The organism is Vreelandella glaciei (assembly GCF_013415125.1).
GTDB classification, from domain to species: domain Bacteria; phylum Pseudomonadota; class Gammaproteobacteria; order Pseudomonadales; family Halomonadaceae; genus Vreelandella; species Vreelandella glaciei.
In genome coordinates this window covers 1-55,521 of record NZ_JACCDE010000014.1, presented here as the reverse complement: position 1 = coordinate 55,521, position 55,521 = coordinate 1, and the positions used below count along the sequence as shown (strand labels likewise).

Annotated in this window: 56 protein-coding genes, 2 CRISPR repeat arrays and 1 riboswitch (1 of these 59 only partly in view); of the genes, 34 read left to right on the top strand and 22 right to left on the bottom strand. The window is 55.6% G+C overall.

Annotated features, from left to right (window positions below):
- From rplN to HZS80_RS10850, 19 genes are all read left to right on the top strand, one after another.
- A protein-coding gene (gene rplN, locus HZS80_RS10940; RefSeq protein WP_008959163.1) for a 50S ribosomal protein L14 crosses the window boundary here: on the top strand, window positions 1–23 show its 3' end. 349 nt of this gene lie to the left of the window's left edge; the window shows 23 of its 372 coding nt (coding positions 350–372); its start codon lies beyond the left edge, outside the window; its stop codon occupies window positions 21–23.
- A gap of 14 nt (window positions 24–37) precedes the next feature.
- Window positions 38–352 (top strand): 50S ribosomal protein L24, encoded by a 315-nt coding sequence (gene rplX, locus HZS80_RS10935; RefSeq protein WP_007111996.1) that lies wholly within the window; start codon window positions 38–40, stop codon window positions 350–352.
- Between the two features lie 18 nt (window positions 353–370).
- Window positions 371–910 (top strand): 50S ribosomal protein L5, encoded by a 540-nt coding sequence (gene rplE, locus HZS80_RS10930; RefSeq protein WP_007111995.1) that lies wholly within the window; start codon window positions 371–373, stop codon window positions 908–910.
- 10 nt (window positions 911–920) lie between these two features.
- A complete protein-coding gene (gene rpsN, locus HZS80_RS10925; protein ID WP_008959162.1) occupies window positions 921–1,226 on the top strand; it encodes a 30S ribosomal protein S14 in 306 nt (101 codons plus the stop codon).
- A 32-nt stretch (window positions 1,227–1,258) separates the two neighbouring features.
- Window positions 1,259–1,651, top strand: coding sequence for a 30S ribosomal protein S8 (gene rpsH, locus HZS80_RS10920; RefSeq protein WP_008959161.1), 393 nt, complete (start codon window positions 1,259–1,261; stop codon window positions 1,649–1,651).
- Window positions 1,652–1,660: 9 nt separating this feature from the next.
- On the top strand, window positions 1,661–2,191 hold the full coding sequence (gene rplF / locus HZS80_RS10915; protein ID WP_035564027.1) for a 50S ribosomal protein L6: 531 nt from the start codon (window positions 1,661–1,663) through the stop codon (window positions 2,189–2,191).
- 9 nt (window positions 2,192–2,200) lie between these two features.
- Window positions 2,201–2,551, top strand: coding sequence for a 50S ribosomal protein L18 (rplR, locus tag HZS80_RS10910; protein ID WP_008959159.1), 351 nt, complete (start codon window positions 2,201–2,203; stop codon window positions 2,549–2,551).
- An 11-nt stretch (window positions 2,552–2,562) separates the two neighbouring features.
- Window positions 2,563–3,063: a 30S ribosomal protein S5 gene (rpsE, locus tag HZS80_RS10905; protein ID WP_035564030.1), complete on the top strand. Its 501-nt coding sequence runs from the start codon at window positions 2,563–2,565 to the stop codon at window positions 3,061–3,063.
- Window positions 3,064–3,069: 6 nt separating this feature from the next.
- Window positions 3,070–3,252: a 50S ribosomal protein L30 gene (gene rpmD, locus HZS80_RS10900; protein ID WP_008959157.1), complete on the top strand. Its 183-nt coding sequence runs from the start codon at window positions 3,070–3,072 to the stop codon at window positions 3,250–3,252.
- Window positions 3,253–3,255: 3 nt separating this feature from the next.
- Complete coding sequence (gene rplO, locus HZS80_RS10895) at window positions 3,256–3,690, top strand: 50S ribosomal protein L15 (RefSeq protein ID WP_008959156.1); 435 nt, start codon at window positions 3,256–3,258, stop codon at window positions 3,688–3,690.
- Window positions 3,691–5,022, top strand: a complete 1,332-nt coding sequence (gene secY / locus HZS80_RS10890; RefSeq protein WP_008959155.1) for a preprotein translocase subunit SecY — start codon at window positions 3,691–3,693, stop codon at window positions 5,020–5,022.
- Between the two features lie 67 nt (window positions 5,023–5,089).
- Entirely contained in the window at window positions 5,090–5,203 is a 114-nt protein-coding gene (rpmJ, locus tag HZS80_RS10885) for a 50S ribosomal protein L36 (protein ID WP_008959154.1), read from the top strand.
- A gap of 123 nt (window positions 5,204–5,326) precedes the next feature.
- Window positions 5,327–5,683, top strand: coding sequence for a 30S ribosomal protein S13 (rpsM, locus tag HZS80_RS10880; RefSeq protein WP_007111986.1), 357 nt, complete (start codon window positions 5,327–5,329; stop codon window positions 5,681–5,683).
- A 39-nt stretch (window positions 5,684–5,722) separates the two neighbouring features.
- Complete coding sequence (rpsK, locus tag HZS80_RS10875) at window positions 5,723–6,109, top strand: 30S ribosomal protein S11 (RefSeq protein ID WP_007111985.1); 387 nt, start codon at window positions 5,723–5,725, stop codon at window positions 6,107–6,109.
- Window positions 6,110–6,121: 12 nt separating this feature from the next.
- Entirely contained in the window at window positions 6,122–6,742 is a 621-nt protein-coding gene (gene rpsD, locus HZS80_RS10870) for a 30S ribosomal protein S4 (RefSeq protein WP_008959152.1), read from the top strand.
- Between the two features lie 98 nt (window positions 6,743–6,840).
- A complete protein-coding gene (locus tag HZS80_RS10865) occupies window positions 6,841–7,836 on the top strand; it encodes a DNA-directed RNA polymerase subunit alpha (protein ID WP_008959151.1) in 996 nt (331 codons plus the stop codon).
- A gap of 39 nt (window positions 7,837–7,875) precedes the next feature.
- Window positions 7,876–8,262: a 50S ribosomal protein L17 gene (gene rplQ / locus HZS80_RS10860; protein ID WP_008959150.1), complete on the top strand. Its 387-nt coding sequence runs from the start codon at window positions 7,876–7,878 to the stop codon at window positions 8,260–8,262.
- Window positions 8,263–8,584: 322 nt separating this feature from the next.
- Window positions 8,585–9,916 carry a D-alanyl-D-alanine carboxypeptidase family protein gene (locus HZS80_RS10855; RefSeq protein WP_179916125.1) on the top strand — a complete coding sequence of 444 codons (1,332 nt, stop codon included), beginning with the start codon at window positions 8,585–8,587 and terminating at the stop codon, window positions 9,914–9,916.
- Between the two features lie 127 nt (window positions 9,917–10,043).
- Window positions 10,044–10,919: a DMT family transporter gene (locus HZS80_RS10850; protein ID WP_281662305.1), complete on the top strand. Its 876-nt coding sequence runs from the start codon at window positions 10,044–10,046 to the stop codon at window positions 10,917–10,919.
- A gap of 8 nt (window positions 10,920–10,927) precedes the next feature.
- Here HZS80_RS10850 and HZS80_RS10845 read toward each other — a convergent pair whose 3' ends face one another.
- The 5 genes from HZS80_RS10845 to thiM form a co-directional block, all read right to left on the bottom strand.
- Window positions 10,928–11,665, bottom strand: coding sequence for a DODA-type extradiol aromatic ring-opening family dioxygenase (locus HZS80_RS10845; protein WP_179916093.1), 738 nt, complete (start codon window positions 11,663–11,665; stop codon window positions 10,928–10,930).
- Between the two features lie 57 nt (window positions 11,666–11,722).
- The gene (locus tag HZS80_RS10840) at window positions 11,723–12,142 is read right to left on the bottom strand and encodes a DoxX family protein (RefSeq protein ID WP_179916092.1); all 420 of its coding nucleotides are present in this window, start codon (window positions 12,140–12,142) and stop codon (window positions 11,723–11,725) included.
- 79 nt (window positions 12,143–12,221) lie between these two features.
- Window positions 12,222–13,142 carry a LysR family transcriptional regulator gene (locus HZS80_RS10835; protein ID WP_179916091.1) on the bottom strand — a complete coding sequence of 307 codons (921 nt, stop codon included), beginning with the start codon at window positions 13,140–13,142 and terminating at the stop codon, window positions 12,222–12,224.
- A complete protein-coding gene (thiE, locus tag HZS80_RS10830; protein ID WP_179916090.1) occupies window positions 13,139–13,762 on the bottom strand; it encodes a thiamine phosphate synthase in 624 nt (207 codons plus the stop codon). The genes HZS80_RS10835 and thiE overlap by 4 nt, the downstream gene beginning before the upstream one ends.
- Entirely contained in the window at window positions 13,752–14,561 is an 810-nt protein-coding gene (gene thiM, locus HZS80_RS10825) for a hydroxyethylthiazole kinase (RefSeq protein ID WP_179916089.1), read from the bottom strand. The genes thiE and thiM overlap by 11 nt, the downstream gene beginning before the upstream one ends.
- Before the next feature lie 23 nt (window positions 14,562–14,584).
- Window positions 14,585–14,683: riboswitch (TPP riboswitch) on the bottom strand.
- A gap of 127 nt (window positions 14,684–14,810) precedes the next feature.
- Here thiM and gloA point away from each other — a divergent pair.
- Both gloA and HZS80_RS10815 read left to right on the top strand, forming a co-directional pair.
- Entirely contained in the window at window positions 14,811–15,347 is a 537-nt protein-coding gene (gloA, locus tag HZS80_RS10820; protein WP_179916088.1) for a lactoylglutathione lyase, read from the top strand.
- A gap of 9 nt (window positions 15,348–15,356) precedes the next feature.
- A complete protein-coding gene (locus tag HZS80_RS10815) occupies window positions 15,357–15,725 on the top strand; it encodes a DUF6164 family protein (protein ID WP_035564082.1) in 369 nt (122 codons plus the stop codon).
- A 14-nt stretch (window positions 15,726–15,739) separates the two neighbouring features.
- Here the strand turns inward: HZS80_RS10815 and HZS80_RS10810 are convergent, their stop codons facing one another.
- Window positions 15,740–16,405 (bottom strand): cupin domain-containing protein, encoded by a 666-nt coding sequence (locus tag HZS80_RS10810; protein WP_035564085.1) that lies wholly within the window; start codon window positions 16,403–16,405, stop codon window positions 15,740–15,742.
- A 169-nt stretch (window positions 16,406–16,574) separates the two neighbouring features.
- Entirely contained in the window at window positions 16,575–17,738 is a 1,164-nt protein-coding gene (gene ampC / locus HZS80_RS10805) for a class C beta-lactamase (RefSeq protein ID WP_374730588.1), read from the bottom strand.
- A 158-nt stretch (window positions 17,739–17,896) separates the two neighbouring features.
- Here ampC and HZS80_RS10800 point away from each other — a divergent pair, with 158 nt between their 5' ends.
- Window positions 17,897–18,787, top strand: coding sequence for a LysR family transcriptional regulator (locus HZS80_RS10800; protein WP_179916086.1), 891 nt, complete (start codon window positions 17,897–17,899; stop codon window positions 18,785–18,787).
- 23 nt (window positions 18,788–18,810) lie between these two features.
- On the opposite strand, the gene HZS80_RS10795 is transcribed toward HZS80_RS10800, so the two are convergent.
- The 5 genes from HZS80_RS10795 to HZS80_RS10775 all read right to left on the bottom strand — a co-directional run bounded on the left by HZS80_RS10795 (window position 18,811) and on the right by HZS80_RS10775 (window position 22,501).
- Complete coding sequence (locus tag HZS80_RS10795) at window positions 18,811–19,884, bottom strand: metal ABC transporter solute-binding protein, Zn/Mn family (protein ID WP_179916085.1); 1,074 nt, start codon at window positions 19,882–19,884, stop codon at window positions 18,811–18,813.
- Between the two features lie 47 nt (window positions 19,885–19,931).
- The gene (locus tag HZS80_RS10790) at window positions 19,932–20,810 is read right to left on the bottom strand and encodes a metal ABC transporter permease (protein ID WP_035564097.1); all 879 of its coding nucleotides are present in this window, start codon (window positions 20,808–20,810) and stop codon (window positions 19,932–19,934) included.
- Window positions 20,794–21,528 (bottom strand): metal ABC transporter ATP-binding protein, encoded by a 735-nt coding sequence (locus tag HZS80_RS10785; protein ID WP_035564100.1) that lies wholly within the window; start codon window positions 21,526–21,528, stop codon window positions 20,794–20,796. Before HZS80_RS10785 ends, HZS80_RS10790 begins: the two co-directional genes overlap by 17 nt.
- Window positions 21,525–21,674: a hypothetical protein gene (locus HZS80_RS10780; protein ID WP_166650368.1), complete on the bottom strand. Its 150-nt coding sequence runs from the start codon at window positions 21,672–21,674 to the stop codon at window positions 21,525–21,527. The genes HZS80_RS10785 and HZS80_RS10780 overlap by 4 nt, the downstream gene beginning before the upstream one ends.
- 155 nt (window positions 21,675–21,829) lie before the next feature.
- Window positions 21,830–22,501 carry a hypothetical protein gene (locus tag HZS80_RS10775; protein ID WP_035564103.1) on the bottom strand — a complete coding sequence of 224 codons (672 nt, stop codon included), beginning with the start codon at window positions 22,499–22,501 and terminating at the stop codon, window positions 21,830–21,832.
- Between the two features lie 156 nt (window positions 22,502–22,657).
- On the opposite strand from HZS80_RS10775, the gene cas1f reads away from it, so the two are divergent.
- The 6 genes from cas1f to cas6f all read left to right on the top strand — a co-directional run bounded on the left by cas1f (window position 22,658) and on the right by cas6f (window position 31,167).
- Complete coding sequence (cas1f, locus tag HZS80_RS10770) at window positions 22,658–23,632, top strand: type I-F CRISPR-associated endonuclease Cas1f (RefSeq protein WP_179916084.1); 975 nt, start codon at window positions 22,658–22,660, stop codon at window positions 23,630–23,632.
- A complete protein-coding gene (cas3f, locus tag HZS80_RS10765; RefSeq protein ID WP_179916083.1) occupies window positions 23,629–26,973 on the top strand; it encodes a type I-F CRISPR-associated helicase Cas3f in 3,345 nt (1,114 codons plus the stop codon). The genes cas1f and cas3f overlap by 4 nt, the downstream gene beginning before the upstream one ends.
- A 224-nt stretch (window positions 26,974–27,197) precedes the next feature.
- Window positions 27,198–28,574 carry a type I-F CRISPR-associated protein Csy1 gene (csy1, locus tag HZS80_RS10760; RefSeq protein ID WP_179916082.1) on the top strand — a complete coding sequence of 459 codons (1,377 nt, stop codon included), beginning with the start codon at window positions 27,198–27,200 and terminating at the stop codon, window positions 28,572–28,574.
- Window positions 28,567–29,535: a type I-F CRISPR-associated protein Csy2 gene (csy2, locus tag HZS80_RS10755; protein ID WP_179916081.1), complete on the top strand. Its 969-nt coding sequence runs from the start codon at window positions 28,567–28,569 to the stop codon at window positions 29,533–29,535. Before csy1 ends, csy2 begins: the two co-directional genes overlap by 8 nt.
- 15 nt (window positions 29,536–29,550) lie before the next feature.
- A complete protein-coding gene (gene csy3, locus HZS80_RS10750; RefSeq protein ID WP_179916080.1) occupies window positions 29,551–30,576 on the top strand; it encodes a type I-F CRISPR-associated protein Csy3 in 1,026 nt (341 codons plus the stop codon).
- A gap of 3 nt (window positions 30,577–30,579) precedes the next feature.
- Entirely contained in the window at window positions 30,580–31,167 is a 588-nt protein-coding gene (cas6f, locus tag HZS80_RS10745; protein WP_179916079.1) for a type I-F CRISPR-associated endoribonuclease Cas6/Csy4, read from the top strand.
- A 111-nt stretch (window positions 31,168–31,278) separates the two neighbouring features.
- A CRISPR array of direct repeats spans window positions 31,279–39,411; the repeat unit is 28 nt; unit sequence GTGCGCTGCCGCCCAGGCAGCTCAGAAA.
- Between the two features lie 82 nt (window positions 39,412–39,493).
- A CRISPR array of direct repeats spans window positions 39,494–40,062; the repeat unit is 28 nt; unit sequence GTGCGCTGCCGCCCAGGCAGCTCAGAAA.
- A gap of 431 nt (window positions 40,063–40,493) precedes the next feature.
- Here cas6f and HZS80_RS10740 read toward each other — a convergent pair.
- Together HZS80_RS10740 and HZS80_RS10735 are read right to left on the bottom strand one after the other, a co-directional pair.
- Window positions 40,494–40,796: a hypothetical protein gene (locus tag HZS80_RS10740; RefSeq protein WP_179916078.1), complete on the bottom strand. Its 303-nt coding sequence runs from the start codon at window positions 40,794–40,796 to the stop codon at window positions 40,494–40,496.
- Between the two features lie 45 nt (window positions 40,797–40,841).
- The gene (locus HZS80_RS10735; protein WP_179916077.1) at window positions 40,842–41,837 is read right to left on the bottom strand and encodes an alpha/beta hydrolase; all 996 of its coding nucleotides are present in this window, start codon (window positions 41,835–41,837) and stop codon (window positions 40,842–40,844) included.
- 164 nt (window positions 41,838–42,001) lie between these two features.
- Here HZS80_RS10735 and HZS80_RS10730 point away from each other — a divergent pair, with 164 nt between their 5' ends.
- Complete coding sequence (locus HZS80_RS10730) at window positions 42,002–43,030, top strand: acyltransferase family protein (RefSeq protein WP_179916076.1); 1,029 nt, start codon at window positions 42,002–42,004, stop codon at window positions 43,028–43,030.
- A 34-nt stretch (window positions 43,031–43,064) separates the two neighbouring features.
- Here HZS80_RS10730 and HZS80_RS10725 read toward each other — a convergent pair whose 3' ends face one another.
- On the bottom strand, window positions 43,065–43,688 hold the full coding sequence (locus HZS80_RS10725; RefSeq protein ID WP_179916075.1) for a hypothetical protein: 624 nt from the start codon (window positions 43,686–43,688) through the stop codon (window positions 43,065–43,067).
- 533 nt (window positions 43,689–44,221) lie between these two features.
- Here HZS80_RS10725 and glnA point away from each other — a divergent pair.
- The 4 genes from glnA to ntrC all read left to right on the top strand — a co-directional run bounded on the left by glnA (window position 44,222) and on the right by ntrC (window position 49,010).
- A complete protein-coding gene (glnA, locus tag HZS80_RS10720) occupies window positions 44,222–45,628 on the top strand; it encodes a glutamate--ammonia ligase (protein WP_179916074.1) in 1,407 nt (468 codons plus the stop codon).
- A gap of 142 nt (window positions 45,629–45,770) precedes the next feature.
- Window positions 45,771–46,307 (top strand): DUF4124 domain-containing protein, encoded by a 537-nt coding sequence (locus HZS80_RS10715; protein WP_179916073.1) that lies wholly within the window; start codon window positions 45,771–45,773, stop codon window positions 46,305–46,307.
- Window positions 46,308–46,528: 221 nt separating this feature from the next.
- Window positions 46,529–47,590: a nitrogen regulation protein NR(II) gene (gene glnL, locus HZS80_RS10710; protein ID WP_179916072.1), complete on the top strand. Its 1,062-nt coding sequence runs from the start codon at window positions 46,529–46,531 to the stop codon at window positions 47,588–47,590.
- Window positions 47,583–49,010 carry a nitrogen regulation protein NR(I) gene (gene ntrC / locus HZS80_RS10705; RefSeq protein WP_179916071.1) on the top strand — a complete coding sequence of 476 codons (1,428 nt, stop codon included), beginning with the start codon at window positions 47,583–47,585 and terminating at the stop codon, window positions 49,008–49,010. Before glnL ends, ntrC begins: the two co-directional genes overlap by 8 nt.
- 14 nt (window positions 49,011–49,024) lie before the next feature.
- Here ntrC and HZS80_RS10700 read toward each other — a convergent pair whose 3' ends face one another.
- From HZS80_RS10700 to HZS80_RS10680, 5 genes are all read right to left on the bottom strand, one after another.
- Window positions 49,025–49,192 carry a DUF6435 family protein gene (locus tag HZS80_RS10700; protein WP_144408617.1) on the bottom strand — a complete coding sequence of 56 codons (168 nt, stop codon included), beginning with the start codon at window positions 49,190–49,192 and terminating at the stop codon, window positions 49,025–49,027.
- Window positions 49,193–49,278: 86 nt separating this feature from the next.
- A complete protein-coding gene (locus HZS80_RS10695; RefSeq protein WP_035564130.1) occupies window positions 49,279–49,809 on the bottom strand; it encodes a YqiA/YcfP family alpha/beta fold hydrolase in 531 nt (176 codons plus the stop codon).
- Between the two features lie 5 nt (window positions 49,810–49,814).
- Window positions 49,815–49,946, bottom strand: coding sequence for an entericidin A/B family lipoprotein (locus HZS80_RS10690; protein WP_008956940.1), 132 nt, complete (start codon window positions 49,944–49,946; stop codon window positions 49,815–49,817).
- Window positions 49,947–51,001: 1,055 nt separating this feature from the next.
- Window positions 51,002–51,541 (bottom strand): phosphatase PAP2 family protein, encoded by a 540-nt coding sequence (locus HZS80_RS10685; RefSeq protein ID WP_035564134.1) that lies wholly within the window; start codon window positions 51,539–51,541, stop codon window positions 51,002–51,004.
- A complete protein-coding gene (locus tag HZS80_RS10680; RefSeq protein WP_176303369.1) occupies window positions 51,504–52,667 on the bottom strand; it encodes a glycosyltransferase family 4 protein in 1,164 nt (387 codons plus the stop codon). The genes HZS80_RS10685 and HZS80_RS10680 overlap by 38 nt, the downstream gene beginning before the upstream one ends.
- Before the next feature lie 266 nt (window positions 52,668–52,933).
- Here HZS80_RS10680 and fdhD point away from each other — a divergent pair, with 266 nt between their 5' ends.
- Window positions 52,934–53,800, top strand: a complete 867-nt coding sequence (fdhD, locus tag HZS80_RS10675; RefSeq protein WP_179916070.1) for a formate dehydrogenase accessory sulfurtransferase FdhD — start codon at window positions 52,934–52,936, stop codon at window positions 53,798–53,800.
- A gap of 84 nt (window positions 53,801–53,884) precedes the next feature.
- Here fdhD and HZS80_RS10670 read toward each other — a convergent pair whose 3' ends face one another.
- Both HZS80_RS10670 and HZS80_RS10665 read right to left on the bottom strand, forming a co-directional pair.
- Window positions 53,885–54,442, bottom strand: a complete 558-nt coding sequence (locus HZS80_RS10670; protein WP_179916069.1) for a helical membrane plugin domain-containing protein — start codon at window positions 54,440–54,442, stop codon at window positions 53,885–53,887.
- Window positions 54,442–55,410 carry a molybdopterin oxidoreductase family protein gene (locus tag HZS80_RS10665; protein WP_340162617.1) on the bottom strand — a complete coding sequence of 323 codons (969 nt, stop codon included), beginning with the start codon at window positions 55,408–55,410 and terminating at the stop codon, window positions 54,442–54,444. Before HZS80_RS10665 ends, HZS80_RS10670 begins: the two co-directional genes overlap by 1 nt.
- Between the last annotated feature and the right edge of the window lie 111 nt (window positions 55,411–55,521).

Here is a 55,521-nt window from a genome sequence, read left to right as displayed (position 1 = left end):
CCTTAGCGCCTGAAGTGCTGTAAGGAGCGAGGCGGATATGCAAAAGATCAAACGTGACGATGAAGTCATCGTCATCGCCGGGAAGGATAAAGGCAAACGTGGCACCGTTAAGCGGGTATTAGAAAACCGTTTCTTGGTGTCCGGTGTGAACATGATTAAACGTCACACCAAGCCAAATCCCATGGCGGGAAATCAGGGCGGTATCGTCGAGCGTGAGGCTCCGATTCACGCGTCCAACGTAGCCATCTTCAATTCGGAGACCGGTAAGGCGGATCGCGTCGGCTTCCAAGTAAAGGAAGACGGTACCAAGGTACGTATCTACAAGTCGACGCAGACGCAGATCGACGCCTAACGCGAGTCGGGTAGCAAAATGGCGAACTTGAAAGAACGTTATCAAAACGAGGTAGCAGCTCAACTCAAAGAAGAGTTCAGCTATGCCAACGTTATGCAGGTACCCCGGATCACGAAAGTGACTCTGAACATGGGTATCGGCGAAGCAGTCAACGATAAAAAGTTGATTGACAATGCCATCGGCGATCTAGAGAAACTCTCTGGTCAAAAACCGTTGGTGACCAAGGCACGTAAGTCCATCGCGGGCTTTAAGGTACGTGAAGGTTGGCCAATCGGGATTAAGGTGACCCTGCGCGCTGAGCGCATGTGGGACTTCCTGGACCGCTTGGTTTACATCGCGATTCCCCGCGTGCGTGACTTCCGTGGTCTTAACCCGAAGTCTTTTGACGGTCGCGGCAATTACTCCATGGGTGTGCGTGAGCAGATCATCTTCCCGGAGATCGAGTATGATAAGATCGATCGTATCCGGGGGTTGGACGTCACTATCACTACTACCGCCAAAACCGACGAGGAAGGTCGTGCGCTGCTAACCGCGCTGAACTTCCCCTTCAAGAAATAAGGGTTGGATCATGGCTAAGAAAAGTATGATAGAGCGTGAGCTTAAGCGTACGCAGCTGGTGGCAAAGTATGCCACCAAGCGCGCTGAGCTTAAGAAAATCATCTCGGATGTGAACACGTCTGAGGAAGACCGCTTCGAGGCGACGCTGAAGCTGCAGCAATTGCCGCGTGACTCAAGCCCGGTACGTCAGCGTAACCGCTGCCGTATCACCGGTCGTCCGCACGGTTTTTACAACAAGTTCGGCCTCGGCCGTAACAAGCTGCGTGAAGCCGCCATGCGTGGCGACGTTCCTGGTCTTAAAAAGTCCAGTTGGTAACGCCACGTAGTATCATCAGGAGCGCACATTAAATGAGCATGCAAGACACTCTGGCGGATATGTTTACTCGTATCCGCAATGCGCAGATGGCCACCAAGGAGACGGCTACCATGCCGTCCTCCAAGCTGAAAGTACAAGTGGCCCGAGTGCTAAAGGAAGAAGGCTACATTGCCGACTTTACGGTTGCCGAAGGTGTTAAGCCTGAGCTAACCATCACTCTCAAGTACTTTGAGGGTAAGCCGGTCATTGAGCATATTCAGCGGGTTTCCAAGCCGTCCCTGCGCCGTTACATGGGTAAGGACAACTTGCCTAAGGTCGCCGATGGTCTCGGTATCGCGATTGTCACCACGTCAACGGGTGTCATGACCGATCGTGCCGCGCGCCAAGCGGGTGTCGGTGGCGAAGTCATCTGCACCGTATTCTAGGAGGCTGGAATGTCCCGCATAGCGAAATATCCGGTTAAAGTGCCTGCCAGTGTTGAGATTAAAATCAATGCTGACCAGCTGACCGCCAAAGGCGGCCAAGGCACACTATCGATGACCATTCACCCAGATGTGGTGATTGGTCAAGAAGATGGTCAGCTGACCTTCGCCCCGAGTGAGTCTGCCAAGAGCTGGGCAATGGCCGGTACTACCCGCGCCTTAGTTCAGAACCTGGTAACGGGCGTATCCGAGGGCTTCACACGAACCCTCGAAATTGTTGGCGTCGGTTATCGTGCCCAAGCTAAGGGCCAGACGCTCAATCTTTCACTGGGCTTCTCGCACCCGGTCGACTACGAACTGCCTGAAGGTGTCTCAGCGGAAACGCCGAAGAACACCGTGATCGTGCTGAAAAGCGCGAACAAGCAGCAGCTCGGTCAGTGCGCCGCGGAAATCCGCGCTTTCCGTCCGCCCGAGCCGTATAAAGGCAAGGGTGTACGGTACGCCGACGAGCAGGTGCGTCGCAAAGAAGCCAAGAAGAAGTAAGGCAGGGTTATGAACGCGAAGAAAGAATCTCGTCTCCGTCGTGCCCGCCGCGCTCGCGCAAAGATCCGCGAGCTGGGCGTGTATCGCCTGTGCGTCAACCGTACCCCGCGTCACATCTATGCGCAGATTATCTCGCCGGATGGTGGCAAAGTGCTAGCCAGTGCTTCTACGCTGGACAAAGCACTGCGCGAGGGTGCGACCGGTAACTCAGATGCCGCCTCTAAAGTAGGTGCTCTGATTGCTGAACGCGCTAAAGAAGCAGGCATCACCCAGGTGGCCTTCGACCGTGCTGGCTTTAAGTATCACGGCCGCGTCAAGGCGCTGGCCGACGCCGCACGTGAAGGCGGCCTGGAATTCTAAAGGGTTTTACGATGGCGAAGAACGAACAGCAAAGCGGTGATCTGCAAGAGAAGTTAGTGCAGGTCAACCGCGTCGCCAAGGTGGTCAAGGGTGGTCGTATTTTCGGCTTCACCGCACTGACCGTCGTTGGTGATGGTAAAGGTCGTGTCGGTTTCGGTCGTGGCAAGGCGCGTGAAGTGCCTGTCGCAATCCAGAAAGCGATGGATCAAGCTCGTCGCAACATGGTCAAGGTGAACCTCGCTGGCCAAACGCTGCAGTACCCGGTAAAAGCCCGTCACGGTGCTTCAAAGGTGTACATGCAGCCGGCTTCCGAAGGTACCGGCATCATCGCCGGTGGCGCCATGCGCTCTGTATTAGAGCTTGCCGGTGTCCACGACGTACTGGCCAAGTGCTACGGTTCCACCAACCCGGTTAACGTGGTGCGAGCGACTGTTAAAGGTCTCTCCGCCATGCAAGCACCGGAAGACATTGCCGCTAAGCGCGGTCTGTCTGTCGAAGCGATCACGGGGTAAGGCACCATGGCAGCAACGATCAAGGTTACCCAGATCCGCAGCACCATCGGCATTATGCCCAAGCACAAGGCTACTATGAAAGGCTTGGGCCTGCGTCGCATCGGTCATACGGTTGAACTGGAAGACACCCCTGCCGTACGCGGCATGATCCACAAGGTAACTTACCTTGTGCGCGTTGAGGGAGAGTAATCCATGAAACTCAATAACCTAAGCCCGGCTCCGGGCTCCAAACACGCTGCAAAGCGTGTGGGTCGTGGCATCGGTTCCGGTCTTGGTAAGACCGGTGGCCGTGGTCACAAAGGTCAGAAATCACGTAGTGGCGGCAGTGTTAAGCCCGGTTTCGAAGGCGGTCAGATGCCTTTGCAGCGTCGTTTGCCGAAATTCGGTTTTACGTCTGCAAAGTCGCTGGTCTCTGAAGAAGTACGCCTGGCAGAACTTGCTAAAGTTGCCGGTGGCGAAGTCACCATGGCATCTTTGAAAGAAGCCAACGTGCTTAAGGACTCTACGCTACACGCGAAGATCATCCTTTCTGGCGAATTGAAAACAGCGGTTACCGTTCGCGGAATCAAGGTCACCAAAGGTGCCCGTGAAGCGATCGAAGCCGCTGGCGGCAAGGTAGAGGACTAAATGGCCAAGTCAGGAAAAATGCCGGCGATGGGCAGCGGTCTGAGTGAACTGTGGGCGCGTTTGCGCTTCGTGCTCCTCGCCATCGTGGTGTACCGTATTGGTGCCCACATTCCCGTTCCCGGTATCAATCCTGACCAGCTTGCTGCCTTGTTTAGGGAGCAACAGGGTACCATCCTGGGCATGTTTAACATGTTCTCGGGTGGCGCCCTGGAGCGCATGAGTGTTCTCGCCCTGGGTATCATGCCCTATATTTCGGCGTCGATTATCATGCAGCTCATGACTGCGGTCTCCCCTCATCTTGAACAGCTCAAGAAAGAGGGTGAGGCTGGCCGCCGCAAGATTAGCCAGTACACCCGCTACGGCACGGTGATACTGGCGTTTGTCCAGGCTACCGGCATGTCCGTCGGTCTGGCTAGCCAAGGCATCGCGTACAGTGCTGACTTTAGCTTCTACTTCACCGCCGTGATTACGTTTGTATCAGGCGCGGTGTTTATGATGTGGCTAGGTGAGCAGATTACCGAGAAGGGCATTGGCAACGGTATTTCGTTGCTGATCTTCGCCGGTATTGTCGCCGGACTACCCAGTGCCGTGGGTCAAGCCTTTGAGCTTGCCCGTAATGAAGGGGCCTGGAATGTTCTGCCGCTGTTAGCGCTGTCTGTGTTAGGTATTGCGACTGTCGCCTTCGTGGTTTTCATTGAGCGTGGCCAACGCCGCCTCAAGGTTAACTATCCGCGGCGACAAGTGGGCAATAAGATGTATGCAGGGCAAAGTAGCTACCTGCCTTTGAAGGTCAACATGGCCGGCGTTATCCCGGCGATTTTTGCCTCCAGTATTCTGCTCTTTCCGGCCTCTATTGGTCAGTGGGTAGGTGCCGGTGAAGGTATGGAGTGGTTGCAGCGTGCATCTCAGGCATTAGGCCCAGGTCAACCGCTTTACATCTTGCTTTTCGCGGCGGCAGTGGTATTCTTCTGCTTCTTTTACACAGCGCTGGTCTTCAACCCCAAGGATGTGGCTGACAATCTTAAAAAGTCAGGCGCTTTCCTGCCGGGCATTCGCCCCGGCGAGCAGACCGCTCGCTATATCGACAAGGTCATGACACGTCTGACCCTGTTCGGTGCCTTGTATATCACTGCGGTTTCCTTGATGCCCCAGTTCTTGATTGTGGCGTGGAACGTGCCGTTTTTCTTCGGCGGTACCTCGTTGTTAATCGTAGTCGTGGTCATCATGGACTTCATGGCCCAGGTGCAATCGCATCTCATGTCGCATCAGTATGACTCAGTGATGAAGAAGTCCAACCTGAAAGGCTACGGTAGCGGCGGTATCATGCGCTGAGGCGCCGCCCACCCCTATTAAGTTAGTGAAGGGGGCGTGCCGCGAGCCGGTTTTTGGAGAAAGATCGATGAAAGTTCGAGCTTCCGTAAAGAAAATGTGCCGTAACTGCAAGATCATTCGTCGTAATGGCGCTGTCCGCGTCATCTGCAGCGAACCACGGCACAAACAACGCCAGGGTTAATTCCCCTGGGTTGTATTAAGCGGTGCCAGCATACCCCTTGCCTTAGGGCGCTAAAAGGGGTATGCTGTTGCGCCTTTTGTAGATGAATAAACGAGCAAGCCGCTCAAATTTCGGAGTAAGCTGATGGCCCGTATTGCAGGCGTCAATATCCCGGACAACAAGCATGCGGCGATCTCGCTGACCTATATCTTCGGGATTGGCCGTACCCGTGCTGAGCACATCTGTGCAGCAGCCGGTATTGCCATGAATGCCAAGATCCAGGACCTGTCTTCTGAAGAAGTCGACACCCTGCGTTCTGAAGTTGGCAAGTACACCGTAGAAGGCGACCTTCGTCGTGATGTCACGCTTAATATTAAGCGTCTCATGGACTTAGGCTGCTACCGTGGTCTGCGTCATCGTCGTAGTCTTCCGCTGCGTGGTCAGCGGACTAAGACTAACGCGCGCACCCGTAAGGGCCCGCGTAAGCCGATCCGCAAATAACACGCACGTTCTGGCGTAAAGACAGGAATAGACATCAACATGGCTAACCCGCGTAGTAACCGTAAAAAGGTTAAAAAGCAGGTAGTGGATGCGATTGCGCATATCCATGCCTCTTTTAACAACACGATCGTGACGATCACAGACCGCCAGGGCAACGCTCTTTCTTGGGCGACTGCCGGTGGTTCGGGTTTTCGTGGTTCTCGCAAGAGCACCCCGTTCGCTGCTCAAGTGGCAAGCGAACGTGCAGCAACTGCTGCAGCCGAGTATGGTGTGAAGAACGTAGACGTACTGGTTAAAGGTCCAGGACCCGGTCGTGAATCCGCCGTGCGCGCACTGAATGCCGCCGGCTTCCGCGTGCAAAGCATCGTAGACGCGACGCCCATTCCCCATAATGGCTGCCGTCCGCCGAAGAAACGCCGCGTTTAAGGAGACAGATTCATGGCTCGTTATATTGGACCGAAGTGCAAACTGTCTCGTCGTGAAGGCACCGACCTCTTTTTGAAGAGTGGTGTGACTCCCTTCGAGAAAAAGTGTAAATCCGAGCAAATCCCGGGTGTACACGGCCAGCGTCGTCAACGTCTTTCAGACTACGGCTTGCAGCTTCGCGAGAAGCAAAAAGTACGTCGCATGTATGGCGTACTCGAAAAACAGTTCCGTAACTACTACAAAGAAGCCGCTCGCCTGAAAGGCGCGACTGGTGAAGTATTGTTGCAGTTGCTCGAATCCCGACTGGATAACGTCGTCTACCGCATGGGCTTCGGCTCGACTCGCTCTGAAGCGCGTCAGCTGGTCAGCCACAAGGCGATTTCCGTGAACGGCCGCACCGTTAACGTAGCTTCTTATCAAGTGAAGCCGGGTGACGTTGTTTCCATTCGCGAAAAGGCGAAAAACCAAGCACGTATTCAAAGCGCGTTGTCCATTGCGGCCAACCGTGGCGATATCGCTTGGATCGAAATCGACGCCAAGAAGATGGAAGGCACTTTCAAGGCTCTGCCTGAACGCGGTGACCTGTCTGCCGACATCAACGAAAACCTGATCGTCGAGCTGTACTCCAAGTAAGCAGTTTTCTGTTTCTTGTCTATCTGGTGCGGGTGTAACGCCCGCGCCAGGTCGTACCGAGTACCAAGTATCCGTTTGGCAGCCTGAAAGGTGTTCATATGCAGCGTTCAGTGACAGAGTTTCTACGTCCTCGCGACATCAAGGTCGAAGAAATCAGCGCACATCACGCCAAAATCGTGCTCGAACCGTTCGAGCGTGGCTTTGGTCACACCCTGGGGAATGCACTGCGTCGCATTCTGCTTTCGTCTATGCCCGGCTGTGCCGTGGTAGAGGCTGAAATTGCTGGCGTCGAGCATGAATACAGTGCGCTCGAAGGGGTGCAGGAAGATGTCATTGAAATCCTCCTGAACTTGAAAGATGTTGCGATCAAGATGCACAGCCGCGATGAGGCGGTGCTCACGCTGAACAAGCAGGGCCCAGCCGTCGTCACCGCTGGCGACATTGCGCTTGATCATAGCGTCGAAATCGTCAACCCGGACCACATCATTGCTCATGTCAATGAAGGTGCCGAGCTGAAAATTCAGCTTAAGGTAGCGCTGGGTCGTGGCTACGAACCGGCTGACGCGCGTGGCTCTGATGAAGAGACGCGTGCCATTGGCCGCCTGCAGCTGGATGCCACCTTCAGCCCTGTCCGCCGTGTTTCCTACTCGGTTGAAGCCGCTCGCGTAGAGCAGCGCACCGACCTCGATAAGTTAATTATCGATCTGGAAACCGACGGTACCCTGGATCCGGAAGAGGCTATCCGTCGCAGTGCGACCATCCTGCAAGAGCAGCTGGCCGCCTTCGTCGACCTGGAAGCTGATAAAGAACAGGAAGTCGAAGAGGAAGAGGATCATGTTGATCCAATTCTATTGCGCCCCGTAGACGATCTTGAGTTGACCGTTCGCAGCGCGAACTGCCTAAAAGCCGAGAATATTTATTACATCGGTGATCTTATCCAGCGCACAGAAGTTGAGCTGTTGAAGACACCGAATCTCGGTAAGAAATCTTTGAATGAAATCAAAGACGTATTGGCGGCTCGCGGCTTGTCCCTTGGCATGCGGTTGGAAAATTGGCCACCGGCAAGCCTGAAGGACGACAAAGCCTCCGCGTGAGCGTCGACTTGAGTCCCAGTTTGGTAAGGAATTACAACCATGCGTCATCGTAAGAGTGGTCGTCATCTGAATCGCACCAGCTCGCATCGTCAGGCCATGTTCAAGAACATGTCTGTCTCGCTGGTCGAGCATGAAGTCATTAAGACAACCCTGCCTAAAGCCAAGGAGCTGCGTCGCGTTATCGAGCCGCTGATCACCTTGTCTAAGCAGGATAGCGTTGCAAACCGTCGTTTGGCATTTGCCCGCACGCGCTCTAAAGAAGCCGTCGGCAAACTGTTCAACGAACTAGGTCCGCGTTATGCCGAGCGTCCGGGCGGTTACGTCCGTATTCTTAAGTGCGGTTTCCGCACCGGCGACAACGCGCCTATGGCGTTCGTTGAGCTAGTTGATCGTCCGGTTGTTGAAGAAGCTGCTGCAGAAGAGTAATCCTCTGCGCTAGGTTTCTTTAGAAGCAATCGAAAACCGACCCCTCAGTGGGTCGGTTTTTTTATGGCATATATTTATCTTCTTTTGATACGCATGTAACTTCTCTTTTTCTAAGCCTAACTCCGTATATACTCAACTTATTATTAAAAGTACCTAGCATGGCCGTGCAGCGTAGGGAAAGCCTTGCGTTGCACCTTGAGTATGGCATGGTAGTTAGGCCATGGATCAGTCACAGTACGTTGATAACAAGCAAGGGGCAGGTATGTATGCGAGGGTAAAACAGATCGCCGTTGGCGGTGCATCAACGGTATGGTCACTGAGTATGGTGTTGCTGCTTATGCTGGCAATGGTCTCCAGTGCTCACGCCGACAATCCACGCTATGCAGGCATTGTGGTGGATTTGGATAATGGTGAAGTCCTCTACGCTGAAAATATTGACGATCAGCGTTATCCTGCCTCGCTGACCAAAATGATGACCCTGTATTTGACCTTTGAAGCGCTGGAAGCGGGCACGCTGCGTTTAGACCAGCCCTTGCCGGTTTCCCGTTTTGCAGCAGCAAAGCCAGCCGTAAAGCTCTGGCTTGCTGCAGGTAGTTCTATCCCCGTCGATACGGCCATACGTGCGCTAGCGGTTCGCTCGGCTAATGATGTTGCCGCGGTGGTTGCCGAAGCACTGGGCGGTAGCGAAGCGCGTTTTGCACAGATGATGACCACCAAGGCGCGCGAGCTCGGCATGCACGCGACCACCTTCCGCAATGCCTCTGGCTTGCCTGATGACGGCCAAGTAACCACCGCACGGGATATGTTGACGCTCTCAGTACGCGTAATGCAGGATTTTCCGCAGTACTACCACTATTTCGGTCTCCAGGAATTTACCTATCGCGGTACACGGCATACCAGCCACAACCGTCTGGTGCGTGATTATCCTGGCGCTGATGGGCTGAAAACCGGATTTATTAGAGCGTCTGGTTTTAATGTGGCGACCACCGCAGTTCGAGGTGATCGGCGATTAGTGGCAGTGGTGATGGGCGGTTTTTCATCTCAGTCGCGTGATACCCATATGGCCAATTTGCTAGACCGCAGCTTCTTGCGAGCTTCACTACGTGATCAGCGTAGCTGGGTGGCCGACACCGCCTTTTCACAAGAGTTTATGGCTTTTGCCCCTCCCGCCCAGCCGGTTTCCCCACCCACGCCTGAACCGCGTCAGCCGCTGTTGGCCGTCGTGGAAACGACCACGCTTTCGCCCTCCGCGGACACTGCCGCTTCAGCGCCCGTCGTGGATCTTGAAGAACAGTTGGCCGATATAACCAGCGTTCAGCGCCCCACGCCTGAAAGCGAGATGCCCCAGGCCGACCCATTGCAGGCCTTTATTGAGCGCGAACGTCAGCTTGCTTCCGTCAATGAAATAGGCGGCGGTTGGGGAGTTCAGGTAGGCGCCTTTAGCCAGGAGGCTCAGGCACGGCAATTGGCGCAGCAGGCGGCTCAGCGTATTGCACAAAATTTAGGTGGCCGTGTGGCCATTGACACTTTAGAGGGTCAGAACCCGGTTTACCGCGCCCGCTTAATGGCGTTGGATGAGCAGCGCGCCCGCCAAGCGTGTCGCGAACTGCACTCCCAGGGGATGGACTGTATGGTCGTTAACGCCAGCTTGTAAGCTAGCTAAGCTGGCGTTGTTTCAAGCGCTGATCCAGGTTCGTATCACCCCGCCACTCGCTATTGGGCGGGGTTTTTGCTTTTAAGCCATTGACGATTACCGGCTAACAACAACTAAGGGGATAGCGGTGACAACCTCACTGAAGGGCATACTCTGCATGTGTATGGGCGTTCTTTTTCTTGCCCTGGGGGACGCCGTTTCCAAATGGTTAGGCGAGACACACTCGCCGCTGCAGATTATTTTCTTCCGCGCTTTAGTCTCCTTGCCGATGATTGCGCTGCTTGCCCATTTTGCCGGTGGTTTACGTAAGCTACGCACGAAGCGTCCAGGCGTTCATTTTCTGCGTGGGTTAATCTATACCGCCACCATGGTTTGTTTTGTATGGGGCTTAACGCTGTTACCACTTGCAGAAGCCACGGCAATCGCTTTTGTGGCACCACTATTCGTAACGCTACTCTCGGTGCCACTACTGGGAGAGCGAATCGATCCACCGGTGCTCATCGCTTCATTAGTGGGCTTTGCAGGGGTGCTGATCGTGGTTCGTCCTAACGGCGATGCATTTCAAATGGGCGCTTTGGTACTCGTGGCGGCCGCGCTTTTTTATGCCTTGATGATGATCACCGCACGGCGCTACGGCGCTCGTGAACACCTATGGGCAATGCTGTTTTACATGACGTTTGTGCCATTAATAGTGACCGGTTTAACGTTGCCATGGGTATGGCAAGCTCCTCAGCCGTGGCACTGGGTCGGATTTTTTGCTTCAGGCGTACTCGGCGTTGCGGCAACGGCCTTTATTACCCTGGCCTTTCGTTATGCGCCTGCCGCCATTGCCGCACCGTTTGATTACACGGCGATGCTTTGGGCAGTGCTGCTTGGCTGGTGGTTTTGGGGGGAAATGCCCGACCTCTGGGTGTGGGTGGGCAGCGCCCTGATTATGGGCAGCGGATTAGCGGTCGCATATCACGACCGCCGCACTACTCTTAAACGTCGGCCTACTGCCTAGCAGAGCGCTTAAGCGAACTGGTAAACGTCCATCGCCAGTACGCCGTGTTCCACGCTGTGGTGTAGCTGGGTGGCGTTACCGCCAGCGCCCATCGCGACCAGCAGGGGTTGAAAATGCTCGGGCGTGGGGTGATTCTTCCGCGCGCTAGGGGCGTTCTCCCAATTTAGCAACGCCTCACGGTCATTGGCGACCAGGTGATCGTGTACCCAGTGCGCAAACTCATCTACCCAGCCGGGCATCGGGCTATCTTGCGCCATCAGCTCATATAAATTATGGGTCAGACTGCCCGAGCCGATCACCAAAATGCCCTCGTCCCGCAGTACCGACAGCCGTTCCCCAAGTGCCGCCAGCTCCGCATTGCTCCAGCGCACCGGCAGCGATAAAGAAACGACGGGTATATCCGCGCCAGGAAACATTAACGAGAGCGGCACCCAAACGCCATGGTCGAAACCGCGCTCTATCGGTTTGGCGCCCAACAACGCGGCCAGCCGTTCCGCCAGTTCAGGGTCGCCAGGCGCGGCATAGTGCAAATCAAAAAGCGCCTGCGGAAAACCGCCAAAATCGTGAATCGTCTTTGGTTTGGCGCTGCTACTGACCAGTAGCTCGCTGCTCTCCCAGTGGGCCGACACCACTACCACCGCTTTAGGCGAGAGCTGACTGCCAAGTTCACGCAGAAACGTATGGGCAGATGTTTTATTCAGTGCCAGCATGGGTGAACCATGGGAAATAAATAGGCTAGGTAACATGGGTAGATCTCCACGGCAGTACCGGCGCTTACGGTGTAGCAAGCGCCGGTGATGAGGTTAAGCAAAGCGACGGCTTAATACCCAGCGACCACTTCCCAGGCCCGCTTGAGTAATGAGGGCCAGCGTCCAGAACACCGGAAATTCCCAACCGCCACCCGCATTCGAGAACATCCAGCCGTTACCCAAATGCACCCAGGCGGCGCCCAGCAGTACCGGCACCAGGGCTAGGCTTACCCAGCGGGTGTACACGCCGAGCAGAAGGGCGATCCCACCACCTACTTCAGCCGCAATGGTTAGGTACGCCACAAACCCTGGTAAGCCGAGTGACTCAAAATAGCCGACCGTACCCGGTACGGTAAATACCAACACTTTGAGCAAACCATGAGCGAGGGCCATAACGCCCAGGCTGATGCGCAGAAGTGAAATAGCATAAGGCTGTAGCGAAGGAGTAGCCGTAAGTGATGATTGAGTCGTCATGTGAGGAGCTTCCATCTGGGTGATTGATGGAGCTACTTTACTGCCAAGCCAGTGTGAGATAATCAACGCGTTATGCACATCACTGTTGCGTAATAGGCGACAATCCAATCGCCTGTTCCCAAGTCGGGGGATCTCCCCACGCCTCGGTAAGCAGATCGATAAAGCGCTCCACCTTGGCGGGCAGATAACGCCGGGCAGGGTAGAGCGCGTGAACGTCGAGTCTTACCGCAGGCTCGTTGGTTAAAATCGGCACTAACCGCCCACTGACGATACTCTCCGTGACCAGAAAGCTGGGCTGTTGGGCGATGCCTAAGCCCGCTTCCGCGGCCTGGGTCAGCACATCACCATTATTGCTCTCCAATGGGCCATTGACCGCTAATGACTGCGTTGCAATCTGCCAGTCAGCGCTCTGCTGACCACTACGATAGCGCAGGCAGCGGTGCTCATTAAGGGCGTTAACGCTACTGGGTTCGCCGTGGCTGGCAAGATAGGCTGGTGATGCACAAAACAGCAAACGGCAGCGAGTCAGGCGGCGTGCCACCAGGCTGGAGTCCGGCAGGCTGCCGATACGGATCGCCACGTCATAACCCTCTTCCAGTAGATCAACGCGACGGTCATTAAGGTCCAGGCGCACGTCAAGCGCCGGGTGGGCAAGCATAAATTGGGTAACGAGTGGCGCTAAGTAGCGGGTACCAAAACTCATGGGTCCATTGACGCGTAAACGGCCGCGCACGTCGCTGGTGCCTTGGCCAACTTCAGCAGCGGCTTCATCGAGCGCTTGCAGCACCCCCTGGGCGCGCATTAAATAGCGCTCGCCTGCCTCCGTGAGATGGAGACGACGCGTCGTGCGCTGTATCAGGCGCGCCCCAAGAGTCTCCTCCAGTGCCATGACCTGACGCGACACGCGGGTACGCGAAATATCGAGTGATTCAGCGGCCCGGGTATAGCTACCCAGCTCGGCAACTCGCACGAAAGCCACGATATGCTCTAGTTGGTTCATAGCGGCGCAGTTGCCTGAAAAGCGCGTGCCGCTTTGAAAGGATCGTGTTGGCCACAGATCGCAGAAATCACGGCAATACCGTTCGCTCCCGCCCGATGCACGCTAATGGCATGCTCAGCTTTCAATCCACCAATCGCCACGCTGGGCAGTGGGCAGGCCTTGACCAGCGAGGCTAAGCCGCCAAAGCCAATCGGCTGGGCGTGGTCTTGTTTACTGCCGGTCGCAAACACGGGCCCAATACCCACGTAATCGAGTAACGCGATAGGTGCCGCTTGGAGCTGAGCGAAGGTATTGATCGACAGGCCAATAATCGCCTGCTCACCCAGCACTTGGCGGGCTTCCTCAATAGCGGCATCGCTCTGACCGACATGCAGGCCATCTGCCTGGCTCTCTAACGCTACCTGTAACCGGTCATTAATGATCAATGGCACCCCGCTACCTGCCAGCAGTGCTTTTAGCCGCTTGGCTTGAGCAGTCATCTGTTCATCGCTGGCATACTTATCACGTAGCTGCACGATGGTCACACCACCTCTTACCGCTGCTTCAACCGTCTGCTCTAGGCCATAGCCGTCGCAAAGCGCAGCGTCGGTTACCAAATAAAGCGATAGATTAAACGGCATGGCGTGGCTCCAACTGGGTATGAGCAGTGAGATCGTCTGGGGTCAGTTGATAAAGTGCATCCAGCAGAGCGACCTGAAAACTGCCTGGGCCCTGCGCCGTTTTACCCGCCCGCTCGCCAGCAACGGCAAAGCAGCCGAGCGCAGCGGCGGTGGCTTCCAGCGGGGCTTCACGGTTGGCTGCTACAAAGGCGGTGACCAGCGCGCTTAAGCCGCAGCCTAGCGTTGTAACCCGGGGCATCAAGGGGTGGCCACCGTGAATACGGTAGTGCTGTGTGCCATTCGTCACCCAGTCGCTTTCACCGGTCATCGCGACAATGCAGCCATGTTTTTGCGCCAGCGCTATCGCTGCGTCGATGGCTTGGCCGGAGGCGGCGGTCGAGTCCACGCCGCGGCCTTGGCTGGCTAACCCATTGAGCGCCAGAATTTCAGAGGCATTGCCACGAATCACGCTAGGCTTTAGTGCGAGTAACCGCGTGCACAGCGATTGACGATAGTAGGTCGCGCCAACGGCGACAGGGTCTAACACCCAGGGAATCGAGTGCTGGCCAGCGGTAGCCGCTGCGGTCAGCATGGCCTCTGCCCAGTGGGCAGAGATAGTGCCAATGTTGATCGACAGCCCTGTTGAAATAGCGGTGAACTCAGCCACTTCCTCTGGCGCATGCAGCATGGCGGGTGACGCGCCGGTGGCTAGCAGCAGGTTGGCCGTGCTGTTCATGGCGACATAATTGGTCATGCAATGGACTAGCGGTGTCGCTGTGCGTAGCGTCGCAAGATAATCGCCAAGCGGAGGTAGGGTCATAGCATCCTCCCGGCGGGGAGGTGGTAAGCAGTACCACGACTCCCTACGCCGGTGTTATCCGGTTCAGGTTCAAAGGGTTCTTCTCAGCTCGCCAATAACGGCGAGCGCCCCTGCCGAACGATCACTATCCTTGGCTGCGTTGGCCCTGTAAAGCCCAGGGTGAGGGAGATGGGTGGAAATATGGCGCCTTAGCCCCCATGTTAAGCGGTATCAGCCGTTAACGAACCACATCAGCGACAGGAGAGCGTGATGAGTTTTCAAGGTGAGCAGCATTCTGGTGTTGTCGATACGCCGCCCCAAACCCAAGGATTCCGTTTAAACCACACCATGCTGCGGGTGAAAGACCCCGAGCGGGCGCTGGCGTTCTACTCCAAGGTGTTTGGCATGCAGGTGCTGCGGCGGCTGGATTTCGAAGAGATGCAATTCTCGCTCTACTTTTTAGCCAACCTAGAGCCAAGCGATAACGTGCCGGAAGAGACTGAAGCGCGTACTGTCTGGACCTTTAGCCAAAAAGGGCTATTAGAGTTGACCCACAACTGGGGCACCGAAAACCAGGAAGATTTCGCCTACCACGATGGCAACGCCGAGCCCCAGGGCTTTGGTCACATCTGCTTTAACGTGCCGGACTTAGCTACGGCTCAGGCGTGGTTTGACGAGCACGACGTTACCTTCGTCAAGCGCGCCGACCAGGGCAAGATGCAAGATGTTATCTTCGTTAAAGACCCGGATGGTTATTGGATCGAAGTGATCCAAGCGGACTTGATGGTGGGGAAGAGCGATACATGAGGCCTATCAATGGCTAAACTACTGTTCCGGCTGCGCCATGTGACCGACGAAGAAGCCATGGAAGTGCGCGACCTGCTCGCTGCCCATGGCTTTGACACCTATGAAACCCAGGCGGGCTTTTTCCGCCTGGGCGTTGATGCGATTTGGCTGCGTAATCCACATCAGCATGAGGCGGCCATCGCCGCGTTAGACGCTTATCAGGCAGAGCGCCTTGAGCGCGCTCAGCGTGAGCATCAAGCAGCGGTGGAGCGGGGCGAGGCAGAAACCTTGTGGCGCCGTTTGGCCGCACACCCGCTGCAGGTGGTGCTGGTTCTGTTAGCGGTGGGACTGATTGCAGCCCTGACGCTATTGCCATTTCTGGGCCTGTCTCGAACCTGAGGTTAAACTTTGGCCTAAGCGGGCGGCAGATGACCCCGTTTGAGGTACATCATCACGTCATCATCACCGGCGGTGAGTTCAGGAGCTGCGCCGCTGGGGTAGCGACACCAGGTGCCCGCCGTGTAGCTCTGCTCGCTATCGCTCAGACTGCCTTCCAGAATCAAAAGCTCCAGACCGCCCAGCAGAGTCGGGTAGGCAATCGAGGTGCCCGCCGACCAGCGCTCCAGGCTGGTGCGCTCCTGCTTATAGGTGTGCAGCATCTTGTAGGCAATGCGCGGGCGTCGGTCTGGCTGCCAGGGCAATCGGTGAGCCGGTACCGCCAGTTGTAGCGTATCGTTAGGGTCAAACTGATGCAGTTTGACAAAAATCAGCGCGCCTTCTTCCCCAATCTGCGGCGTATGGCCGGTGCCAATGGGGTTTCTCAAGTAACTGCCCGCCGCATAGCGGCCATGCTCATCGGCGAACACGCCTTCCAGCACCAGAATTTCTTCGCCGCCGCCGTGGGTATGGCGCTCAAACTGCGTATTGGGCGCGTAGCGAACAAGGCTGGTCGCGCGGGCAACTTCATCACCAATCCGGTCAAACATCATGCGCTCGACCCCGGCACTGGGGGAATCGACCCACTGATACGCTTCCGGGGTAACACAGGCAAAGTGGCTAAAATCGGCGTTTAGACGCATGGGAAAGACTCTTCGCAGTGAAGGTAAGTGACGGGGGAGGGTGCTAGTCTCCTTATCGACAGCGAAAAATGCAACTTTCGGTGTATTTCACGCGCCATTTAGACATAAAAAATGCCGCCCGAAGGCGGCAACGCTTAATACTGATTAAGAAAAAGTAACAATAGTCTCACTAAGGGGCGTCGGTGAGCGCGGTAAGGAGGTGGTGTGCAGCTTCGATGCGCGCCTGATTGGGATAGTTGCGGTTTGCCAGCATGACAATACCGATCTGCTCACTAGGCACAAAAGCCACATAGCCGCCAAAGCCGTTGGTTGAGCCGGTCTTGTTGTAGAGCGCCTCTTGCCTAGGGGCTAGCGGCGGGGCTAAGCGGTTGGCGGGATTGGGCTGCAAAATCATCTCAAGCGAGTTACCTGCCAGCAACTGATCGAGCGCTACTGGGTAGGCATAGCTTTCCCAGCCCAGTCCTTGGGTCATATTACCCACACCAAAGTAACCCGTGCGCGTAGCTGCCAAGGCTTGACTTAGTGATTCATCAAGTTCAGCCAACCCCATATGCGCTTCCACAAATGTCAACACATCGGCGGCTGTGGATTTCAAACCGTAAGCTTGGGCATCCAGCATGCCGGGGTTCACTCTAATCGGCTCATCCTCTTTAGAGTAACCGTAGGCGTAGTGTGCCTGCTGTGCTTCTGGCACCTGAAAATAGCTGTGCTCAAGCCCTAGCGGGGCGAACAGTGCCTCTTCCATTAGCGTCTCATACGATTTGCCAAGGCGTTGGGTGGTTAAGTAACCCAGCAAGCCGATGCTCGGATTGGAGTAGAGCCGATGGCTGCCGGGGGGAGATTCAGGCTGCCACTGGCGATAGTAGTCGAGCATTTGCTCTTCGTTTTGTACCGCATCGGGGAACTGCAGCGGAAGCTCACCTGCCGTATAGGTGCCCAGTTCCAGCAGCGTGATCTCATCGAAGGCACTGCCTTCAAGGGCGGGCAGGTACTGGCTGGCCGGGTCGGAAAGCGAAAGCGCACCGCTGGACTGGGCATAGCCCGTTAACGCCGCCGTGAAGATCTTGCTGATCGAGCCAAGTTCGAACAGTGTCTCATCGGTGACCGGAGTACCCGCTTCTTGGTCGGCTTCTCCATAATTAAAGTAATGCTGTTGGCCACCGATACTCACAGCGACCGTCATGCCTGGAATACGGTGCTCCGCCATCAAAGGCGCAATAGTGTCGTTTACCAGCGCCTCGATGTCTGCGTTTTCAGTCGCATCAGATGCCCAGGCAAAGCTGCCGATGACAAGAGAACCCGTCATGATAAGCCCGGAGTTTGCTGCTAACATCTTACCCATACCAGTATCCTGTTGTGATTAGCATTGAGTGAAAGCTGGGTGGTCTCACCCGCCGTCAAGAGCGTGACAGTGGTTAATTTACGGCGTGCTGTGTCGATTAACAAACAGCGATATTTTGCCCGAGCCATTAGAAAAATTTGGGGGTCAAGGTGGTGCGTCCCTACCTACCGTTAAAAGCACTGCGCGCCTTTGAAGCGTCGGCCAGGCATTTAAGCTTTACCCGAGCATCTGAAGAGCTTCACGTCACCCAGGCCGCGGTTAGCCATCAGGTGAAGCTGCTCGAAACGCAGTTGAAGGTGCCGCTGTTCAAGCGCTTGCCTAGGGGGCTAATGCTGACTCAGGAGGGTGAGCTGCTGCTGCCGGTATTGAAGAGTTCATTTGATCAGATCTCCCACACCCTGGAGCGGGTGGGCGAGAGCAGCTACCGGGAAGTGCTAAATGTCGGCGTGGTCGGAACCTTTGCCGTCGGCTGGCTGCTGCCAAGGCTGGCGGATTTTAAGGACCAATACCCGTTTGTCGATTTGCGCCTTTCCACCCATAACAACCGGGCGGATATTGCGGGCGAAGGGCTCGATTTTGCTATCCGCTTTGGCTCCGGGGCCTGGCACGCTACCGCGGCGCAGCCGCTGCTACCGGCGTCACTTTCGGTCATGTGCACGCCGACCATTGCTGCGCGGCTTAACACGCCAGCCGATCTATTAGGCGAGACCTGGCTGCGCTCTTATCGCGCCGATGAGTGGACAGAGTGGCTATTAGCGGCGGGGCTGCCGCGCAGCTTTGCGATGACTAACAGCATTGTGTTCGACTCTTCCATCGCTATGGTGGAAGCCGCGATACAAGGGGCAGGCGTGGCGCTGGCGCCACCGCTGATGTTCCCCCGTCAACTGAGCAGCGGCGCGCTGGTACAGCCTTTCGACACTGCTGTCAGTTTGGGAGGTTACTGGCTTACTCGCCTACAGACACAGCCTGAAACCCACGCCATGGCCTCTTTTCGCGAGTGGCTGCTCACGGCGATTAATCGTCGAGACGCTGATAGCTGAGCAGCGCGGTTGACGTTGAGGGCTTAGTGGCTATGACCATGATCATCGTGGTCGTGGTCGTGGTCGTGGTCGTGGTCGTGGTCGTGGTCGTCATGCCCAGGCTCTGCCAACGCATCGTGCAACACCTGCGCATTGTGGCGCATCATGCCCAGGTAGGTGCTTGCTTCACCTTCCGCGGCCAGTGCGTCCGCGTAAAGCGTGCCCGCAATCGGCAGGCCGGTCTCTTCGGCTAGCTGGGTGATGATCGACTGATTGGTCATGTTCTCGTGGAACAGCGCCTTCACGTTCTCCTGCTCAATCACATCCACTAGCGCCGCCATGCTGGCACCGCTTGGGTCAGCTTCCGTAGAAAGCCCCACGGGAGAAAGGAAATTCACCCCGTAGGCGCTTGAGAAGTAGCCGAAGGAGTCATGGCCGGTAATGACGCTGGTGGAAGCCGGTATCTCGTCAATCAGCGCACGAATTTCAGCGTCGACCTCCGCCATTTCCTGTAAATACTGCTCCGCATTGGCGCGGTAGGCATCGGCGTTATCGGCATCGGCGGCGACTAACCCATCGCGGATATTGGCCACATACACTCCGGCTTGGTGCATATCCTGCCAAGCGTGGGGATCTTGATTGCCATGGTCGTGACCGGCGTGATCATCGGCATGGTCGTCATGGCCATGGTCATCGTGACCGTGCTCTTCATGATCGTGTTCGTCATGACCATGATCGTCATGCTCTTCATGTTCAGCGAAAGCGCGCGCCTCAATACCATCGGTGGCGGTGACCAGAGCGCCGGAGTAGTCGCTGGCGCTAATCAGGCGCTCCATCCAACCCTCAAATAGCAGGCCGTTAAAGACCACTAAATCAGCGTTCGCCAGGGAGCGTGCATCGCCGGGGCTGGGGGAGTAAACATGGGCATCGCCATCGGCAGCGACCAGGGAGGTCACGTCAACGTGGTCACCGCCGACGTTTTCCACCATATCCGCCAGGATAGAGAAACTGGTTACCACCTGAACGCGCTCATTAGCCATGGCCGCAGGCAGCGCCAGCATAGCGGACACCCCTACTAACCAGCGTGAAGACCGAGATGATAAAAGGGTAAGCGACATACAACACTCCTTACGATAAGCATGAAAACAGGCAATTAAGACCCTTGCTACGCTGCCAGCGGCGTTGTTTTACGTCGCAGCTTGGCTGCCAAACTGTGGTAGCGACCAAACAGGGCCGAAAAGAGATAACCGAACCCGGCCAGCAGAATAATGCTCGGCCCCGAAGGGATATCCAGATGAAAAGAGAGCAGCAGGCCGCCGGTACTCGCCACCATGGCCAGCACAATCGCGATGCCGATCAAGCCTTCTAAGCGTTTACTCCAAAAGCGTGCCGAGGTGGCGGGCAGCATCATTAAGCCCACGGCCATTAACGTACCCAGCGTTTGAAAGCCAGCAGTGAGATTCAGCACTAGTAGCCCCAAAAACACGCTGTGTACCCAACCGCTGCGACGGCTTTGTCCACGCAAAAACAGCGGATCCAAACACTCCACTACTAGGGCGCGAAACACCACCGCCAGAATCAGCACAATCAGCGTACTAATACCCGCAATCAGCAGCAGCGCGGTAGAATTGATCGCCAGAATCGAGCCGAACAGCACATGGGTAAGATCCACGCTGCTGCCGCCCAGTGAAATCAGCATCACGCCTGCGGCCAGGGAGATAATAAAAAAGCTCGCCATGGCGGCATCTTCACGCTGACCACCCATTTTCGAGACCGCCCCCGCCAGCAGCGCGACCATTAACCCAAACAGCACCCCGCCGATGCTCATAATCGGCAGCGAAAATCCTGCCAGCAAAAAGCCTAACGCGACGCCGGGCAAAATGGCGTGGGCCATGGCATCGCCAATCAGGCTCATACCGCGCAGCACCAAAAATACACCCAGCGGCGGCGCAGCCAATGAAAGCGCCAAGCCACCCACCACCGCGCGGCGCATAAAGCCGTAATCGAACGGGCTGACAAACCACGCATTAAGCAGATCCAACATGGCGACCTCCCATGGTAAACGGTACTACCTGAGCAGGTGCGTGTTGATGGGTCAGCGCACTGGGCGCGACCCAACGGCCGTGGCCGCCGTTGAGCATCAGCACTTCATCGGCCAGGCGGCGCAGGTGATCCATATCGTGGAGCACCACAATGATCGTCGCGCCGTCGTCGGCCATCTGGCGCAAAATGCGGATCAAAATATCCACGGTTTCGCTATCCACATTGGCAAACGGCTCATCGAGCAGCAGCAGCTCGGCTTCCTGCATTAGCGTGCGGCCAATTAACGCGCGCTGGCGCTGGCCGCCGGAAAGCTCGCCCAGCGGGCGGTGGGCCAGGTGGGAAATACCCAGCCGCGCCATAATCTCCCGGCCCTTGCGGTAGTGCGCTGCGCAGTAGCCGGTTAACGCGCCGTGGCTGGGCCAACTGCCGGTCATCACCAGCTCTTCCACGCTCATCGGGAAGGTCAGGTCCAGCGCTAACTGCTGGGGCAGCCATGCTCGGCGCTCTTTGGCGACGGTACAGACCACTTCGCCGCTAATAGGTCGAAGTTCGCCCATAATCGCCTGAATCAACGTGCTTTTACCGGCGCCGTTAGCACCAATCAGCGCGGTAATGGCGCCCGGCTTAAAGTCACCTTCAAGGTGCTCCAGCACCGTGCGTCGCGCCTGCGCCAAATGCAGATTGTGCAGCTGTAAACGTGATAAAGAGCGCTGACTCATCCTAACCACCCGCCAGCCCAAACCACCAACCCCCAAAGCGCCAACAGCGGCACGGCAACAAACAGCAGCCGTTTAACAGCCGATAGCGACATCAAGGAGAAGTGGCAGGGGCCCTCCTTGTTATGGCGGTGCGTATGCTCACTCATCAAGCGGCCTCGTATAATGACGAATAGGTTATAACATAACGTTTGGCAAAGCCAAAAAATTGCTGGGTATTTTACGCGTTCACGCCGCACAGGCAAAGATAAAGCGCTGGCGGAAAATCGCCGCCAGCGCTTTAGGGGGTAACAAGACGGGAGAATCAGTAGCGCCAGGTAGCCCCCAGCTGCTGTGGCCCCACGTTGAACGCATATTCACCGGGGATGGTAATCGGCCCTAGCGAGAGGTTAGCGGGCTGGAAGCGATTAATCGCCGAAGACGCCTGATTGGGCTGCGACCAAATTTGCAGCTCGTTAACCAGCATGCCGGTGGCAAAGTTAATAGCGCCGTCACTTTCCCGGCCATCGGCGGCAATCACCGCACCCGCCACGCCATTGACCACCAACGAGCTCACCCGGGCACCCCAGCCACGCCGCTCGCGTTCGGCTTGGGCGAGCTGCAAGCCCAGCGCCTGCACACCGCTTAAATCGCCGCTGGCTTTCAAACGCTCATACTCGGCCAATGCCGCCGGGTGTGGCTGGCGATCCGTCAGCATACCGGCCACGGCCAGGGCGGATTTCACCACGCCCACCCGGGCATCAAAGCGGTCATCCGGGTCACTCGCCTCGCTCGACTGGTAAGCGTTGACTGCCAGGCTTGTGCCGTAAACGCCTGTCCAGCCCCACTGCCAAACGTTGGCATGGCTGGCGCCGTTCTCAAATACCTCATCGTATTCACCCCACTGCCCATCTGTTTGTGCCTGGGCTTGTAGAGAGACAGGCATAACGACCACCAGGGTGGTCACTAGCGCGGCGAGAAGACGAAAAGCATGCATGAAGAGGTGCCTATATAGGGGAGCGGTAGCGCTAAGCGTAGCACGCAAATCAAATCAGCCGAGGGTGGATTCAGGGTTGGTGAAGTATGACTAAGGTCAATGGCGTGGTGGGGTAAAGGATGGTTAGATGGAGAAAACGATGATCAGGAGCGCCGTATGGATGACTTTTCGCCCAGTGACCTAAAAACGATTCTTCACTCCAAGCGTGCTAACCTCTATTACCTGCAGCACTGCCGGGTATTGGTGAACGGTGGCCGGGTAGAGTACGTCACCGATGAGGGCAGCAAATTCCGCTACTGGAACATCCCGATTGCCAATACCACCTCGATACTGCTGGGCACAGGCACCTCGATTACCCAAGCGGCCATGCGTGAGCTTGCCAAAGCAGGTGTATTAGTCGGGTTCTGCGGTGGCGGCGGTACGCCACTATTTGCCGCCAATGAGGTTGATGTAGACGTTGCTTGGTTAACGCCACAAAGCGAGTACCGGCCCACGGAGTATCTGCAATATTGGGTGCGCTTCTGGTTTGACGATGCCAAACGCCTGGATGCTGCCCGGGCATTTCAGCAAGCCCGCCTTGCGCGTATCGAAGCGCTGTGGACAAGCCGAGTGATGAAAGACGCAGGCTTTACTATTTCCACCGATCATCTGCATAGCGCGCTCAACCATCACCGCGAAGCAATCAAGCATGCCCCCAGCACTGTCGACCTGCTCACCTTAGAAGCGCGATTAACTAAAACGCTGTTTAAGCTCGCCGTGAACGCAGTGGATTACGGCGACTTCACCCGCGCCAAGCGTGGGTCAGGCACCGACCCCGCCAACCGCTTTCTCGATCACGGTAACTACTTGGCCTATGGCCTAGCGGCGACGGCCACCTGGGTGCTGGGTATTCCTCACGGGCTTGCGGTACTTCACGGTAAAACCCGCCGGGGCGGCTTGGTATTTGATGTGGCGGACTTAGTGAAAGACGCGGTGATTCTGCCCCAGGCGTTTATTTCCGCCATGCGCGGCGATGAAGAACAAGAGTTTCGCCAGGCCTGCATCGAGCGCTTAACCCGCACTGAATCCCTCGACTTTATGATTGATACCCTCAAGGACGTCGCCCAAGCGCTGGGGAGTGGCGACGCATGAACGTGCTGCTAATTTCCCAGTGCAACAAAAACGCCCTGAAGCAAACCCGGCGTGTGCTTGACCAGTTTGCCGAGCGCCGGGGCGACCGCACCTGGCAAACGCCGATTACCCAAGCCGGGCTGGAGACACTGCGCAAACTGCTGCGTAAAACTGCCCGCAAAAACACCGCTGTCGCTTGCCACTGGATTCGTGGCCACGATCACAGCGAGCTGATGTGGGTGGTGGGGGATGCGGCTCAGTTCAATATCAATGGCGCGGTGCCCACCAATACCACCGCCAGAGATATTCTGCGCAGTCGTGATGAAAACGACTGGCACAACGGTGAAGATATTCTTTTGCTCACCGCGCTGGCGGCGCTACTGCACGACCTGGGCAAAGCCTGCGACGCCTTTCAGCTGCGGTTAAAAGGCAAACTGGAAGGGCGCAACCTATACCGTCATGAGTGGATATCGCTACGCTTGTTTCAAGCGTTTGTAGGCAGCGATGACGATGCTACTTGGCTGGCGCGTCTGGCCGAAGGCGACTATCAAGAGCAGGATTGGCTGAAGGGGCTGGCGCGTGATGGAATAGACGCTCCTACCTCGGCAGTGTTCAGCCGATTACCGCCGCTGGCGGCTGCGCTGGGTTGGCTGGTGCTTAGCCACCACCGACTACCGCTAAAACCGCCAGAAAACGATGGTGAAAATGAAAGACGCTGGGGCAGAGGAAAGGCGCCACTTCAGGCGGAGCAGTTGGGCGGATTGTTTGCTTCCATTCATGCCGAGTGGAACGAGATTCCTGAAACCCAAGACCCTAAACGCATCGCGCCCTACTGGCAATTCAAGAGCGGGTTGCCCGTTAGCACCCCACGTTGGCGTGATCGTGCTACTAAGCTTGCCACGCGGTTGCAGGCACGGCTGCAAAATGGCGCTCACTGGCTGGAAAGCCGCTACGTTGTGCACTTAGCCCGGCTTAGTTTAATGCTGGCTGACCACCACTACTCTAGCCTGGAAGATCTCAAGCATCGCGTTCGCGGCGAGCCCAACTACCCGTTAATTGCCAATACCGTTCGCAAAACCGGCAAGCCCAACCAGCCGTTAGATGAGCATATTCTGGGGGTTGAGAAACACGCCGCCGCGGTTGCCCGGGCGCTGCCCAGTGTTGATAGCCACCTACCCCGTTTAGCGCGCCATAAAGGCTTTCGTAAACGCAGCAGTCACCCGCGCTTTCGTTGGCAGGATAAAGCTTTCGATCTGGCGCAATCGCTTAGAGAGCGCAGCCAGCGCCAAGGCTTTTTTGGCATTAATATGGCGTCCACCGGATGTGGCAAAACCCTCGCCAATGGCCGCATTATGTATGCGCTGGCCGATCCCCAGCAGGGCGCGCGCTTTAGCATCGCCCTTGGGTTACGCACGTTAACCTTGCAAACCGGCCAAGCCCTACGTGATCGTCTGCACTTGGGTGAAGACGAACTCGCCGTGCGGGTAGGTGGCAGCGCCAATAAAGCCTTGTTTGAACATTACGAGCAGGAAGCCGAAGCCAGCGGCTCGGCCTCTAAACAGGCGCTGATCGATGAAGACGCCCACGTGGTGTTCGACGGCAATTTTGATAACCACCCGGTACTGCGTCGTTTGAGTGATGAGCCGGGCACCCGCGCGCTGATCGCAGCGCCCATTTTGGTATGCACCGTTGACCACCTTGTGCCTGCCACGGAGAGCACGCGAGGCGGGCGTCAAATCGTACCCATGCTGCGCCTGATGAGCAGCGATTTAGTGCTCGATGAAATCGACGATTTCGATATCAACGACCTGCCCGCGCTTACCCGATTAGTCAATTGGGCGGGGCTGCTAGGTTCACGGGTGCTGCTTTCATCGGCCACCTTGCCGCCTGCGCTGGTGGAGGGGTTGTATGAAGCCTATCGCAGCGGTCGCGAAGCTTTTCAGCGCCACCGAGGCGAACCGGGCTTGGCGGTGGATATCTGCTGCGCCTGGTTCGACGAGCACGACCGCCAGCATGAAAACTGCGCCAGTAGCGAGACTTTCAAGACCGCGCATCATGCCTTTGCCAAGCGTCGCTTAGAGCGCCTATCGAATAGCCCGGTGCGCCGCCGTGGCGAGATTTTAGCATTGCCACCGCTAAGCAAACGCCCGGAAGAGATCAGGCCCGCCATTGCGACACTGCTGCGCACTCATGCGCTAGCGCTGCACCAGCAGCACCACTCCGTTGACCCCCACACCAGCAAACGCGTTAGTTTTGGTTTGATTCGCATGGCCAATATCGACCCGTTGGTGGATGTGGCCAAGGCACTGTTTCAGCAGGGCGCGCCAGAAGGTGTACGCATTCACCTCTGCGTTTACCACTCCCGCCACCCGCTGGTCATGCGCTCGGAGATTGAGCGCCGGTTAGATAAAACACTGCAACGGACCGAACCCGAGCGCGTGTTTCAGCAGCCGGATATCCGCCGCTTACTGGATAGCAGCGAAGAAAACGACCACCTGTTTATCGTGCTGGGCTCGCCGGTCACCGAAGTTGGCCGCGACCACGATTACGACTGGGCGATAGTAGAGCCTTCTTCCATGCGCTCAATTATCCAGCTAGCGGGCAGGGTGCGCCGCCACCGCGAACAAGCCTGCGAAGTGGCCAATATTTTGCTTTTAGAGACCAATCTAAAAGACCTTGAACGGCCGGGCGAACCTGCTTTTTATAAGCCAGGCTTCGAAACAAACGCTACTTGGCGTCTCAAAAACCACTCACTTAACACCTTGTTAACGCCGGATGAGTACCTGGTGATCGATGCCCGCCCCCGCGTGCTAGCTCGGGAAACGTTGCACGCTAAAGAAAGTCTCGTCGATCTGGAGCATGAGCGGCTGCACCAGTTAATGATTGAACAGCCCGCCGAGCCGTTAACTAAAAAAGAGATAAGAATTGGTAAAACCCCCAAGCCGCCGCCCTTGGGAGCCTATAGCTGGCATGTAATGCCGCATCTGCATTTAACCGGTGTATTGATTCAGCGTGACCCATTTCGCAAGCAGCTTGAGCCTGAAATAACGCTAGCACTGCTGCCCGATGAGGGTGGCGAAACCTGGACGCTACACCGTGTGGACGATGGCGCAAGGCGAGGCGAAAAGCTCTACGTTCCGGTGGAAGAAAGCCTGCTGGTGCGGGTAGACCTAGCAAAAGAGCAGGGCGAGCGGATTCAACCCTGGGGTGCAAGTGATTACCTAACGGCGCTGGCTGACTTGGCGGAAGACCTGGATATCTCCCTTGATCGCGCCGCCCGTACCTTTGGCACGGTAACGGCCTCGGCGAGAAACCAGCGGTGGGGGTATCACCCTGTATTGGGGTTTTGGCGGAGCAAATGAAATTAAGCCTGCTGGTTAATATCCGCGAGCGTTTTGCAAACCAGGGCTTGTATGCCAGCAAGAGCTTCAGCGCTGTTGTTAGCAAGCCAGGAGAGACTTGGAAATTGTGAGCATAAACCTACAAATTGTTGGTCTTCTTCAGACCAAAGAATACTAAAGATATGGTCGCTGTGATTTATCATCATTTCTATGCCAACAGAGTGTGATAACCAAAGGGAAAACGTATGGCAGATAATAGCAGAGCAGCGGAAATTCGCTCTGGGATCGAAGCCTTCTTAAAAGAGCGCTTCGATACCAAAGCGGAAAAGCTAGCTCCCGATGATCCAAAATACCAAGCGCTGGTTGAGCAGTTCCAATTCGATACCTGGATCAACGATGCGGCAAGGCGCGTTGGTCAACTGCAAGTCGTTACCCATTCTCTCAAGCCGATTCACCCGGATGCCAAAGGCTCCAATCTTTACGCCCCACCTGAATCGCTAAACAACCACCGTCTTGTCGGCAGCCACACGCTACCCGCTGATTTTGCGGGCGATGTTGTGGGGAACGCCGCAGCCTTGGATGTTTATAAGTTCTTGAAGCTGCAGTTCGAGGGAAAATCGCTGCTCGAGCGTGCACTAGAAAATGATAGCGAGTTTGCCAAAGCGTTAAGTGATAACCCCGAACAAGCCCAGACGTGGATCAATGCCTTTGCGGCGATTACCGAACCGCGTGGCGAGCACGCCTCACATATTCGCGGCAAACAGCTCTACTGGCTGGTGGGTGATGATGCCGCAGAGCTAGAAAATGACGCCGATAACTTCCGTTTGCTAGCCCCGCTCTATGCCACCTCGTTGGCCCATCGTGTATTTCAAACCATTAACCATGACCGCTTTAGCGAAGAGGCCAAAGACTCACGCAAAGCCAAGCGGGAAGGTAAATACGCTAAGCAACCTGTGCACAGCTACCCCAACCTAGCCGTACAAAAAATGGGTGGCACCAAGCCGCAAAATATCTCGCAACTTAATAGTGAGCGGGGCGGTAACAATTATTTATTGGCATCGCTTCCGCCCAGCTGGAATGTGCGTGATATTCGCCCGCCGCTAAAAGTAGCCTCTGTGTTTTCTCACCCTGGTGTATTTGGCAGCCGCTCAGAAGTGCGCTCCCTTGTTAAAGACCTCAAGCGCTTTCTGGAGACCAATCCCTCCACCGATATGCATACCCGCGACCTGCGCGATGACTACACCGCCATGCTGATGGACGAGCTGGCACTGTTTGCCATGCAGATGCATAGCCTGCCTGCGGGGTGGAGTGACGATGAAAAGTGCGAATTACCAGTAGAAGAAATCTACTGGCTAGACCCAGGGCGCGCCGAAGAAGATGTTGCTTTCCGTGAAGCGCGAAACAGCGTGGAGTGGGCAGACAATATTCGCCACCGCTTTGCTAACTGGCTGAATACCGCGCTCGGCGGAAAGCTTCCCTTTGGTGATGTGGAGTTTCGCCACTGGAAGAAAACACTGGCGAAAGATGCGACCCATCAACGCCTGCAGAATCGTGACCGCCGTTGGATGGAAAGCCTAATGGAAGACTTAACCAACCTGCCAGGAGGAGATGACGATGAATAAAGTGAAAAACCTCCTGGTTCTACCGCGTCTGCGGGTACAAAACGCCAATGCGATTTCCAGCCCAATGACCTGGGGCTTTCCCGCCATGAGTGCTTTTGTGGGTTTGATGCACGCCTTGGAGCGCAAGCTCTTTTCGGCAGGCATCAACGTTTCGCTCGGTAACGTCGGTGTTATTTGCCACGATTTTGAAGCCCAGGCCACTGAAGGTGGCTACATTCGTGGCTTTCACCTGACGCGTAACCCAGTGGATAAAACCGGCGGCACGGCAGCGATTGTAGAGGAAGGGCGAGTCCATCTCGATATCACGCTGATTTTCTCGATTGATAGTGCTGCTTCAGAAAGTGAGCATAAAGATATTACCCATCAAATCGGTGAGATTGTATCGGGCATGCGTATTGCCGGGGGGAGCATCATCCCTAACCGTGCTGTACCAAGCCATAAGCAACGCCCGCAATGGGTCACGCTGGATGACAAGGAAGATGAACGCTACAAACAATTTGCACGTTTGAAGCGACGATGGCTGCCGGGCTTTGCGCTAACCCTGCGTGATGATTACCTCACCGAACACCTTAAAACACTGCAACAGCAAAATCCGGAAGCCAGTTTGCTGGATGCGTGGCTAGACCTTTCACGGCTCAACCACTATTGCGCCCTTGAAAATAAAGGTGAATCCAACGAGAAGCCTGTTTGGCAGGTGCAGCGCCCCTATCGCGGCTGGCTAGTGCCTATCCCGGTGGGATATGGCGCTATTTCCGATCTGTTTAATCCCGGAGAAGTGGCCAATGCCCGTGATGCCAAGACTCAGTTTCGCTTTGTTGAAAGCCTCTACTCCATTGGCGAATGGGTCAGCCCCCACCGCATGAAGCAACCGGAAGACCTGCTTTGGTACGTTGATAACGACGAAGAAGCGGGACTTTACCGACTTAATAACGATTACCACCTTCGCGCCACTGCACAGTAAACCAGGAGCTTTATCATGGCTAAAAACGATACCCTTAAAACTGCTTCCGTCCTCGCTTTTGAGCGCAAGCTTGACCCTTCCGATGCCCTGCTTTACGCCAGCAACTGGGAACAGCGCCAAGATGATCAGCAGTGGCAGCCGGTAGAAGTGCGCGAAAAGTCGGTGCGCGGCACCATTTCCAACCGCCTGAAAGCCAAAGACCAAGACCCCGCTAAGCTAGACGCGGCGATTGAAAATCCCAACCTGCAAACTGTCGATGTCGCCACGCTACCCCACGATGCAGACACCTTAGTTGCTCGTTTTACGCTGCGCGTACTGGCGGGTGCCGGAACGCCTTCGGCCTGTAATAACGCTGAGTACCAAGCCAAGCTGGAACAGGCAGTTGCCGAGTATAAACAAGCGCAAGGCTTTGGCGAGCTGGCGCATCGCTATGCCAATAACCTCGCTAATGGTCGTTTCCTGTGGCGTAACCGCATGGGTGCAGAGCAAGTTGAGGTAAGCGTTCGCCAATTGGCGCAGGGTAAAACTACCAAAGAGTGGGCGTTTGATGCACTGTCGCTTTCGTTGCGGGCCTTCGAGGACACTGCCGAGCTTAAAGAGCTCGCCGGAGTTATTGCCTCCGCACTGGCCGGTGAGCAGCACTTACTGCTAGAGGTAGTGGCTTATGTGCGCGTGGGCAGTGGCCAAGAAGTGTTCCCTTCGCAAGAGCTGATTCTTGACCGGGGCCGGGGTGATAAGAGCAAAACGCTTTATCACGTTAGCAAGATTGCCGGTATTCACTCGCAAAAACTGGGTAACGCCATTCGTACCATCGACACCTGGTACCCCAATGAGAACGATGAAGACCTAGGCCCTATTGCTGTTGAGCCGTATGGCTCAGTGACCACCCAGGGCAAAGCGTACCGCCAGCCCAAGCAGAAGGCTGATTTCTACTCTCTGCTAGATAACTGGATGATCAAGGATCAAGTGCCTACGAAAGAAGATCAGCACTTTGTTATGGCGACCCTGATTCGCGGCGGTGTATTCGGCGAAGCGGGGTAAACCATGGATCACTATATCGACCTCCGTTTAAGGCCCGACCCTGACTTTGCCCCGGCAATGTTAATGGGCGCGCTTTATAACAAGTTGCACCGGGCGCTGTTTGATTTACAGGCCGCAGATGTAGGCGTCAGCTTCCCTGGCCATAAGCACGGTGTTCGCGCTCGCACACTGGGCGATCACCTTCGCTTGCACGGCACGCAAGCACGTTTGCAGCAGCTAATGAGTGCCGGCTGGCTAACCGGCATGCGTGACCACACCCAGGTGAGCGAAGTGCTTGCGGTGCCTGCTGATGTTCAGCATATCAATGTGGCGCGTAAGCAGTTTAATACGGGCAGTGAAAGCCGGGCCAAACGTTACGCCAAACGGCATGATATCTCGGAAGACGAAGCGCGGAAGATTTATGCCAAGCTGGCGGAACGGCGTATTGAGCTGCCCTTTGTGCAGATCAATAGTCGTTCTACCCAGCAGCGTTTTAGCCTATTTATCGAACACAGCAAGCCTCAGGAGAGCTCGGTGGCGGGAGCGTTTAACCACTACGGTTTAAGCAGTAACGCGACCGTACCGTGGTTTTCACCCTTTTTTTCAACATGAAAATTGGTAACAAATAATCAACCACTTAGCGGTATCGCTCAAAAAAGGGTGATACCGCTTTTTTTGGCTAAAGCTCTTTAACAATCAGCACATTAATTTTGATATGCTCTAGTGCGCTGCCGCCCAGGCAGCTCAGAAACTGGCGGGAACTCTTCTTTTAATAAATCTTCAAGTGCGCTGCCGCCCAGGCAGCTCAGAAAATTTGGGTGATGGTGGCGGGGGTATGCCACGCGTGCGCTGCCGCCCAGGCAGCTCAGAAAATCGGCTTTAGCGTCTGGTCTGGAAGCGCCTAGTGCGCTGCCGCCCAGGCAGCTCAGAAAATTACAATTGGGATATTTGTTTAACAACGCCAGTGCGCTGCCGCCCAGGCAGCTCAGAAATGTGTCGCATAAAACTGATGCAGATTGCGAAAGTGCGCTGCCGCCCAGGCAGCTCAGAAATATGGCGACTCGAATGGCTGGCATCCGCATTCGTGCGCTGCCGCCCAGGCAGCTCAGAAATTAGTAATCGAAAACGTATCGCCCGGATGCGTGTGCGCTGCCGCCCAGGCAGCTCAGAAAGAAGATGAAGCCAAAGCGCTCGACGTTAACGCGTGCGCTGCCGCCCAGGCAGCTCAGAAAAACACTAGAAACTAGTGAAGATCCCAGAACTAGTGCGCTGCCGCCCAGGCAGCTCAGAAAAGACGTACGCTAGGCATTGCTCTGATATTTCGGTGCGCTGCCGCCCAGGCAGCTCAGAAAGTTAATCAGCGAGGCGTAAACCTCATCATCGTGTGCGCTGCCGCCCAGGCAGCTCAGAAATATCATTGTCATTATGCAGCGGCTTCATGAAGGTGCGCTGCCGCCCAGGCAGCTCAGAAAATGGATCAACGTTGGCGACACCACGGACGAGAGTGCGCTGCCGCCCAGGCAGCTCAGAAACGCCAAAATATCTGTCGTTTGCGCTGGATATTGTGCGCTGCCGCCCAGGCAGCTCAGAAACTGTCGAAAACGAAAGGCCATGCTTTAAATGTGGTGCGCTGCCGCCCAGGCAGCTCAGAAAAGCAAGACGCAGCCTTACACAAACATCAAGGCATGCGCTGCCGCCCAGGCAGCTCAGAAACATACCTCTGATGCCCGCTGGTCAGGCTCAACGTGCGCTGCCGCCCAGGCAGCTCAGAAATAGAAAATAGCAGTCTGCGCGATACTGCTAGAGTGCGCTGCCGCCCAGGCAGCTCAGAAATCACCAGCCGCACCAAACTGCGCCATGGCAGAGTGCGCTGCCGCCCAGGCAGCTCAGAAATCGCCCTCTTCGAGGTCTTCGACTTCCTGCATGTGCGCTGCCGCCCAGGCAGCTCAGAAATGCGAAGAACTACGCGTGATTACCGGCTACCAGTGCGCTGCCGCCCAGGCAGCTCAGAAAATCATCGCCGCCCCCATCGTTAATTGGTTTACGTGCGCTGCCGCCCAGGCAGCTCAGAAAATTAAAGCAGGCGTTAACAATATTGGAATAACGTGCGCTGCCGCCCAGGCAGCTCAGAAAGAGTAACGTTATCTATTGGGCCTTCTGTAAATGTGCGCTGCCGCCCAGGCAGCTCAGAAAATCCCCATCATCATCACCCGTACCATCACCGTGTGCGCTGCCGCCCAGGCAGCTCAGAAATGATAAACAGGGTGTTTGCTGCGGCGGTCGTCGTGCGCTGCCGCCCAGGCAGCTCAGAAAATAAACAGGAATATGTTCCATATTTTTATGATGTGCGCTGCCGCCCAGGCAGCTCAGAAAACCTGGCGCCTCTTCTTCTTATAGAATCGTTTGTGCGCTGCCGCCCAGGCAGCTCAGAAAAGCCGTACCCGCTCCCTTTTACGTTAAACATTGTGCGCTGCCGCCCAGGCAGCTCAGAAAGCCGCCAGAGCCGCCAGAATCCTCGCCACCATGTGCGCTGCCGCCCAGGCAGCTCAGAAAATGATATCGAGCTATGCGGGTCAATTGTCGCCGTGCGCTGCCGCCCAGGCAGCTCAGAAAATGGACGCGCTTGCGATATGATCCTGACCGATGTGCGCTGCCGCCCAGGCAGCTCAGAAAGTTCTTTTCCGTGAACGTTACACTGGGGTACTGTGCGCTGCCGCCCAGGCAGCTCAGAAATTGTTCAACCGGCAGGGAGTTCAGCAAATCAAGTGCGCTGCCGCCCAGGCAGCTCAGAAAAGGCACCCGGTAAACTGGTGCTATGAATCTGAGTGCGCTGCCGCCCAGGCAGCTCAGAAAAGTGCCCGTTAGTGACCCACGAACCCCTTTAAGTGCGCTGCCGCCCAGGCAGCTCAGAAAAGAATTGGTTACCGATAGGGGCGGCCATGAATGTGCGCTGCCGCCCAGGCAGCTCAGAAATTTCACGCCTCACGAATGAGCTAAGCCAGCCGGTGCGCTGCCGCCCAGGCAGCTCAGAAAACAGCGGCAAACTGCTTGCCAAACTTTCTGATGTGCGCTGCCGCCCAGGCAGCTCAGAAACGGAGGGGTGGCAGGTGGTGCCGCTTGAACCGGTGCGCTGCCGCCCAGGCAGCTCAGAAATTCCGCGTAGTCGTACAGTTGACCTATGCTCAGTGCGCTGCCGCCCAGGCAGCTCAGAAACGAAGCAATCGCAATAATGGAGATGGCTCAATGTGCGCTGCCGCCCAGGCAGCTCAGAAAAAGAGATCAAAGACGCGCTCGAGCATCTTAGCGTGCGCTGCCGCCCAGGCAGCTCAGAAAATCGCCTAACGATTTTATCGAGCTAGGCAATAGTGCGCTGCCGCCCAGGCAGCTCAGAAAACGCATTCCAGGCTTTGCTGATTCGCGCTGGAGTGCGCTGCCGCCCAGGCAGCTCAGAAAGCGGTGGATGCGGGCAATTGAAGAGCAGGAGGGTGCGCTGCCGCCCAGGCAGCTCAGAAAATCAGGTACGTACCACGCTGCAGATTAATCAGGTGCGCTGCCGCCCAGGCAGCTCAGAAACATGCCACGCAGGCCGTTCTCCATTTCCTGCTGTGCGCTGCCGCCCAGGCAGCTCAGAAATTCTGAAAAACCAGTCAGCGCTAACGTGCTAGGTGCGCTGCCGCCCAGGCAGCTCAGAAATTCGATGACTAGCGGGCCAGACCCTGTATGAGGTGCGCTGCCGCCCAGGCAGCTCAGAAACGTTAGCAGTGTTGCTATCGGTCTCTATCTATGTGCGCTGCCGCCCAGGCAGCTCAGAAACTAGTCTTTACGCCTTGCCGCTAGTACCGTGCGTGCGCTGCCGCCCAGGCAGCTCAGAAAACATTCTCCACTTCCTTCCTCGGGTTAATGGGGTGCGCTGCCGCCCAGGCAGCTCAGAAAAGACATCGGCGACTGCTGGATAGGGACTAGCAGTGCGCTGCCGCCCAGGCAGCTCAGAAAGTTGCCTCCGATATTGTTGGTTGCGTATTTGTCGTGCGCTGCCGCCCAGGCAGCTCAGAAAACTGATGAAGAGTAAGGGCGCACAGGATTATTGGTGCGCTGCCGCCCAGGCAGCTCAGAAATGAAGAACTGGTCGGCGAATACGCTAGAAAACGTGCGCTGCCGCCCAGGCAGCTCAGAAATGCTGCTGTGCCGCCATCGGGTAAAGCTTTGCGTGCGCTGCCGCCCAGGCAGCTCAGAAATGATCGAGCAAGGCGTCAAAGTATTCAGGGGTGTGCGCTGCCGCCCAGGCAGCTCAGAAAGTGGCGGGTGTTTTGGCTACATCGTTTTACTTGTGCGCTGCCGCCCAGGCAGCTCAGAAAGTGCTGGGTATCTGTCTGCACAGCCGGGCCAGGTGCGCTGCCGCCCAGGCAGCTCAGAAAGCTTGGACTAATCTCCTGGGTAGAGCGAGTATGTGCGCTGCCGCCCAGGCAGCTCAGAAAGTAGAGTGGATAGTAAAAAACGTATTGCAACAGTGCGCTGCCGCCCAGGCAGCTCAGAAAAGCGGCGGTCAGGGCCTCTCCAATGCGGAGACGTGCGCTGCCGCCCAGGCAGCTCAGAAATCATCCAGCTCGGCACGGCGCTCAACGGTTTTGTGCGCTGCCGCCCAGGCAGCTCAGAAATTGATCTCATCAAGCAAGGCTTGCGGAATATCGTGCGCTGCCGCCCAGGCAGCTCAGAAAATGGACGCGCTTGCGATATGATCCTGACCGATGTGCGCTGCCGCCCAGGCAGCTCAGAAAGTTCTTTTCCGTGAACGTTACACTGGGGTACTGTGCGCTGCCGCCCAGGCAGCTCAGAAATTGTTCAACCGGCAGGGAGTTCAGCAAATCAAGTGCGCTGCCGCCCAGGCAGCTCAGAAAAGGCACCCGGTAAACTGGTGCTATGAATCTGAGTGCGCTGCCGCCCAGGCAGCTCAGAAAAGTGCCCGTTAGTGACCCACGAACCCCTTTAAGTGCGCTGCCGCCCAGGCAGCTCAGAAAGTAGAGTGGATAGTAAAAAACGTATTGCAACAGTGCGCTGCCGCCCAGGCAGCTCAGAAAGAACATCGCTAGCTCAGTGGTATCAAAGGCCGGTGCGCTGCCGCCCAGGCAGCTCAGAAAATTAGCTCACACAGCTCGGTGACGACGCCCACGTGCGCTGCCGCCCAGGCAGCTCAGAAAATGAAGTACCTGGGCGGCTCCGAAGACCTCGAGTGCGCTGCCGCCCAGGCAGCTCAGAAAGTGATGTCAGCGTACGACGTGGGCGATTCCGCGTGCGCTGCCGCCCAGGCAGCTCAGAAATCGCCGCCCGCAACGATTCAGGCCAGCAGCGGGTGCGCTGCCGCCCAGGCAGCTCAGAAATTCAGTGATCCGCACGTTTGAGGGTGCGCCCAGTGCGCTGCCGCCCAGGCAGCTCAGAAAACAATCGCATAGCGATAGCTCATAAATAACCTGTGCGCTGCCGCCCAGGCAGCTCAGAAATTTTAGTGTGCGTGCTATGCTTGATATCTATGGTGCGCTGCCGCCCAGGCAGCTCAGAAAACCAAAACTCAGCATTAATAGCGCGGCGTATGGTGCGCTGCCGCCCAGGCAGCTCAGAAAAGTTAGAGAATCGTGTTAGGTCGGGAAGGAGGGTGCGCTGCCGCCCAGGCAGCTCAGAAACAGATGTGGAAACAGGCAACGCTGCAGTCTCCGTGCGCTGCCGCCCAGGCAGCTCAGAAATATCTGGAAGCCACGCCGCGTGAAGCCATCGCGTGCGCTGCCGCCCAGGCAGCTCAGAAAATACGATGGGCTGACCATCGCGGCGGGCGATCGTGCGCTGCCGCCCAGGCAGCTCAGAAAATGTCGATGTCATCGTCAGAGATCCCCACCTGGTGCGCTGCCGCCCAGGCAGCTCAGAAAAACTACGGTACCGGCGAAATCGTTCAACCCATGTGCGCTGCCGCCCAGGCAGCTCAGAAAATCAACGCTCATGATGACGATATGGCCGGATTGTGCGCTGCCGCCCAGGCAGCTCAGAAAAATCATCATGCTCAGATTGTAGGGTATGTTGGGTGCGCTGCCGCCCAGGCAGCTCAGAAATGCAAGCCGTGGTGCTGATGCCCGGCGGACTGGTGCGCTGCCGCCCAGGCAGCTCAGAAAACGATCATTACCTTGGGCTTTTGCGCCGGGGCGTGCGCTGCCGCCCAGGCAGCTCAGAAATGCTGATAAATCGCTTCAATCTGCACGGGGGTGTGCGCTGCCGCCCAGGCAGCTCAGAAAGGCATCAGCCAGCTAAACACGCTGCTGAACAGGTGCGCTGCCGCCCAGGCAGCTCAGAAATCTGCATAGAGGTCGTCAACTGTAATACGCCAGTGCGCTGCCGCCCAGGCAGCTCAGAAAAAAACTGCCGGTAAAAATGGCGCGCACCTCCGGTGCGCTGCCGCCCAGGCAGCTCAGAAACCAGGCAATCGGATATCTAAACGCTAAATAAAGTGCGCTGCCGCCCAGGCAGCTCAGAAATAACCCCAGTACAAACAGACTTACTAGCCGATGTGCGCTGCCGCCCAGGCAGCTCAGAAAGATACCGATACTCCAGCTAGGCAAAACATCAAGTGCGCTGCCGCCCAGGCAGCTCAGAAAAATCCGGAATTTCAGAATCATCATTAAATAAAGTGCGCTGCCGCCCAGGCAGCTCAGAAAGATGAAACTCATAGAGATTTCTCCTTTACGCCGTGCGCTGCCGCCCAGGCAGCTCAGAAACCGCAGCGAAACGCCAGCGTATTCAGCGGGATGTGCGCTGCCGCCCAGGCAGCTCAGAAATCAGCGATTGCCAGCACAAAAGGCGCGAGCTCGTGCGCTGCCGCCCAGGCAGCTCAGAAAATCACGGCGGTACCGCCATCCCAGCCGTACATGTGCGCTGCCGCCCAGGCAGCTCAGAAAACGGCCAAGAGCTCATGACCATGGAATGGACGGTGCGCTGCCGCCCAGGCAGCTCAGAAACTAAAGCCACCGAGGGCGAAGACGTGCTAACGGTGCGCTGCCGCCCAGGCAGCTCAGAAATGATTGAAAATCAGGTATATCAACCTGTTCAGGTGCGCTGCCGCCCAGGCAGCTCAGAAAATCAGGAAGCTTATAATTAGAAAAGAGGGCAAGTGCGCTGCCGCCCAGGCAGCTCAGAAATTCGCTAATAAAGAAGGGGTTCAGATGACTGTGTGCGCTGCCGCCCAGGCAGCTCAGAAAAATATTCATTTTGTCAAACCTCTCATCTGCTAGTGCGCTGCCGCCCAGGCAGCTCAGAAAGATCTGCCCGTCTGTGAGTGTTGGTTCCTTGAGTGCGCTGCCGCCCAGGCAGCTCAGAAAAGCCGAAATGACGTTAATTTGTGTAGCTAGAGGTGCGCTGCCGCCCAGGCAGCTCAGAAAAAACAACGAGTCTGTATTCATTGGCACCAACTCGTGCGCTGCCGCCCAGGCAGCTCAGAAAAAACCGCGATTAAAGGCACTAACGATCGCATCGTGCGCTGCCGCCCAGGCAGCTCAGAAAAGTGCCGCGTATAGATTAAATAAAGCAGCGTTGTGCGCTGCCGCCCAGGCAGCTCAGAAAACTACCGTGATTTCAGTATCAGTCGAAACTAAGTGCGCTGCCGCCCAGGCAGCTCAGAAAGTCAGCCGGGTTCGTGAACTTAGAACCGTCCAGTGCGCTGCCGCCCAGGCAGCTCAGAAAAACAATAGATCCCGTATAACCGCTATTATTAAGTGCGCTGCCGCCCAGGCAGCTCAGAAATGAGCACACCGCTATTGAGCGTTCGCCAGTAGGTGCGCTGCCGCCCAGGCAGCTCAGAAACACCTCGCCGCTTTGTGAAAATAGATTCCCTGGTGCGCTGCCGCCCAGGCAGCTCAGAAAATTAACGTCCAAGAGAAGCTCACTCCGTCGTCGTGCGCTGCCGCCCAGGCAGCTCAGAAAAAAACAGCTTACAGCGTTACCCTTCGCGGCCAGTGCGCTGCCGCCCAGGCAGCTCAGAAAATACGGAAACATGCCCGCCCGGTGTGCGTACTGTGCGCTGCCGCCCAGGCAGCTCAGAAAAATGGGATATAAAATTGCAGTGGTCAGCCAGAGTGCGCTGCCGCCCAGGCAGCTCAGAAAGTTTAAGCATTTCAATCATGCCGGGCTTTTCAGTGCGCTGCCGCCCAGGCAGCTCAGAAACCGGCGCGGTGGCCAACCGCGTTGAGACGATCGTGCGCTGCCGCCCAGGCAGCTCAGAAAATTTGACGCAATTTGTCCGCGGCTTCTGCAATGTGCGCTGCCGCCCAGGCAGCTCAGAAATGTACTCAGAAGGACTAACGACGACCATCAAGTGCGCTGCCGCCCAGGCAGCTCAGAAATCGTTGCCCGCGAACGTAAGCGGGTCAGTTTCGTGCGCTGCCGCCCAGGCAGCTCAGAAATGGATAAGGGCTTCCATCCCCTTGAGTAACTTGTGCGCTGCCGCCCAGGCAGCTCAGAAACTCAATCCCCAAGCCGTATTGGTAGTAGTAAAGTGCGCTGCCGCCCAGGCAGCTCAGAAATAACCGCCGTAACCTGATTTAAAAAAAGGCACGTGCGCTGCCGCCCAGGCAGCTCAGAAACGGCATAAACGCCTGCCAGTTAATGTCGGCGCGTGCGCTGCCGCCCAGGCAGCTCAGAAACAGATAGAGCAAGTGGTGGTCAATGCTGAGGGCGTGCGCTGCCGCCCAGGCAGCTCAGAAAACGCCTAGCGAAATTCCAGCGGCTATCTCAACGTGCGCTGCCGCCCAGGCAGCTCAGAAATACAACAGATATTCTAGATACAGGTACATCAGGTGCGCTGCCGCCCAGGCAGCTCAGAAAAACGATGGAGGGCACCACTCAGCAGACGCGCGGTGCGCTGCCGCCCAGAAAAGGGTTATCAGCATAGCTGGGCACGTTAGCGAGTGCGCTGCCGCCCAGGCAGCTCAGAAATACAGGTTCAAGCTTGCGCGTTTCAATTATGCGTGCGCTGCCGCCCAGGCAGCTCAGAAAATGTCCGTGAACGCCAGCAACGCTGTCGCACCGTGCGCTGCCGCCCAGGCAGCTCAGAAATGCCCGTGTTGCTCCGTCCTCAAGAGTTCTTAGTGCGCTGCCGCCCAGGCAGCTCAGAAACGACGAACGCCGCCAGTGTTTGGGTTAGCACTGTGCGCTGCCGCCCAGGCAGCTCAGAAAGTTGTCGTGTGTGCGCTGCTTTGAGCTTGCAAGTGCGCTGCCGCCCAGGCAGCTCAGAAAAACAACTGAGTAATCATTTTGTCAATTTCGATGTGCGCTGCCGCCCAGGCAGCTCAGAAAAGGTGCGGGGCAGTGATGCCGTTGGCGTGGCTGTGCGCTGCCGCCCAGGCAGCTCAGAAAGCCAGCGCTCACGGATTCGATGCGTTTGGGCGGTGCGCTGCCGCCCAGGCAGCTCAGAAAAGTGAGCCGCGCATTCAGTTCGGGCCATCCATGTGCGCTGCCGCCCAGGCAGCTCAGAAAATCCGGGAGAAGGCTAATCATTGGGTCAAATAGTGCGCTGCCGCTCAGGCAGCTTTGCTGGTTTTAATGTGTGTGCCCGAGGCACCGCTTTTCGGTGCTTTCGCACCGGGCCGCTGCGTCTGAGGCTTACGCCATGCTACTCGAAATGTGGATTACCTTTGATGAGTGGAAAAGGTGGAGTTGTAGTTCAGGTCGCTCAGAAAGGCGTGGGAGTTCGAGTCTCCCCATCCGCACTGTGCTTTTGGAACGGTTGCGTTTTCGCACTGGGCCGCCTTCGCGGGCGCGCTGCCGCTTACCACCCGCTACTCGAAATGTGCTTAATCTTTGTTTGTGGCAAACCGGACGTCGCTGCTGAAGAACTCAGGCTCTGACACTAAAAAGCCATCACGTTGGATGGCCTCTGTTACTGAAATCAGGAACGCGCTAACGCGTTACTCTTCTTTCGGCGGGGTTTCCATGGCGCGTTTGTCGTCGGGAACTCTGACGATGTGGCCGATATCGAGTTTGCTGTGGCTTTGGTGGCGGCCGCCTTTGGCGTCGATGATCGCGACGACTTCACCAATGCTTACTGCGTCATCTTCGCGGTATGCTTCTACCTTGATGCGTACCATGGCACCTTGGTAGCGGGCAGAAATAATGTCGCCTGGGTCGGGGGCGTTATGGTCAGGGTCGTTTTTAAAGTACTCCGCTACGCTGGCGCTACCTGGGTTATCCCATTCTATATGCTGATGCATCGTCGTCTTCCTTGTTACGTTGGATGTCGCTTTAGTGTAGTGCGTTCAGCTGCTTACTTCATCAGGGCTTTCTTCGACAGGCATTGCTTGTTCCGCCGTCTCTTCAGCTGCCGCTACATTATTGGGCTGACCCACGTACTGAAATAAGAAGTTGAGTGCGGCGGGTAGGCTGGCGCGCCAAACCTGCCATGTATGGCCGCCGGGGTAAAGGTCGAGCCTTACCTCGTTGGGTTGAATGCGCTCCATGGCTTGGCGGAGTAAGCGGGCGTGAAATTCTGCGTCGTATACGTCGCTGCGCCCGGCGCTGATATACAGTGGCACGGGGGGAAGGTCACCTTCTTCATCGGTGCCGCGGGGGGTGACGCGCAGGCGATATTCTTCTAAATGGGCGGTGTAGTTGAGGGTTTCCCAAAGCTCGCGGTCAAATTGCCCTTGGTCATTAATAAAGGCTGGGTGGCGCCAGGCGGAGGAGTTGCGCGGTGGTAGAGGGGCGTAGCTTGCGGGGCTAAGCGCCGCCACAGCAGCAAATAAATCGGGCCGTTCTAGGGCGAAGTTAAGCGCGCCGTAGCCACCGGCGGAAAGCCCCGCTACGCCACGTAGATGGCGCTCTTGCCCAACGCGATAGGTCGCTTCCACGTGGGGCATTAGGTCATTAAAAAACGCGCTACGGGCGGGTTCGTTGTGGCCATCTACCCACCAGCTACGGCTACCGGGCATAATGAAAACTGCCGGAGGTATATGCCCCGCGCGAATTAACCTGTCGGCTACCTGTTGAAGATTGCCGCGGGAAACCCAGTCGCGGTCGGTGCCAAAGGAGCCGTGTAGCATGTAAATGACGGGATAGGGCGTGGTTGCCTGGGTGTCATAATTATCAGGTAAATAAACGCTATAGGGGTAGTCGTAACCGAGGGTGGGTGAGGAAAAGTGATGGTGCTCAACGTCGCTTGCCAAGCTGTGCCCGCTGAGTGTTAGCCACCCAATCAAAGTGGTGAGTAGGGTGCGACATCGGTAGGAGAGGAAAGGTGGTTTTGGGATGAACACGTTTTCTCCGGAATTAAAATAGTTTAATAAAGTCGGACAGCGCGACGGCAATGGTTGTTCATCGTAGTTATGCCAAGTTGTTATGCAGACTCGTTACGCAGCATAGTTACACAGAGTAGTTATGCAGAATAGCAGGTTAGGCGTATGTAGCGGCGGGAGGCCCAATGCGAAAAGTTGAAGAGATCTATTGGTTGCGCGCTTACGGCTGTATAGCCGTTTTTTTGTTTCATTTATTAGATCACGTCAATCAACGCCTCGATAATGTCGCCACTGATTTAATGCGCCTGCCGTTAGTGCTGGGTACGCCAATCTTTTTGTTTATATCGGTCTTTGTGTTTGCTGTTCGCTACGATAAATCCGTGCCGGAGGGGTTTCTTACTCAGCGCGTAAAGTATGTGATGGTGCCGTACTTTGTGTATGGCTTTATTTATTCCACCGCTGAATGGTTAAGCCAAAAGACGTCGGATGAGCCGGTGGGGTTCGTGGCTAATGCTATCGAGTATTACGTTTATGCGGGCTGGCATGGCTATTTTTTGATTATTGCGATGCAGTTTTACGTGGCTTATTGGCTGTTTACCCGCTGGCAGCTGTGGCGATTAAATCCGGTGCCATGGTTGTGGGGTGCCTGCGTCATCAGCATGGCGTATTGGGGGCTGGCTTATTGGTTTGATGTTGATTTGCCCGGCTACCTGCTGTGGATCGCCCCGCTGGGGTGGATCTATGTGTTTTTCCTGGCGCTGGTACTAGTGCGCTACTACCCGCTAGCCCCAGAGGGGGTACTCGCTGAGCGGCCCACCTGGATGCAGCAATTGGCGCACCCGGCGTGGTTGGTGCTGTTGGTGGCGCTACTTATAGCGGCGACGTTTGCGGGTTGGCTGGCGTTTTCATCCAAAGAGGTGTGGGTGATCCCGTTCTTCGTGCTGTTTACGCTTTGCGCCATGCGTTATTTGGCTGGGCGCACGGCGCCGTTGTGGGTGCGCCACATCAATGCGTATTCGTTTGGGATTTACTTGGCTCACCCCATGCTCTTTGTGCTTGCCGATCTGGTGGTTGTGCCTTTGTCGTTGCCGATTGGGGTGTATGCGCTGGTACTCATCGTCGTTGGCCTCGTCGGGTCGGTGGCCCTTAATAAATTGGCGAATACCACCACGCTAGGAGCGATGCTGTTCGGCAAGCGCTTGAAGGTACGTTAATGGGAACATTAGTGCATAAGTCGAAAGGCGCGGTTTACCGCTGCGATGTGTAAGCGAGATTTCGAGCGTTGGGCAGCATGGCGGATGAGTGTTCATCTGCTTGGCTAAGCAAGCGGCCGCTGTACGTTTTTAGGCGAGTGGGGCAGTCATGCAAGCGCTGTAAAAAATCGTCAATCGCGCCGCTGTCATCCAGCTCGGGATCAAAACCACCTAGGCGCTCAAGCCAGGCCCGTCTGACGGCTATGTAGGGCGGTAATAGTAGCGTGCTTGCCAATAAGCGGCGCAGGATGCGTTTTGACAATGACGGCTGAGCAAGGCCAACAATTAAGGCATCAAGGCTGTAGGTGTTCAATTGCGGGTAGAGTGAGCCCCAGAGGCTGGCAGGCAGTGGCTGTTTCTGCAGCGCAATAATTAACCACTCAGCTTGGCTGGCAAAGGCTGCTTTATTGAGGCGTGCACCTAGTGACAGCGTGGGGGTGATCAAGCAATGAGTGTGGTAACGCTGCTCAATCGAGCTAAGACGCGCATGGGCTTGCGTGCTCGTTACCAAAATGGGCAGCCAGTGGTCGGCTATGCCAGAATCACATATGGATTTTAAGTGGCGTGGCAGCATGTTACCCGTCACCATGGCATCAACGATAAAGCAAACCGATCCCATTTGCCGCCTCCGATTGTGAGCAAGTATAAAAAATTGTAATTTATTGTAGTAGCTGGCTTATTTGGGTAGCAAGTAAAAAACGTGCGAGCCAGAAAAGAGGGCTCACTATTATTAATGCACTTAATTGGCGCATGCAGCATTATTTTTGCTCTGCATTGGTGCGCAATGGCTTTTTTAAACAGCTGCCGGACCTGTATTTAGCCGCTTTGCGTCATCAAGAGGCATCCTTATCCACTTTTTAACAGTTATAAAACAATTGGTTGCTATTTTTCTATGCCATATTGGTGCAGAGTTGGCATGCTCTCTGCATTATATTTTCAAGCGGCTAGCGGGCCGTAGGCATAAGCCCTACGACGTGCTAAAACGATAGCCGGTTTGAAATGCTCGCTGAGCGATTTGTTCACTAATGGCAGGCAAGCGCTGAGCGAACAAGAATGACAAACGTGCGGTTTAGCGCGTATTTTGTCGAACAACACATTTATCGGTAGCTTACAGTCGTTAGCTTTTAAGCCACGCTCATACCGGAGGACTCTATGTCAGCCAAGACTCTCGCGCTAATTGAAGAACATGATGTTAAGTGGGTAGATCTGCGTTTTACCGACACTCGCGGCAAAGAGCAGCACGTTACCGTGCCTGCTCGCGATGTGAACGAAGAATTCTTTGAGAATGGCCAAATGTTCGATGGCTCTTCTATCGAAGGCTGGAAGGGCATCAACGAATCCGACATGATTCTGCGCCCGGAAGATGGCACTGGCTATCTCGACCCCTTCACCGAAGATGCGACGCTGGTTCTGCGCTGCGACATCATCGAGCCGGCCACTATGCAGGGCTACGATCGTGACCCGCGCTCCATCGCCAAGCGCGCTGAAGCTTATCTAGAGTCTACTGGCCTGGGCGACACCGCGTTTTTCGGTCCTGAGCCTGAATTCTTTATCTTTGACGAAGTGCATTGGAAGTCTGACATTCAGGGCTCCATGTACAAAATCACCTCCGATGAGGGCGCTTGGGCAACCGATAGCCAAGTAGAAGGCGGCAACCTGGGCCACCGCCCGCGCGTTAAAGGCGGCTACTTCCCGGTTCCCCCGGTTGACAGCTTCCACGATATTCGTGGCGCAATGTGTAATACCCTGGAAGCGATTGGTCAGACGGTCGAGGTTCACCACCACGAGGTTTCCAACGCGGGTCAGAACGAAATCGGCGTTAAATTCAACACGCTGGTGAAGAAAGCTGACGAAGTTCAGGAAATGAAGTACGTGATCCACAACGTGGCGCACGCGTATGGCAAAACGGCGACCTTTATGCCGAAGCCGCTGGTAGGCGACAACGGTTCTGGTATGCATGTTCACCAGTCGTTCTGGAAAGGTGGTGAGAACCAGTTCGCCGGTGACGAGTACGCTGGCTTGTCTGAAATGGCGCTGTTCTACATTGGCGGTATCATCAAGCACGCTCGTGCCCTGAACGCCTTTACTAACGCGTCTACCAACTCATACAAGCGTCTGGTACCTGGCTTTGAAGCGCCGGTAATGCTGGCCTACAGTGCCCGCAACCGTTCTGCTTCTATCCGTATTCCTTACACCGCAAGCCCGAAAGGCAAGCGTGTTGAAGCTCGCTTCCCTGATCCGACTGCCAACCCGTACCTGGCATTCTCTGCCATGTTGATGGCGGGTATCGACGGTATCAAGAACAAGATCCATCCTGGCGATGCCATGGATAAAAACCTGTACGACCTGCCGCCAGAAGAAGGCAAGTTAGTACCGACCGTAGCGCACAGCCTGGATCAAGCACTGGAAGCCCTCGACGCTGACCGTGCGTTTCTGACCGAAGGTGGCGTGTTCACCGACGAAATGATCGATGCCTACATCGAACTCAAAATGGAAGAAGTGGAGCGTATTCGCATGACGACTCACCCCATCGAGTTTGATATGTACTACAGCTGCTAATCAGCGCTTTTAGCACCTAGCTGCTACCATCACCCTGGCGGTGGTAACAGTTGATAAAGACGCAGTTGATAAAAATAGTATCAAAACCCCGCTTCGGCGGGGTTTTTTCGTTATTGAGGATGTGACAAGTGTGAGGAGCCGTATGGGCAAGCTAACCACGTGCGCGATCAGCTTCTTGATAGCTGCTGCACTGGGCACCGGTTCAGATGCCGTTTTCGGGCAGACGGTTTTCAGGGTCATTGATGAGCACGGCAACGTTACGTTTACCGATAACCCTGGCCGCGGCGGGGAGGCGTTGGAATTGGCACCGTTGCCAAGCCTGCCGCCTGGGTTAAGCGCAGCTACGGCCAGTGTAGCCACGCCCGCTACTGGGCGCCCACGTGGCAAGCCAGGGCAGCCTTTTATGCCGTATGACCACTTTTCGATTGCGCTGCCCCAGCAAGGCGCACGGCTGCCGGAGCGAAGCACCGCGGTGGAAGTGGCCATTGCGCCTCCGCTGCGCGATGACCACCAAGTGCGGCTGATAGTGAATGGAGAGATTAGCCAGACCGCGCTGCACAGTGATGTTTTCTGGTTAACAGGGCTCCCTGCGGGGCAGCATGAGCTTCAAGCAGAGCTATTGGATAGTAGTCAGCGTTTACAGCACCGTACGCCCGCGGTGACCATTACGGTGCCTTAGGCCGTGTGGTTAAAATCTCGAATGCACTAAATTGGTGCGGTTATGGAGGCATTTGGCGCGGTGATTGCGCTAAAAAGATCCATCTTCTTTTATTGCTATGCCCGCAAGCCGTGCAACTAGGCATAAATGCATAATTGGCGCGCTTTTTGCAGTTCCCTCATTGATTATCCACCTGTAGGTCTGCAACGGCGATGGAAGACGTAATTTCTCAGGACACCACCATGCATCAGCGTTTGCTTGAACATCTCACCACGGCGGTACTGCTGCTGGACGGCGAGCTGCGTGTGCGCTGGATGAACCCTGCCGCTGAAGCCTTACTAGCGGTTAGCTTAAGCCGCGTTTACGGCATCAGCCTAGATACGCTTCTGGGCGGTGTTGACAGCATCGATGAGGTATTGGCTAAAGCGCGGGATGCGTTTCATCCTTACACCCAGCGAGAAGCGCGTATTACGCCGCTGAACAGTGAGCCGCTGACGGTCGACTACACCGTGACGCCGCTATCGGACGACGAGCTACTGTTAGAAGTGGAGCCGCGGGATCGGTTAATGCAGATCTCTCGTGAAGAAGCGCTAACCACTCGCCAAGAAACCATCAAGATATTGGCCCGTGGGCTTGCTCACGAAGTGAAAAACCCGCTCGGCGGGATTCGCGGCGCTGCACAGTTGTTAGAACGGGATTTAGATGATCCGGCACTGCGCGAATATACCCATATCATTGTGGAAGAGGTGGATCGGCTGCGCGACTTGGTCGACTCCATGCTGGGCCCTAACCGTGTGCTTAAGCATGAACCGGTCAATATTCACCGGGTGCTAGAGCGCGTACGTGCGCTGTTAATTGCTGAGCATCCCAGCGTTGTTATTAGCCGCGATTATGACCCCAGTTTGCCCGACCTTTCCGGCGATGAATCGCAGATGATTCAAGCGGTACTCAACGTTGCACGCAACGCCGTGCAAGCCATGAACGATGCTCAAACCCCTGAACCTACCTTAATACTGCGCACCCGCGCCCGGCGTCAGTTTACCCTCGGGGCGGAACGCCACCGTTTAGTCAGTGAAGTCTCGGTGATTGATAACGGCCCAGGCATTCCCGATACGCTGCAGGAAACGCTGTTCTACCCGATGGTATCAGGACGCGCAGAAGGTAGTGGCCTTGGGTTATCGATCGCCCAGTCGATTTTGCACCAACATCAAGGATTGATTGAATGCGACTCACGACCCGGACATACCGAATTTCGTTTACTGATTCCATTGGTAATAATTTTACCGGAGAAGCGTCATGACTGAGACTACACGTACCGATGTTGCGCGGGTGGTGATTGTCGATGACGACCGCGCTATCCGCTGGGTGCTGGAACGCGCCCTGGCGCAGCCCGATCTCGATGTTGAGTGTATTGAGCGTGCAGATACAGCCCTTGCGCGTTTACTGGAAAGCCCCCCTGACGTGCTGGTCACCGACATTCGTATGCCAGGTATCGACGGCCTGGACTTAATGGCGAGAGTACGCGAGGCGCATCCCGATCTACCGGTGATCGTGATGACCGCACACTCCGACCTAGACAGCGCCGTCGCCTCTTATCAGGGTGGGGCATTTGAATACTTGCCCAAGCCGTTCGACGTTGATGAAGCCCTGGCGCTGGTGCGCCGCGCGGTGGCCCACGCCCGGGAACGCCAACGACCGGTCGCCGTGCCGGAAGGCTTAAACGCTGAGATTATTGGTGAAGCGCCCGCGATGCAGGAGGTGTTTCGCGCCATTGGCCGTCTTTCTCACTCGCATATCACGGTGTTAATCAACGGGGAGTCGGGGACGGGTAAAGAGCGCGTTGCTCAGGCGCTGCATCAGCATAGCCCGCGTGCCGGTAAGCCCTTTATCGCGTTGAACATGGCGGCGATTCCTCGCGATTTGATCGAGTCGGAGCTGTTTGGCCATGAGAAGGGCGCTTTTACCGGGGCGGCACAGCAGCGCCAAGGGCGGTTTGAGCAGGCCAACGGCGGCACACTGTTTTTAGACGAAATAGGCGATATGCCATCGGAAACCCAAACGCGCCTGCTACGCGTGCTGGCGGATGGTGAGTTCTATCGCGTCGGGGGGCATACGCCGGTTAAAGTGGACGTGCGTATCATCGCCGCTACGCACCAAAACCTAGAAGTGTTGGTGGATGACGGCCGCTTCCGGGAGGATTTGTTCCACCGCCTAAACGTGATCCGTATTCACCTGCCGAAACTGGCTGAAAGGCGCGAAGATATACCACGTTTAACCCGGCACTTTCTGGCCGAAGCGGCGAAAGAGCTGACTACCGATATCAAGGTGCTGACCAGTGAAGCGGAAGCCCACCTAACACGCTTGCCGTGGCCCGGTAACGTGCGGCAGTTGGAAAATATCTGCCGGTGGCTGACGGTGATGGCGTCGGGGCGTGAAATCCTTGTTGAAGATTTGCCGCAGGAACTGCGCTCGCCAAGCGCTTCCGAAAGTAGCGCTCATGGTGATTGGCGTACGGCGTTTCGCGACTGGGCGGATCATGCCTTGGCCGAAGGCCATACCCATCTTTTGGAAGAGGCGGTGCCCGATTTTGAGCGGATTCTGATTGAAACCGCTTTAAAGCATACCGGTGGACGCAAAGGTGAAGCCGCTGAACTGCTTGGCTGGGGGCGTAATACACTGACCCGCAAATTAAAAACGCTGCTGCCAGCACTGGCTGACGAGTAAAGGCTAAGCAGTCGTTACTGCTCAAGGCGTTTAATCTCAGCCAATATCGCCTCAGCTTCTTCGGTAAGGGTGGCATTGGCGCGCATATCGCCGTTACGAGACGCTTCCATCGCGGCTTGCAGTTTACGCTCATAATTTTGCTGGAGTTTCTTTTTGGGGTCGCGCTTAAACATGCCAAACATAAGCAATTTCCTCACTATCTGGTTTTGGTGTACACCATTTGTATAGGTTTTGGTTGCTTGTGTCGAATGTTTGTTTTGGTCAGCGGTTATGCGTCGTTCTGAGAGTCCGCGCTGCATTGACATAGAAAGCGCTCAAAATCGACCAAAATGGTGTCGAGGCTGGCGTGTAAGCGGTGATCATCGTCCACCATTCTCAGCGACAGCCGCTGCAGGCGAGCACGTTCAATCACCGGTTCAGGGGCAACGATATCATCGCGCCAGCCGTGAACAATGTGCGTGTGGCGTGCCTGGATGGTGGGCGACGTTTCAGGGTAGGCGGCTATGCCTAACGCGGGGGCTAACAAAAAACAGCCTAATACGGGCTGCTGAGCGCTGACGGCCGCGCTTAGCCACCCGCCCAGGCTTGAACCTGCCAGTACACAGTGGGCAGGGTCATCACCGCGCTCGGCTATCACCTGTAAAAGATGCTGAAGACGTTGCTGGGGCTCTGCCATGCCTCGATAGTCCATTACCACGGGCTCACAATCATCTAGTTTTTCAGCAACGCCTTTTAGTGCCTGGATTTTAAGTGCCCCTGGGCCGCTCTCTAGGCCGTGGGATAAGTAAACAGTCATCATCACGTTTAGCTCGCTGAGCGTTGGATAGCTTCTCCACCCTGTTCGATATCCTCACCAGCACCCCGAATGGTATTGCAACCACTTACCAACAGAAGTGTGGTCATGACGAGTATGGCAAGCGCAATAGTACGTTTCATAGCGGTTTCCTCAAAGGCATGGGCGTGCGTCAAACATTGATAGAGCTGTCTGGACACTTTTTAAAGCAAAGCCTTTTTATAGCAAAGTGGGAAGGTTCGTTAGCAAAAATAATCGCTGTTGCGCCGTTTCGCCATCATTTTAATGTGTTTCAGCTAGATAGATGTGTCTTGATAACGTGTGCTTATGTCGCATGTGCCAGTTCTACACATCAAAAGTGCAGGGAAATTAGCCTATTTGGAGATGTTTGTTGTTTTTAAGTTATTGTTTTTAATTATTAATGTTGATTATTGGCATGGCTTGGCGCAGTCCCTGCAGCTACTGAGTAGTTGCGTAGAAGTTCAGTTGTTTAGCTCTAGCCGTTTAGATAATTGTTATTAGTAACTAAGTGAGTGGGTTGAGAGAAAAAAGGAAGGCAGGACGCCGAAAGACAAACAGGAAGTTAAAGGACAATCCGCCCACTCACTGGTTGCAGCGCAAGGAGGCGCTGTTCATCAGACCAAGGAGTGGAATCGGTGCAAAACGACCATCTCGTAAAAACGGGGTGGTCTTTTTGCGTGCGTATAATATTATAAGTAGTTGATTTTTAAATATTTTAAAAATTTAGCGTTCTGCATCGCTTTTGTACACACAGCTCTCGTACAGATAAAACCTGTGTTTTAGTCTATCCTTTCGATAAAACCAAATGTCGCGGTTAGAAAACGTCAACGTAACGACCGCACACGAACAGGGACAAGATTATGGCGATGGCATTGATGTTATGCATGTTTGTTTTGTTCTTAGGGTTTTCGGGGGTGGGTGTGTATATGATGTTTAAGACATCTTTCATGGCCACTATGGACGAGCGCGATGACATGCCCCCCGACATTTAACCAACTGCTCTAACCATAACAATTATTTAAAAATAACTAAAATGCCCGCGTCAGCGGGCATTTTGCGTTAGTGCTTCCAACGGCCTTTGCTTCGCTCAGGCACCATACGCTCGAAATAGAGCAAGCCAAATGCAAGCCAGCCCACGGTTAATAAGCGGTAAAAATAAGTCGGATGAAAACGGCCATTACCCCATCCAATAAAGGCTGACCAAGGCAAAGGCATAGCCCAATGCAGCGCCTGCCAGTACATCACTCACATAGTGCAGCCCCAGCCCGACGCGGGAGATCGCAATCAGCAGGGATAGCGGTAGGATCACCGGTAGTAGCCAGGGGGTGTGAGCGGCTACTAATACGCTAAACATCACCGCATGCATGGTGTGGCCGCTGGGAAAACTATAACGATCACGTGCCGGTTCACAGCACAGAATGCCCTCGCTATAGGTAATAAAGGGCCGCTCACGACAGAGTCGTGTTTTTACCAGGCGATATACGGCTATGGCAAACAGCGCAATAACGCTGTACTGCATCAACCGCCACGAGCCGTTTGGTTGAAGCCAGGGCTGGGCCAGAATCAGCAGCACCCATACCGGCCAATCACCTAAGCGGCTGGCGGCTTGCAGAGTAATGCGCCAGGGGCGATACAGCGAGAGCCGCGATACGCGCTGGCATAATTGCCACTCTAATAAGTCAAGACGGTCGAATACGACAAGCGGACGCGGGCGCATGGTGAGCCTCCTGGGCTTGGTGTAAATAACGCAGAAACTGCTCTGCAATCCCTGTCCAGCTCTGCTCAAGTGCACGTAAACGCGCTACTCGACCTAGGCGCGCGTAGTCAGCGGGGTGCTGGCACAGCTCGACCGCTGCCTGCTGAAAGGCAGCGCTATTGCCAGCGGGAACGGTAATACCGTTATAGCCACTATTAATGAGTTCGGCGCTGGCAGCATGTTCATAAGCCACCACGGCTAAGCCGCTGGCCATTGCTTCTGCGACCACATTCCCCCAGGTTTCTGAAAGTGAGGGGAAAATAAACAGATCGGCACTGGCATAGTGGCGAGCCAGCGATTCCTGCCCCACGAAGCCGGTGAAATGCGCGTCCGGCAGTGCTTTTTCCAGCTGTGCCCGCGCAGGGCCGTCGCCTACGATGACCTGAGCGATATCGGGACGCACTTCGCGCATGGCTTGAAGGCTTTCATGGAGCAGGGTGAGGTTTTTTTCGGCGGCTAACCGACCAACATAAAGTGCGACCGGCTGATGTTCGCCTACGCCCCAGCGCTGGCGCAATTGTGTATCACGATGGGCAGGCGAGAAGCGCTCTCCGTCTAGCCCACGTGAAAGTACATGGATATCCCGGATCCCTTGCTGTTGAAGCGTATTAGCTTGCTGATGGGTAGGCACTAACGTTAGGTCGCAGCCATTATGAAAGTAGCGAAGGTAGCGCCGTGTGGTCGATGCCAGCCAAGTAACACCATAATCTTCGCAGTAGTGATCAAAGTTCGTGTGCCAACCCGCCACTAGAGGGATATTGAGCCGCCGTGCCGCTTGACGAGCAGCCCAGCCGAGCGGGCCTTGGGTTGCTAAGTAGATAACATCAGGGCGATGTTGGTCCCAAAAGCGTCGTAATGTGGCGGGTGTGACTAATCCCACCTGAACATCGGAATAGCCGGGTAAAGCAAGGCGCTGCACTTGCAGTTCGCTGTTCACCCCCGTTGCATGACTAGGGGTTCTTGGGCGAGGACGAATAACATCAACCGGCACTCCTTGCCGACGAAGTTCGTAGCTTAACCGGCTCAGCGTATGGGCAACGCCATTAATATCCGGTGACCATGTTTCACTGACGATGCAGAGCCGCATAAGCGATCCATCCCTTTATCACGTTTTTATGCAGTGTGGGCAGAGTGAATGACACTGCCGAGTCAAATGGATGAACAAGCGATGACAACGTGGGTAATGGGCGAAAGGGAGTCGTGTCTTAATAGCATTTGTTATGAATAGAAAGGGATTTGGGCAAGGGTGCGCGTAGCTATTGGCAGGGGATAAAAGCTGAACTAGCCTCATATAGAGCAGGCTTGCTCGCCGAAAAGGCTGCCAATCAGGAAGAGCCTAGCAAGGAGTTTACAATGGATGTAGCACGCGGCACGCACGAATACGGTGATATTCATTTAGATATCCTCACCTTAGATACCCAAGGCATTACCGTTAGAGAAGATGCTTTAGCCATTGAAGAAGCGCTGGAAATCCGCTTGTCGGGTACCGAGCCGGTGATCACGATGCGTACACCCGGCCACGATAGGGAACTGGCAGCCGGGCTGATGCTAAGCGAGGGGGTCGCGCATACGAAGGATGACTTTGAAGTTATCGACCATCTAGTGGGGCAGCCCAATGTGTTACAAGTAGTACTTAAGCGCTTTAACAGTATGCAGGCCGAGCGACTGGAGCGCTCGTCGCTCTCCAACAGTGCCTGCGGCGTGTGCGGTAAGAAAAAGCTGAATCTTGATGCCATGCAGGGATTGGCACCTTTGGCTTTTTCCACCCGGTTAAGTCAACAGCTGCTGCTGTCGTTGCCAGGCGAGCTGTACAAGCAACAAAGGCTTTTCGAGCAAACCGGCGGGCTACATGCGGCCGCCTTGTTTGATACTAGCGGGCAATTACTGGTCTTAAGAGAAGATGTAGGGCGCCATAATGCGGTCGATAAGTTAACCGGGTGGGCGTTATTGAACGACCAGCTACCGCTCGCCGAGCGTATTGTGCTGCTCAGCGGCCGCGCTAGTTTCGAGCTCATTCAGAAATGCATAATGGCGCGTGTGTCGGTGGTATGCGCTATTTCCGCCCCGAGTAGTTATGCCGTGCGGCTGGCGAGGGAGTTTGGCATCACCTTGGTGGGATTCCTGCGTGAGGGACGTTTCAATATTTACTCAGGTGCTGAGCGTATTCTTGGTTCGTCGTATGCATTGTCCTATAACGCAGAGGACAAGCGCCCAGCTTAGGCGAATACGTCCCTCCCCAATAAGCTGGGCGGCAGTTTTATTTCATTTTCGTGGCATCGGCTGGTTCCTGGCACCGCTAGGGAGTTATGGGCCTTCGGTTGGTTTGCCGGTAAAGTCAGTAACGGGCTTGTCGACAGGCGTATCGAGCCGCTCAGAAAAAGCTCGAATCCCGGCTAATAAAGGCTGTATGGCGTGCCAAAGTTCATCATCATGCAGCATTTTATAAACGCCACTGACACCTGGTGCTTCTCCTTTACTCGCTTCTTCTTTATTCATGGCTTCGGCGGAGTCTGCCTCGCTCTTGGTGCTACTGCTGTTGTCGCTACTACTGCCGCGACTACGATAGCTACCAATTTGATCCACGCCGTCTCTAACCGCCATCATCACTTGATAGAAACGATCCGGTGGTAAAGTGGAGAGAGCCATTAGGATGATCGAGAGATTTTGGATCGTATTGAGTGACCCTTCGTTACTGAGTCCGTTGACTAACAGACGGGTAACGTCGGAATTGGCGGCCACGATATCGTTGGCAAAACGTAGTACACCATGCTCGTGTAGCGTTTGAAGTAGCGCCTCCAGCGCTTCATGAGCATCCGGCCCGATCTTGGGTGGCGTCACGTCGTGAGAAATTCGTTCGGCCATTACGTTTTCCTCGGCTTATGTTGCTGGGCGGGCGGAAGCCGGTAATCGTCTTGCATCCACTTAACCTCAACGGCAACGCCTTGATTAGGTGTGCGCTGCCCGAAACGAAAGTTAGTGCTGGGCAGCGGCGGTTCCGTGCGCTTGTCTAGCACTTCCAGCTTGACGGCGGTTTCTTTGTAGGCGGGCGTTTGTACATCGGGGTCGTTGTGTTCACCGGTTAGCGCATTCACACCCGGCTTGCCGAAATGAATGGGGAGAAACAAAGTCTTACCAGCGACGCGGTCAGTAATCACTACTGGAAACTCAATGCTGTCGCGTCGAGACGTAATCCTTACCCAGGTACCTTCCTCGATACCACGTTCGGCAGCAAGCTCATGGCTGACTTCGACAAAACCATGAGGCGCTTGATCCCAAATACCCTGCGAGCGGCCTGTCTGATTAGCGCCTTGAAACTGCTCAAGTAACCGGCCGTTATCGAGTGATAAATCATATTCTGCATCAGTGGCTTCTGCGGGCTCCTGCCACTTCAGGGGAAAGAGGTTCGCCTTACCGTTCGCGGTGGGAAACCCATCGGTATACAGCAAGGGTGAGTCGACGCCATCAGCATTTACGGGCCAGGATAGCGATTTCCAGCCCTCTAAACGCTCATAGCTAACCCCTGCGAACATGGGCGAAATGGACGCACACTCCTGCATGATCTGAGAAGGGTGGGTGTAGCCCCAATCATGCCCCATACGTGCAGCTAAATCGGTGAGAATACGCCAATCAGGGCGGCTATTGCCCAGCGGCGGCATCACTTCATAAAAGCGCTGAATACGCCGTTCTGTATTAACGAACGTACCCTCTTTTTCAACGCTGGGGCAGGCGGGCAGAACAACATCGGCGAATTCAGCCGTACGACTTAAGAAGATGTCTTGTACTACCATAAAATCGAGTTTTTCAAAGGCCGAGTGGACGTTATCCTGAATCCGTGAGACCGGCCCCCAGGAATGCTTCTAACCTACTGAACTGCATGGCAATATAGCGAATATCGCCATTCACCCAGACAGTGCCATGCCCAACGTCAAGTTCCGCGCCAG

Excerpts from the sequence above, each read along its gene's own strand:
- rplX (WP_007111996.1), top strand. The coding sequence starts at position 38 with ATGCAAAAGATCAAACGTGACGATGAAGTCATCGTCATCGCCGGGAAG.
- rplE (WP_007111995.1), top strand. The coding sequence starts at position 371 with ATGGCGAACTTGAAAGAACGTTATCAAAACGAGGTAGCAGCTCAACTC.
- rpsN (WP_008959162.1), top strand. The coding sequence starts at position 921 with ATGGCTAAGAAAAGTATGATAGAGCGTGAGCTTAAGCGTACGCAGCTG.
- rpsH (WP_008959161.1), top strand. The coding sequence starts at position 1,259 with ATGAGCATGCAAGACACTCTGGCGGATATGTTTACTCGTATCCGCAAT.
- rplF (WP_035564027.1), top strand. The coding sequence starts at position 1,661 with ATGTCCCGCATAGCGAAATATCCGGTTAAAGTGCCTGCCAGTGTTGAG.
- rplR (WP_008959159.1), top strand. The coding sequence starts at position 2,201 with ATGAACGCGAAGAAAGAATCTCGTCTCCGTCGTGCCCGCCGCGCTCGC.
- rpsE (WP_035564030.1), top strand. The coding sequence starts at position 2,563 with ATGGCGAAGAACGAACAGCAAAGCGGTGATCTGCAAGAGAAGTTAGTG.
- rpmD (WP_008959157.1), top strand. The coding sequence starts at position 3,070 with ATGGCAGCAACGATCAAGGTTACCCAGATCCGCAGCACCATCGGCATT.
- rplO (WP_008959156.1), top strand. The coding sequence starts at position 3,256 with ATGAAACTCAATAACCTAAGCCCGGCTCCGGGCTCCAAACACGCTGCA.
- secY (WP_008959155.1), top strand. The coding sequence starts at position 3,691 with ATGGCCAAGTCAGGAAAAATGCCGGCGATGGGCAGCGGTCTGAGTGAA.
- rpmJ (WP_008959154.1), top strand. The coding sequence starts at position 5,090 with ATGAAAGTTCGAGCTTCCGTAAAGAAAATGTGCCGTAACTGCAAGATC.
- rpsM (WP_007111986.1), top strand. The coding sequence starts at position 5,327 with ATGGCCCGTATTGCAGGCGTCAATATCCCGGACAACAAGCATGCGGCG.
- rpsK (WP_007111985.1), top strand. The coding sequence starts at position 5,723 with ATGGCTAACCCGCGTAGTAACCGTAAAAAGGTTAAAAAGCAGGTAGTG.
- rpsD (WP_008959152.1), top strand. The coding sequence starts at position 6,122 with ATGGCTCGTTATATTGGACCGAAGTGCAAACTGTCTCGTCGTGAAGGC.
- HZS80_RS10865 (WP_008959151.1), top strand. The coding sequence starts at position 6,841 with ATGCAGCGTTCAGTGACAGAGTTTCTACGTCCTCGCGACATCAAGGTC.
- rplQ (WP_008959150.1), top strand. The coding sequence starts at position 7,876 with ATGCGTCATCGTAAGAGTGGTCGTCATCTGAATCGCACCAGCTCGCAT.
- HZS80_RS10855 (WP_179916125.1), top strand. The coding sequence starts at position 8,585 with ATGGTGTTGCTGCTTATGCTGGCAATGGTCTCCAGTGCTCACGCCGAC.
- HZS80_RS10845 (WP_179916093.1), bottom strand. The coding sequence starts at position 11,665 with ATGTTACCTAGCCTATTTATTTCCCATGGTTCACCCATGCTGGCACTG.
- HZS80_RS10840 (WP_179916092.1), bottom strand. The coding sequence starts at position 12,142 with ATGACGACTCAATCATCACTTACGGCTACTCCTTCGCTACAGCCTTAT.
- HZS80_RS10835 (WP_179916091.1), bottom strand. The coding sequence starts at position 13,142 with ATGAACCAACTAGAGCATATCGTGGCTTTCGTGCGAGTTGCCGAGCTG.
- thiE (WP_179916090.1), bottom strand. The coding sequence starts at position 13,762 with ATGCCGTTTAATCTATCGCTTTATTTGGTAACCGACGCTGCGCTTTGC.
- thiM (WP_179916089.1), bottom strand. The coding sequence starts at position 14,561 with ATGACCCTACCTCCGCTTGGCGATTATCTTGCGACGCTACGCACAGCG.
- gloA (WP_179916088.1), top strand. The coding sequence starts at position 14,811 with ATGAGTTTTCAAGGTGAGCAGCATTCTGGTGTTGTCGATACGCCGCCC.
- HZS80_RS10815 (WP_035564082.1), top strand. The coding sequence starts at position 15,357 with ATGGCTAAACTACTGTTCCGGCTGCGCCATGTGACCGACGAAGAAGCC.
- HZS80_RS10810 (WP_035564085.1), bottom strand. The coding sequence starts at position 16,405 with ATGCGTCTAAACGCCGATTTTAGCCACTTTGCCTGTGTTACCCCGGAA.
- ampC (WP_374730588.1), bottom strand. The coding sequence starts at position 17,738 with ATGTTAGCAGCAAACTCCGGGCTTATCATGACGGGTTCTCTTGTCATC.
- HZS80_RS10795 (WP_179916085.1), bottom strand. The coding sequence starts at position 19,884 with ATGTCGCTTACCCTTTTATCATCTCGGTCTTCACGCTGGTTAGTAGGG.
- HZS80_RS10790 (WP_035564097.1), bottom strand. The coding sequence starts at position 20,810 with ATGTTGGATCTGCTTAATGCGTGGTTTGTCAGCCCGTTCGATTACGGC.
- HZS80_RS10785 (WP_035564100.1), bottom strand. The coding sequence starts at position 21,528 with ATGAGTCAGCGCTCTTTATCACGTTTACAGCTGCACAATCTGCATTTG.
- HZS80_RS10780 (WP_166650368.1), bottom strand. The coding sequence starts at position 21,674 with ATGAGTGAGCATACGCACCGCCATAACAAGGAGGGCCCCTGCCACTTC.
- HZS80_RS10775 (WP_035564103.1), bottom strand. The coding sequence starts at position 22,501 with ATGCATGCTTTTCGTCTTCTCGCCGCGCTAGTGACCACCCTGGTGGTC.
- cas1f (WP_179916084.1), top strand. The coding sequence starts at position 22,658 with ATGGATGACTTTTCGCCCAGTGACCTAAAAACGATTCTTCACTCCAAG.
- cas3f (WP_179916083.1), top strand. The coding sequence starts at position 23,629 with ATGAACGTGCTGCTAATTTCCCAGTGCAACAAAAACGCCCTGAAGCAA.
- csy1 (WP_179916082.1), top strand. The coding sequence starts at position 27,198 with ATGGCAGATAATAGCAGAGCAGCGGAAATTCGCTCTGGGATCGAAGCC.
- csy2 (WP_179916081.1), top strand. The coding sequence starts at position 28,567 with ATGAATAAAGTGAAAAACCTCCTGGTTCTACCGCGTCTGCGGGTACAA.
- csy3 (WP_179916080.1), top strand. The coding sequence starts at position 29,551 with ATGGCTAAAAACGATACCCTTAAAACTGCTTCCGTCCTCGCTTTTGAG.
- cas6f (WP_179916079.1), top strand. The coding sequence starts at position 30,580 with ATGGATCACTATATCGACCTCCGTTTAAGGCCCGACCCTGACTTTGCC.
- HZS80_RS10740 (WP_179916078.1), bottom strand. The coding sequence starts at position 40,796 with ATGCATCAGCATATAGAATGGGATAACCCAGGTAGCGCCAGCGTAGCG.
- HZS80_RS10730 (WP_179916076.1), top strand. The coding sequence starts at position 42,002 with ATGCGAAAAGTTGAAGAGATCTATTGGTTGCGCGCTTACGGCTGTATA.
- HZS80_RS10725 (WP_179916075.1), bottom strand. The coding sequence starts at position 43,688 with ATGGGATCGGTTTGCTTTATCGTTGATGCCATGGTGACGGGTAACATG.
- glnA (WP_179916074.1), top strand. The coding sequence starts at position 44,222 with ATGTCAGCCAAGACTCTCGCGCTAATTGAAGAACATGATGTTAAGTGG.
- HZS80_RS10715 (WP_179916073.1), top strand. The coding sequence starts at position 45,771 with ATGGGCAAGCTAACCACGTGCGCGATCAGCTTCTTGATAGCTGCTGCA.
- glnL (WP_179916072.1), top strand. The coding sequence starts at position 46,529 with ATGCATCAGCGTTTGCTTGAACATCTCACCACGGCGGTACTGCTGCTG.
- ntrC (WP_179916071.1), top strand. The coding sequence starts at position 47,583 with ATGACTGAGACTACACGTACCGATGTTGCGCGGGTGGTGATTGTCGAT.
- HZS80_RS10700 (WP_144408617.1), bottom strand. The coding sequence starts at position 49,192 with ATGTTTGGCATGTTTAAGCGCGACCCCAAAAAGAAACTCCAGCAAAAT.
- HZS80_RS10695 (WP_035564130.1), bottom strand. The coding sequence starts at position 49,809 with ATGATGACTGTTTACTTATCCCACGGCCTAGAGAGCGGCCCAGGGGCA.
- HZS80_RS10690 (WP_008956940.1), bottom strand. The coding sequence starts at position 49,946 with ATGAAACGTACTATTGCGCTTGCCATACTCGTCATGACCACACTTCTG.
- HZS80_RS10685 (WP_035564134.1), bottom strand. The coding sequence starts at position 51,541 with ATGCGCCCGCGTCCGCTTGTCGTATTCGACCGTCTTGACTTATTAGAG.
- HZS80_RS10680 (WP_176303369.1), bottom strand. The coding sequence starts at position 52,667 with ATGCGGCTCTGCATCGTCAGTGAAACATGGTCACCGGATATTAATGGC.
- fdhD (WP_179916070.1), top strand. The coding sequence starts at position 52,934 with ATGGATGTAGCACGCGGCACGCACGAATACGGTGATATTCATTTAGAT.
- HZS80_RS10670 (WP_179916069.1), bottom strand. The coding sequence starts at position 54,442 with ATGGCCGAACGAATTTCTCACGACGTGACGCCACCCAAGATCGGGCCG.